The organism is Pseudomonas panipatensis (assembly GCF_900099785.1).
In the GTDB taxonomy this organism is placed as follows: domain Bacteria; phylum Pseudomonadota; class Gammaproteobacteria; order Pseudomonadales; family Pseudomonadaceae; genus Pseudomonas; species Pseudomonas panipatensis.
The window spans coordinates 1-56,609 of sequence record NZ_FNDS01000006.1 but is presented as its reverse complement, the minus strand read 5'-3'; the positions used below and the strand labels follow the sequence as shown (position 1 = coordinate 56,609).

Here is a 56,609-nt window from a genome sequence, read left to right as displayed (position 1 = left end):
TCGAACCGGCGTTCACGGATTTGCAATCCGGTGCATAACCACTCTGCTACTCAGCCATTGAGCTTGGCAGTGCCGCTGCTGTGCGACTTGCCTGAATTCTTCAGATTTGAGCTTTTAAGCTCTAACCTATTGATTACACAGAGTTTTCACTACTCCGTGCGATCGATGGGCGCGATTATGGACTAATGGAGCAAGGCTGGCAACACCTGAGTTGAAAATTCCTTCGTCAGCCCGCGCGCGCAGGGATGCGCCGCAAAACGGGCATTGCCTGGCCGACGTCCGTGTCGCTCGGCGCCTGACAGGAGGACCACCCCTGCGCCGCGGCAGCCGTTTCGACCACCGTCTCGGCTAGAGAACGCCGGCAGCGGCATCGACTTCGACTCGGCATGCGACTCAGCGAGAAGGAGTCGATCCAGTAGCCCCTATCCGCCAAATCGTCGAGCAACCCTCGGTCCTCCTCCTGCATGAACCGCTCCAGACAGCAGAACACGATGCCATCGCAAGCCGGGCAACGGGAAATGATCACGATTTCATTGGAACTCACCACGCTGTGTCTGCCCATGGCGCGACCGTCCTCGCTAGATGCCAACTGCGATTACCTTAGCGATAGAGCCGCTAAGACAACGGCGGGCGCTCGGATCGAAAAGACTGCGAGTGGCGAAAGAAGCAATACGCGGAGCGCGTGGGCATCGGACGACATGGCGCTATGCCGCTAAGGCTCTCTGCGGCCAACGCGAAGCCTGGGCCATGCAGCGCGAGAGCCCGCGCTCTAGCCTGATCAGGCGGGCCGCGAGAATGGGGAGCGGATGCAACGAAAGCGGAAACGAAAAAGGGTGGCCCTGGGGCCACCCTTTTTCTTCGATCCACCACCTCAATGAGGCGTTGATCTTAATTTGGAGCGGGAAACGAGACTCGAACTCGCGACCCCGACCTTGGCAAGGTCGTGCTCTACCAACTGAGCTATTCCCGCGTCGTGTTGACGGGCGCCATTCTAACGATTGCTGGAGCCATGTCAACTCTTTGATTCAAAAAAACTTATTTCTCTTTCGGCTCGGTGCTCAGATGCGGCCAGGCGGCCAGCAGGTAGTGCAGCATGGACCACATGGTGAGGGCCGCGGCGACGATCAGCAGGGCGTAGCCCAGCACCACCCAGAAGGTCACCAGCGGCGGATTGGCCAGCAGTATCACCAGCGCCAGCATCTGCGCGGCGGTTTTCCATTTCCCCAGGTTCGACACCGCGACGTGCGCCCGGGCCCCCAGTTCGGCCATCCATTCGCGCAAGGCGGACACCACGATCTCTCGCCCGATGATGATCACCGCCGGCAGGGTCAGCCACAGGTTGCCGTGCTCCTCCACCAGCAGCACCAGCGCCACCGCCACCATCAGCTTGTCCGCCACCGGGTCGAGGAAGGCGCCGAACGGCGTGCTCTGCCCCAGGCGACGAGCCAGATAGCCATCCAGCCAGTCGGTGGCCGCCGCCAGGGCGAAGACCAGGCTCGCCGCCAGGTGGCTGCCCGGGAACGGCAGGTAGAACAGCAGGATGAAGCAGGGGATCAGCAGAACACGTAGCAGGGTGAGCAGGTTCGGAATATTCATCAGGACGACTGGTCTGCGAGTTGAGCCCGGCATTCTACTCGCTGTGCAGAGCAGCATAAATCTGCTCCGCCAGCTTTTTGCTGATGCCGGGGGCCTTGGCGATTTCATCGATACTGGCTCGCCCCAGTTCCTGCAAGCCGCCGAAATGCTTGAGCAGGTCGCGCCGGCGCTTCGGCCCGACCCCGGCGACCTCCTCCAGCGTCGAGGTCCGCCGCGCCTTGCCGCGCCGCGCGCGGTGGCCGGTGATGGCGAAACGGTGCGATTCGTCGCGGATCTGCTGGATCAAATGCAGCGCGGGGGAGTTCGCCGGCAAGGTGAACTCATGCTCGGCATCGTTCAGGTAGAGGGTTTCCAGGCCGGGTTTGCGGGTCACGCCCTTGGCCACGCCAAGCAGGATCAGGTCGGCCACGGCGAGTTCCTGCAGAACCTCCTGGGCCATCGCCAACTGTCCCTTGCCGCCGTCGACCAGCAGGATATCGGGCATCTTGCCCCCGCCGTCCTTGAGGCGGCTGAAGCGGCGCGTCAACGCCTGATGCATCGCCGCGTAGTCGTCGCCCGGGGTGATGCCTTCGATATTGAAGCGCCGGTAATCGGACTTGATCGCCCCCTCGGGGCCGAAGACCACACAGGAGGCCACCGTCGCCTCGCCGCTGGAGTGGCTGATATCGAAGCACTCCAGGCGCTGCGGCGGCTCGTCCAGCGCCAGCGCTTCGGCCAGCGCCTCGAAGCGCGCGGCGACATGCTGACGGTTCGCCAGGCGCGCGCCCAGGGCCTGCTCGGCATTGGTCACGGCCAACTGCTGCCAACGCGCGCGGGTGCCGCGCACGCGATGGCTGATCTGCAGCTCACGGCCACGGGACGCGGCGATCGCCTCCAGCAGCACCGGGAAGTCCTCATGCACCGCGTTGACGATGATCTCGGCGGGCAGATCGCGCTCGTGGTGGCTCAGGTAGTACTGGCCGAGGAACGCCAGCAGCACCTCGTCCAGTTCTTCCTCGATCGCCACCTGGGGGAAGAAGTTCTTGCTGCCGAGCACCCGCCCGCCGCGCACGCTGATCAGGTGCACGCAGGCGCCCCCCGGATTGACGATGGCGGCGACCACGTCGACATCGCCGTTGCCGCCTTCCATGCTCTGCTGGTCCTGCACGCGGCGCAGGATCGCCACCTGGTCGCGCAGCTCGGCGGCGCGTTCGAAGTCCAGGCGCATGGCCGCCTGCTCCATCCCGGCGTTGAGTTCCTCGGCCAGCAGGTTGCTGCGCCCTTCGAGGAACATCACCGAATGGCGGACATCCTCGGCGTATTCCTCGGCGTTCACCAGGCCGACGCAGGGCCCCTTGCAACGCTTGATCTGGTACTGCAGGCAGGGCCGCGTGCGATTGCGGAAGTAACTGTCCTCGCACTGCCGCACCAGGAAAGCCTTCTGCAGCAGGGCAAGGCTTTCCCGGATGGCGCCGGCGCTGGGATAGGGGCCGAAATAGCGGCCCTTGCGTTTCTTCGCCCCACGATGGATCGACAGGCGCGGGAATTCGTCCTCGCTGGAGAGGAACACATAGGGGTAGGACTTATCGTCGCGCAGCAGGATGTTGTACGGCGGCCGCCATTCCTTGATCAGCGTCTGCTCGAGCAGCAGCGCCTCGGTCTCGTTGGCGGTGATGGTGGTTTCGACCTGGGCGATCTTCGCCACCAGCGCGGCGGTCTTCGGCTCCTGGCCGGTCTTGCGGAAGTAACTGGCGAGGCGCTTCTTGAGGTTCTTCGCCTTGCCCACGTAGAGCAGCTTGGCCTCCGCATCGAACATGCGGTAGACGCCGGGACGCCCGCTACAGGTGGCGAGGAAGGCCGCCGAATCGAAGACAGCGTTCATCGTGGCTCAGCTACTGGCATCCACCATGCCATGGCGCACGGCCAATAGGGCCAGCTCGACATCGCTGGTGATCGAGAGTTTCTCGAAAATGCGGTAACGGTAGGTGTTCACGGTCTTCGGCGACAGGCACAACTTGTCGGAGATGCTCTGCACCTTCTGGCAACTGGCGATCATCAGGGCGATCTGGACTTCCCGCTCGGACAGGGCATCGAACGGCGAGCCGTTCTTCTCCGGCTCGAAGGATTTCAACGCCAGCGACTGGGCGATCTGCGGGCTGATGTAGCGCTGGCCGGCGAAGACCTGGCGGATCGCCCGGACCATCTCTTCCAGCCCGGCACCCTTGGTCAAGTAGCCCGAGGCGCCGGCCTGCATCAGCCAAGTGGGGAATGGATCCTCTTCACAAGCGGTTACCGCCAGCACGCGGATGTCCGGCTGGCTGCGCAGCAGCTTGCGGGTCGCCTCGAGGCCACCGATGCCAGGCATCTTGACGTCCATCAGCACCACGTCGGGCTGCAGCTCGCGGGCCTGCTTGAGGGCGGTTTCGCCGGAGTCGGCCTGCCCCACGACCTGCAAGCCGTCTATGTCGGCAAGCATGCGGGTAATTCCGGTGCGCACCAGATCGTGATCATCGACCACCAGCACCTTAATCACGCAGCACCTCGTTGCTTCATATCGTTATCGGACGCCCCAGGGCGCCGTGGAATCCACGAACCTTATCAGAAAGCCCTGTCTTGACCTAGCTTGGTGCAAGCTCGTCAAAACGCAAGCGTCAAGAAATCAACGAACATCCACCAACCGCGCGGCGCGAAAAGCGCTTCAAGGCCAGCAGAGCGTCAAGAACGGGCATTTCAGAGGTTTCAGGCATGTTTCCGGCAGTTTACCTAAAGCACCCTCTCGACGGCTAATCGGAATAGAGACTTCGGTGAAAACGAGCGCCGCCAAGACGCCCTTCTTCCGCGCGGACCTCCCGGCCCCTCGATAGCGAGTCCGCCATGACGCCGCGGACGCCCGGGGCGGGTGAAAGACGCCGGAGCCGCGCACATGCCTCCCCACGGACGGGCGCCGGGCATCGCCGGGGCCGGCCAGGCGCTGTCAGGTATCCAGGTGGCCGTCGATGAATTTGCGCAAACGCCACTGCATCAGTTGGCCGCTGCTGCCCAGGCAGGCGATGGGCGTGGCGCTGAGGCCTTCGGCACCGACCTCGGCGGCCTCGCCGGCCAGAGCCAGCGGGCAGCCCAGGCCCAGTTGCAGGCGCACCAGGCGGCGAACCTGCTCGGGGCTCAGCGGTGCCGGAGCGAACAGCACCAGGGCCGCGGGCCGGGCGGCTTCGCAGACCAACGGCAGTTCTTCCAGGGGTTGCCCCGGCGCCAGCACCTCGACCGCCATGCCGTCGCCAGCGAGTTGCAGTCCGACGCAGAGCAGTTCCAGCTCGCGGCAGACGCCCGGCAACGCGGCCAGCAGGATGCGCTCGCGATTGCCGGAGCGGCCCATCTGCAGGCGCAGCAGGAGGCGCGCGCGCAGGAAGCTGTCGAGGAACAGCCATTGGCTGCTGGCACCGAATTCGTTGCGCTGCAGCAGCGTGCGCCACAACGGCAGCAGCACGCCGTCGAACACCACCGAGGCGGGATACAGGGTGAAGAGTTGCCCGTAGAGGCGCTCCAGCTCGGCGCTGTCGAACCTGACCACCGCCTGGCGGAAGGCCTCCCGCCACTGTTCGTGGTCGCGCGTGTCGGGGTCCTCGGCGCGGCTGGCCGGATTGACGCTGTTCTGCTGCTGGGCGAGCAACTCGCCGACCTTGCCGACCGCCACGCCGCGGCTGGTCCAGACCAGGATGCGCTGGATGGCGTCGATATCGCGCCGTGAATAGAGTCGGTGGCCGCCATCGGTGCGCACCGGCCGGATCAGGCCATAACGCCGCTCCCAGGCGCGCAGGGTGACCGGATTGACCCCGGTCTGGCGCACCACCTCGCGAATGGGCAGGAGTTCCTCACTGGACGCAACGGGAACGGCGGAATCGGTGAGTTCGGTCATGACGAGGGTCGGGGCGGCGGAAGGATGCCCGGATTGTAAACCAGGCGGGCCCAACCGGTGCGAACAGCGCCGCGCCTTTGCAGCGCGAGCCCGTCCGGCTACCCTTGGCGGAAGCGGCCCACCGGGGCCGGGCACTCAAGGAAAAACGCAGCAATGATCAACGCCAAGCTCCTGCAACTGGTGGTCGAAGCGTCCAACGACGGCATCGTGGTGGCCGAGCAGGAAGGCGACGACAACATCCTCATCTACGCCAACCCGGCCTTCGAACGCCTCACCGGCTATGCGGTGGACGACATCCTCTATCGCGACTGCCGCTTCCTCCAGGGCGAGGACCGCGACCAGCCGGGCCTGGCGGCGATCCGCGAGGCGATCCACGCCGGCCGCCCCTGCCGCCAGATCGTGCGCAACTACCGCAAGGACGGCAGCCTGTTCTGGAACGAGTTGTCGATCACCCCGGTGTTCAATGAAGCCGACCAGCTCACCTACTTCATCGGCATCCAGCGCAATGTCACCGCGGAAGTCGAGGCCACCCAGCGGGTCAGCGAACTGGAAGCCGAAGTGGCCGAGCTGAAACGCCGCCTGGCCGCCGCCGGCGCCTGAAACAACCGAGCGGCGCCCGCCGCCACCCGCTGCAACAAGCGGTAAAACTTGTACAAAGAAGGTTGACCTGTACAGTTTTCGCATTATCCTCCCAGAATAGTTGTACAGCTATTTCAGGCTGTACAACCTTTCTTGGAGATTTTGCATGTCCGCTTTCCTTCAGCGTTTCGCCCAGGGCTTCGCCGGCCTGGACAGCGAGCACCTCGATGCGCTCGCCGAGCTGTACAGCCCGGACGTGCAATTCCGTGATCCGCTGCACCATGTCCAGGGTCTGCCGGCGCTGCGCGCCTATTTCACCGAGTTGTACAAGCAGGTCGGGGCACTGCGTGTCGACGTCCACGGCTTCGACGAGGTCGGCGAAGGCTGCGGCTACCTGCGCTGGACCCTGCATTTCCGCCATCCCCGCCTGCGCGGCGGCGCCCCCATCAGCGTGGACGGCTGCTCGTACCTGCGCTGGCGCGAGCGGGTCTATCTGCACCACGATTATTTCGATGCCGGCGCCCTGCTCTACGAGCACCTGCCGCTCCTCGGCCGGCTGATCGCCTGGCTCAAGCGGAGGCTGGCGTGAGCCGCATCTGGCTGACCGGGGCCAGCAGCGGCATCGGCGCGGCACTGGCGGAAACGCTGTTGCAGCAGGGCCACCAGCTCGCCCTGACGGCGCGCAGCCCGGCGCCCCTGCAAACCCTGGCAATGCGCTACCCCGGCCAGGTACTGCTGGCGCCGGGCGACCTGACCGACGCCGAGCAGGTCGCCGCCATCGGCCAGCGCATCGAGCAGGCCTGGGGCGCGCTGGAGCAACTGATCGTCAACGCCGGCACCTGCGAGTACCTGGAGCCGGGGCAGTTCGACGCCACCCTGGTCGAACGCGTGGTCCGCGGCAACCTGTACAGCGCCAGCCTCACCGTACAGTACGCGCTGCCCTTGCTGCGCCGCGGGCAGCGGCCGCACCTGGTCGCCATGTGCAGCGCGGCCACTTATCTGGCGTTGCCGCGCGCCGGCGCTTATGGCGCGTCCAAGGCGGCCATGCGTTACCTGTTCGAGTCCCTGCGCATCGACCTGACCGCCATGGGCATCGACGTCACCCTGGTCAGTCCCGGCTTCGTCGATACCCCGCTGACCCGGCGCAACGATTTCCCCATGCCGATGCGCTGGCCGGCCGAACGGGCGGCCCGCTACATCGCCCAGCGCCTGCCGCGGCGGCCTTACGAAATCGCCTTCCCGCTCCCATTCATCGTCCTCCTGCGTCTGCTCGGCGCCTTGCCCGCCGCCTGCCGGCTGGCCATCGGCCGGCGCCTGGCGCGCCCCGCCAAGGAATCCTGAACCCATGCGCATCGCCATCATCGGCAGCGGTATCGCCGGCCTCACCACGGCCTACCTGTTGGCACGCCGGCATTCGCTGTGCGTGTTCGAGGCCAGCGACTGGGCCGGCGGCCACACGCACACCGTCGACGTCCACTGGCAAGGCCGGCACTACGCGGTGGATACCGGCTTCATCGTGTTCAACGACTGGACCTATCCCAACTTCATCCGCTTGCTCGATCGACTCGGCGTGGCCTCGCGACCGACCGAGATGAGCTTCTCGGTGCATGACCCGGCCAGCGGCCTGGAGTACAACGGCAACAGCCTCAACAGCCTTTTCGCCCAGCGCCGCAATCTGGTCTCGCCGGCCTTCTGGGGCATGCTGCGCGATATCCTGCGCTTCAACCGCGAGGCGCTGAGCGACCTGCACAACCAGCGCATCGACAGCACCACCCGCCTCGGCGACTACCTGCGCCGCGGCGGCTACGGTACGCGCTTCATCGACCACTACATCGTGCCCATGGGGGCGGCGATCTGGTCGATGTCGCTGGCCGACATGCTCGACTTCCCGCTGGCCTTCTTCGTCCGCTTCTTCCGCAACCACGGCCTGCTCTCGGTGGACAAGCGCCCGCAATGGCTGGTCGTCGAAGGCGGTTCGCGCAGCTATGTGCAGCCGCTGTGCGCCAGCTTCGCCGACCAGCTCCGGCTGAACTGCCCGGTGCAGCGGGTGTACCGCGACGAGGATGGCGTGACCCTGCTCAGCGCCGCCGGCCGCGAGCGCTTCGACAAGGTGATCTTCGCCTGCCACAGCGACCAGGCCCTGGCCCTGCTGGAAGCGCCCAGCGCCCTCGAACGCCAGGTGCTCGGCGCCCTGCCCTACGCGATGAACGACGTGGTCCTGCACACCGACACCCGCCTGCTGCCCGAGCGCCGTCTGGCCTGGGCGAGCTGGAACTACCGCCTCGGCGGCCCGCGTCAGGCGCCGGCGGCGGTGACCTACAACATGAACATCCTGCAAGGCCTGGAGGCGCCGGTGACCTTCTGCGTCAGCCTCAACCAGAGCGACGCCATCGACCCGCGGACGATCCTCGGCCGCTTCCGCTACGCCCATCCCCAGTACGGCCTCGGCGCCCTCGCCGCCCAGGCCAGCCATGCCCAGCTACTCGGTCAGCGCCACACCTATTACTGCGGCGCCTACTGGGCCAACGGCTTCCACGAGGACGGCGTGGTCAGCGCGCTGAAAGTCGCCGCCGCCTTCGGAGAAAGCCTGTGAACAGCAGTCTCTGCCAGGGCTGGGTCAGCCACCGGCGCTGGGCGCCGCGCGCCCACGCCTTCCGCTATCGCCTGGGCATGCTCTACCTGGACCTGGCGGAACAGGCCGAGGTCTTCGGCCTGTCGCGCCTACTCGTGGGACGCTGGCGCTGCGCCCCGCTGTGCTGGCGCGAGCAGGACTATCTGCCGGCCTACACCGGACAAGGCCTGAGCCTCGCCGACGCGGTGCGCCGGGTGTTGCGCGAAGCCCTCGGCGATGCCGCGCCGGACGGCGCCATCCACCTGCTGACCCAGCCGCGCAGTTGGGGCCTGTCGTTCAACCCGGTGAGCTTCTTCCTGTGCTTCGACCGCGACGGCGAGCTGGCGGCGGTGCTCTGCGAAGTGACCAACACGCCCTGGCTGGAGCGCCACCACTATGTGCTGCCGATGGCCCAGGGCAAGGCCAGCGACGTGCGGGTGGCCAAGGCCTTCCACGTCTCGCCGTTCCTGCCCCGCGACCTGGAATACCGCATGCGTTTCCTCGCCGAGGGGCCGCACCTGCGCATCCGCATGGAGGACTGGCGCGGCGAGGAGAAGCTGTTCCAGGCCGACCTCTGGCTGCAGCGCCAGCCGCTGGATGCCAAGGCGCTGCGCCGGCACCTGCTGGCTTTCCCCTGGATGACCCTGCGCACGGTCACGGCGATCTACTGGCAAGCCCTGCGCCTGCTGCTCAAGCGCACACCGATCTTCACTCACCAGGCGGCCACCGCGCCCCTCAGCGTTGCCCATCCCCCCCACGAGGAATCCCGTCATGCGAAGCCCTAGTCTGACCACCGGCAAGGCCGGCGGCCGCCACGCACTGCTCAGCGGGCTGTGCAAGCAGGCCGTGCTGAGCCGCCTGGGCCAGTTGCGCCACGGCCATCTGCAACTGCACCTGGCCGACCAGAGCCTGTCCTTCGGCGACCCGGCCAGCGCCACCCAGGCGGAAATCCAGGTGCTCGACGATGCCGTCTGGGGCATGGTCGCGGGCAACGGCTCGATCGGCGCCGGCGAGGCCTTCATCCACGGCTACTGGCACAGCCCGGACCTGACCGCGGTGATCCGCGTGTTCGTCAGCAACCTGGAAGTGCTCGACGACATGGAGGGCGGCCTGGCCCGCCTCGGCCGCCCGCTGATGCGCGCCCTGCACTGGCTCAATCGCAATAGCCGCCGCGGTTCGCGTCGCAACATCGCCGCCCATTACGACCTCGGCAACGACCTCTTCGAGCAGTTCCTCGACCCGACCCTGATGTACTCCGCGGCCATGTTCCGCCGCCCCGAGGACACGCTGGAGCAGGCCCAGTTGCACAAGCTGGAGCGGATCTGCCGCAAGCTCGATCTGCAGCCCACCGACCATTTGCTGGAGATCGGCAGCGGCTGGGGCAGCCTGGCGCTCTATGCGGCCAGTCGCTTCGGCTGCCGGGTGACCACCACGACGCTCTCCGAGGAGCAGTACGCGCACACTTGCCGGCGCGTCGAGGAGCAAGGCCTGCAGGCGCGCATCGAGGTGCTGCGCGAGGACTACCGGGACCTGCGCGGGCGCTTCGACAAGCTGGTGTCCATCGAGATGATCGAGGCCGTCGGGCACCGCTTCCTGCCCGAATACTTCCGCCGCTGCGCCGCGCTGCTCAAGGACGACGGCCTGATGCTGCTGCAGGCCATCACCATCCGCGACCAGCGTTACGCCCAGGCCTGCCGCTCGGTCGACTTCATCCAGCGCTACATCTTCCCCGGCGGCGCCCTGCCCTCGCTGAGCAAGATGCTGGCGATCGCCAGCGAGGAAACCGACCTCAACCTGCTGCACATGGAAGACTTCGGCGCGCATTACGCCCGCACCCTGCGCCTGTGGCACGAGAACCTGCGCCAGGCCCGGCACAAGCTGCTGCAACTGGGTTACGACGAGACCTTCCAGCGCCTCTGGGAGTTCTACCTGTGCTACTGCGAGGGCGGCTTCATCGAGCGTGGCATCGGCGTCGCGCAATTGCTCTGGGCCAAACCCGCCACCCGCCGCGCGCCGCTGCTGGAGGAACTGGACACCTGATACGCCCGGCGGATCGACGCAGCGCGATGGCGGCGGCGGGTCCAGACTGAGTCGACTGGCTGCGGCCAGGCCCCGACCACAGAGGAGAAGCCATCATGCTGTTCAACTGGTCCGACTACGTACCCGCGGTGAAGAAGGCCTTCGGCAAGCTGGGCAAAGCCCATCCGAAGATGCTCGATGCCTACCAGGCGCTGGATGCGGCCGCCGGCGCCGACGATGCCCTGGATGCGAAAACCCGCGAGCTGATCTCCCTGGCGGTGGCCATCACCACGCGCTGCGACGGTTGCATCGGCGTGCATGCCGAGGCCGCGCGCAAGGCCGGCGCCAGCGAGGCCGAGGTGGCCCAGGCACTGGCCACGGCGATCGCGATGAACGCCGGCGCCGCCTATGTGTTCTCCCTGCGCGCGCTGGAGGCTTACGAGCAATCCGCCTCCTGAGGCGGAGTTGATCGCGGACAGTTTTCCCGCGCGACGGGGCGGCGCCCGGCGCCAGCGGCGGCTACCGTTAGCTGAGCACAGCCGCCCGGGACCGCCCCGCCATGTACCAGAACCTGGCCATACTCGCCGCCTTCCTGCTGGTCTACAGCACCTTTGCCGGCGCGTTCGAGTCGCGCCTGCTCAGCGGCCCGCTGCTTTTCCTGCTCTTCGGTCTGCTGCTGGGCCCGGCCGGGCTCGGCGTGCTCGAACTGCGCGTCGACAAGGAAGGCTTGCGCACCCTCGCTGAACTGACCCTGGCGCTGGTGCTGTTCAGCGACGCGGCGAACGCCGACCTCGGCGTGCTGCGCGCCCACGAGGGACTGCCGTTGCGGCTGTTGCTGATCGGCCTGCCGCTGACCATCCTCGGCGGCTGGCTGGTCGGCCTGTGGCTGCTGCCCGAGGTACCGCCGCTGGAGCTGGCGGTGCTGGCCACCCTGCTCGCGCCGACCGACGCCGCCCTCGGCAAGGCGGTGGTCAGCAACCCGCTGGTGCCGACGCCGGTACGCGAAGGCCTGAATGTCGAGAGCGGCCTGAACGATGGCATCTGCGTGCCGGTGCTGCTGCTGTTCCTCGCCCTGATCGCCGAGGAGCAGCTCAACGCGCCGCTGCTCCTGGCGTTTCGCCTGCTCGCCGGGCAACTGGGCATCGGCCTGCTGGTGGGGCTGCTGCTGCCGCTGCTCGCCTGGGGTCTGCAGCGCCTGTCCCGGCGGGAGAACTGGCAGATCCCGCGCTGGTCGCAACTGGTCCTGCCGGGCCTGGCCCTGCTCTGCTTCGCCACTGCCCAGGTGCTCGGCGGCAGCGGTTTCATCGCGGCCTTTTCCGGCGGCCTGTTCAGCGGCTATCTGTTCCGCCAGGACAAGCAGCGGTTGCTGGAAGCCGGCGAAGGCTTCTCCGAGGCGCTGTCGATTTTCACCTGGATCGTCTTCGGCGCACTGGTCGCGCCCAAGGCATCGTCTATCGTCTCTGTGGAGGTGTGGCTGTATGCCATTGCCAGCCTGACGGTGATTCGCGTGGTGCCGGTGCTGGTCAGCCTGGCGGGCATGCGCCTGGACCTGGAAACGCGCTTGTTCATCGGCTGGTTCGGGCCGCGCGGCCTGGCCACCATCGTCTTCGCGGTCCTGATCCTGGACGAGCACCTGCAGCGCAGCAATACCCTGATCTCGACGGCGATCGCCACCGTGGTGCTCAGCGTGGTGCTGCACGGGTTGAGCGCGACGCCCTGGGCCAGGCGGCTCGGCGCCAGGGTGCGGTAAGCGGAAAACGCGCATGGGGGCGCGGTTTGATGGCGATCAAAGCGGCACCCCATAGAGCGAGTAGGAATGAAGGAACACGGCAGTCATCACTTTCAGACAAGGCAAAGGTGCAACATGATCAAGAAACTGAGCGTTCCGCTGTTCGCAGTCCTTCTGGGTGTGGGTGGCTGCTCCAGCACCATGGTCGAGCCCTCGCACTACTCCGGCTTCCTCGGCGACTACAGCCGCCTGAGCGAACAGAAATCACCGAGCGGCGAGAAGGTGGCACGCTGGGTCGACCCCAAACTCGACCTGTCGCGCTACCCCAGCGTCTATATCGAAACGCCGCAGTTCTATCCGAAGCCGCAACCGACCGCGCAGATCTCCAGCGCCACCCTGGATTCGATCAGCCGCTACTACGGCGAGGCCCTGCGCCGCGAGCTGAGCAAGGTCACCCGGGTCAGCAACACGCCCAACTCGGACAGCCTGGTGATACGCCCGGCGATCACCGCGGTGGCGACCAGCAACGAAGGCCTCAAGCCCTATGAGGTGATTCCCATCGGCCTGGTCATCGCCGGCACCAACATGGCCGCCGGCGGGCGCGACCAGCAGGTGCTGATGTCCACCGAAACCGCCTTCCTCGATGCCTCGAACAACCGCGTGGTGGCACAGGTGGTGCGCCAGGGCCTGGGCGAAAGCCTGGAGAACAAGGAAACCAAGCTGAGCGTGGCCAGCCTGAAACCCTTGATCGACTCCTGGGCCAACGACCTGCGCATGTCCTACCAGCAGATGAAGAAAACCGGCGGCGCGTCCAGCGGCTACTGACAGCGAGGGTGGTCCACCATGGCAGCTGCGGAAAGGAAAATGGGACTGGTCGGCCTGACCACACTGGTCACCGTGAACATGATGGGATCGGGCATCATCATGCTGCCCTCCAGCATGGCCCAGTTGGGCGCGGTGTCCTTGCTGTCGTGGGGGATCACCGCCATCGGCTCGATGGCGATCGCCTACTGTTTCGCCCAGTGCGGGATCTATTGCCAGCGCTCGGGCGGCATGTCCGCCTATAGCGAGGAGGCGCATGGGAAGTCGGCTTTTTTCCTCTGCTCCTACCTCTACTTTTTCTCCCTGGTGATCGGCAATGTCGCCATCGGCATTTCCGCGGTGGGTTATCTCACGCCCTTCATCCCCTGGCTGGGCAGCGGCGCCATCCCACTGTTCATCGGCAGCGTGGCGCTGGTCTGGCTGACCACCCTGGCCAATTTCGGCGGCCCTGCGATCACCGGCAGGCTCGGTTCGATCACCGTGTGGGGGGTGATCATCCCGGTGGCCGGGCTGAGCCTGATCGGCTGGCTGTGGTTCCAGCCAGCCATCTTCAGGGACGCCTGGAACCCCAACCAACTGCCGATCAGCCAGGCGGTGGCCAGCAGTATCCCGCTGACCCTGTGGGCCTTCCTCGGCATGGAGTCGGCGGCGCAAAACTCCGACGCGGTGGAAAATCCCAAGCGCAACGTGCCGCTGGCCTGCCTGTTCGGCACCCTCGGCGCGGCGGTGGTCTACATCCTCTCCACCAGCGTGATCCAGGGCATCATCCCCAACGCCGAGCTGGCCAACTCCAGCGCGCCCTTCGCCCTGGCCTACGCGCGCATGTTCAATGACGGCGTCGGCAACCTGATCATGACCCTCGCCGTGCTGGCCTGTATCGGCTCGCTGCTCGGCTGGCAATTCACCCTGGCCGAGACGGCCAAGTTCACCGCCGCCCAAGGCCTGTTCCCGGCGCTCTTCACCCGTGTCAGCCAGCGTGGCGCGCCGCTCTACGGACTGGTGACCTGTGCGGTCATGCAGACCCTGATCGCCCTCTCGACCATCTCGCCCAACGCCAGCGCGCAGTTCAACAAGCTGGTCAACCTCGCCGCCGTGACCAACCTGATTCCCTATGTCACCTCGCTGACCGGGCTGCTGGTGATCATGTACAAGGCGCGGGTCGGCGTGGCGATCTTCCGGCGCAACTCGCTGATCATGCTGGTCGCGGTCGGCTACTGCTTCTACGCGCTCTACGCCTCCGGCCTGGAAGCGGTATTCGGCGCGGCGCTGATCATGGTCGTCGGCTACCTGCTGTTCGGCATGATCGCCAAGCGCTTCGTCACGCTGCTCGAACCGAGCGGCAAACTGTGAGGAGGCTCGCGATGAACCTGAAGATCAGCCGGCGCGCGGCGGCCGTGCTGACGGCCATGGCGCTGTTCGCCGGGATCGCCAGCGAAGCGGCGCGGGCCGACAGCCTCGCGCGCATCCGCGCCAGCCATACCCTGACCCTGGGCTTCCTGGCCGGCAATGCGCCGTTTTCCGACGGCGACGAGCAGCACGCCAGCGGCTACACCATCGAACTCTGCCAGGCCATCGCCGAACAGCTCCGGCAACAGCCGGGACTCGGCGACCTGCAACTGCGCTATCAGCCGCTGACGCTGGATAAAGCCCTGGATACCCTGCGCGCCGGCCAGGTCGACATCATCTGCAGTCCGATGGTGGAAACCCTGCAACGCCGCGAAACCCTGAGCTTCTCGCTGCCGGTGTTCACCGCCGGGCTCGGCGTGATCGTCCGCCGCGATGCGCCGCAGAGCCTGCTGGCGCCACTCAGCGGCCAGCCCATCGAACACGGGCCGACCTGGCGGGCGACCATCAACCAGGGCCTGAGCAAGCACAGCTTCGCCGTGCTGCGCGGCACCACCACGGTCGAATGGGCGCGCCAGCGCATCCGCGAACTCGGTCTGCAATCGCGCCTGGAAGAAGTCGACAACTACGCCGAGGGTGTGCGCCAGGTGGATGCCCGCGAGGTCGATGCCTTCTTCGGCGACCGCATGGTGCTGCTCAACCTGCAGACCCGCCAGGCCGACCCGCAGGCCCTGTGGGTGCCGGAAAAGCTCTTCGTGATGTCGCGGGTGGCGCTGGCGCTGCCGCGCAACGACGACGACTTCCGCCTGCTGGTGGACACCGCCCTGAGCCAGGCCATGCGCGGCCCGGCCGGCGAGGCGCGCTACCAGCGCTACTTCGGCGCCCCCTCCGAGCTGAGCCGCACCCTGTTCCAGCTCTATCCGCTGCCCTGAGACGGGCCGGCGCGCGCCGGCCCATCGCTCAGCGGCGCCGCTCGTTGAGCAGGAAGTGCGACAGCGCGGGAATCAGCAGCAGCGCGCCGAGCATGTTCCAGAGGAACATGAAGGTCAGCAGGATGCCCATGTCGGCCTGGAACTTGATCGGCGACCAGACCCAGGTGACTACCCCGGCGGCCAGGGTCACGCCGACCAGCGCCACCACCTTGCCGGTGAAGGCCACCGCCTGCTGATAGGCCTGGGCCAGCGGGAAACCGGCGCGCTGCAGTTGCAGTTGCACGCTGAGCAGATAGAGCGCGTAGTCCACGCCGATGCCCACGCCGAGGGCGATCACCGGCAGGGTGGCGACCTTGACGCCGATGCCCATGACCACCATCAGCGCCTCGCAGAGCATCGAGGTGAGCATCAGCGGCAGTATCGCCACCAGGGTCGCGCGCCAACTGCGGAAGGTGATCAGGCAGAACAGGCTGACCGCGGCGTAGACGTAGAACAGCATGCTGTGGTTGGCGTCGCGCACCACGATGTTGGTCGCCGCTTCGATACCGGCGCTGCCGGCGGCGAGGAGGAACTGCCGATCCGGGCTGCTGTTGGCCTTGGCGAAGCCGTCGGCGATCGCCACCACCTCGTCCAGGGTGCGCGCCTTGTGGTCCTTGAGGAAGGCGATCACCGGCATCAGCGAGCAGTCATTGTTGAACAGCTCCGGGGCGTTCACCGAGGCCTGCTGCGCCGCGTAGTTGAGCACGTCCTGGTTGCGCTGCAGGCTGGCGAACTTGGGGTTGCCCTCGTAGCTGCCGGCAGTGATCTGGCGCACCGCGTCGACCAGCGACGCGGTGGCCTGCACCCCCGGGTGCTGTTGCAGCGACCAGGCCAGGCGGTCGGCCAGGACCAGGGTGCGGTAGTTCAGGCAGCCTTCCGGGGCGGTCTTGATCATCACCGCGAAGAGGTCGCTGGACAGCGCGTAGTTGGCGGTGATGTAGGCGTTGTCGCGGTTGTAGCGCGAATCGGCGCGCAGCTCCGGCGCGCCGGCGTCGAGGTCGCCGATCTGCAGGTGCCGGCTGACCGCGAACGCGCCGACCCCGGCCAGGGCGGCGAGGAGCAGAGTGACGCTGGCCCAGCGCCGCTCGGTGAAGCGGTCGAGCAGGCGCCACAGGCGGCCGATGCCCTGCTCCCGGACGACCTGCCGGTCCTCGCGCAGGGCACGCGCGGCGGCCTTGGCGCTGACCCCGACATAGGACAACGCGACCGGCATCATCAGCAGCGAGGTGAAGATCAGCACCGCCACGCCGATGCTGGCGGTGATCGCCAGGTCCTTGATCACCGGGATGTCGATCAGCATCAGCACGGCGAAACCTACCGCGTCCGACAGCAGCGCCGTCACCCCGGCGAGGAACAGCCGGCGGAAGGTGTTGCGCGCGGCGATCTGGCGGTGCGTGCCGCGGCCGATGTCCTGCATGATGCCGTTCATCTTCTGGGTCGCGTGGGACACGCCGATGGCGAAGATCAGGAAGGGCACGAGGATCGAATAGGGGTCCAGGGCGAAGCCGAGCCAGGCGACGATGCCCAACTGCCAGACCACCGCCAGCAGCGAACAGAGGATCACCAGCAGGCTGCTGCGCAGGCAGCGGGTGTAGGCCAGGATGATGCCGAAGGCGGTGACCACCGCCAGGCCGAAGAACAGCATCACCCGCTGCAGGCCTTCGATCAGGTCGCCGACCAGCTTGGCGAAGCCGATCACATGCACGCGGATCGGCCCGTTGCCCGCCTCGCCCGAGGCATAGGCCTGGCGGTCGCCCTGGTATTCGTATGTCAGGCGCAGCGCGTCGAGCGCCCGGGAGAACTGCCGGTAGTCGATGCCCTTGCCGGTGGCCGAGTCGCGATCGAGCAAGGGCACCAGCAGCATGCTCGACGTGAAATCGTTGGCCACCAGGCTGCCGACGATGCCGGCGCGGGCGATGTTCTGCCGCAGCTGCTGGATGCTGGCGCGGCCGCCATCGTAGCCGTCGGGCATCACCGGGCCGCCCTGGAAGCCTTCCTCGGTGACCTCGGTCCAGCGCACCGCCGGCGACCACAGCGACTTCATCCAGGCGCGATCGACGCCCGGCGTTAGGAACATCTGGTCGTTGATCTGCTTGAGCACATCCAGGTAGGCGGGATCGAAGATGTCGCCACGGGTGCTCTCCACCACCACCCGCAGCGAATTGCCCAGGCCGCGCAAGGCGGCGCGGTTGTCCAGGTAGTTGCGGATGTACGGCTGGCTCTGCGGGATCATCTTCTCGAAGCTGGGGCGAACCTCCAGCCGGGTCGCGGCCAGGTAGCCGAGCAGCAGGGTGACCAGGCCGATGATGCTGAGGAACAGCAGGCGGTGGTTGAACACCAGACGCTCCAGCAGGTTGCCGCTGTGCGCATCGAAATCCCGCAGTTCGCGGATTACAGGCATCTCGCCTTGCTTCAGGTCGACCATGATGAGGCTATCTCTCGTCTTGTTCTTATCGGGTCGGCGGCAGCGCTTGCAGGCGCAGTCCGCGGCTGCCCACCAGGAGCAGTTGGTCGTGCTCGGCCAGGGCGCCGGCGATCGGCGTGCGCGCGGTCAGCGGCAAGGCCTGGAAGCTGGCGCCGGCGTCATCGCTGAGCAGCGCCTGGCCGGCCTGGCTGAAGAGCAGCAACCGGCCCTGCTCGCCGAAGCTGCCGGCGGTGATGCTGCTGCTCAGCCCGCTGTTCACTTCGCTCCAGTGCGCGCCGCCGTCCAGGCTGCGCACCACATGGCCGCGCAGTCCGTAGGCGAGAATCAGCCCCGGCTTGCCGAGCAGGCCGAAGAAGGTTCCCGCATAGGGCGATTGGAGGGCGACGAAGCGCTGCCGGGCGACATCGAGCTTGAGCAGCAGGCCCTGTTCGCCGGCGATGAACAGCTCCTCGCCGACCGCCGCGATCGCCGTCAGGTGCAGCGCCTGCGGGTTGTCCACGCGCTGGCTCCAGGGCGTCCAGTGGCGCCCGCCATCCTCGGTACGCAGGATCAGATTGAAGGCGCCGACCACGAAGCCCTGCTGCGCATCCTTGAACCAGACATCCAGGAATGGCTTGTCGGCGCCTTCGCGGAGCATGCGCTGGGCGTTGTCCAGGGCGGCCACATCGGCCTCCGCCGGCTGCGCCTGGAAATGATCGAGCATCAGTTGGCCGATCTGCCGGCCGTCGAGCTGGCGCGTCCAGCTCGCCCCGCCGTCGTCGCTGTGCAGCACCACGCCATCGTGACCGACCGCCCAGCCCTGCCGAGCCGTGGGGAAGGTCACCGCGGTGAGGTCCGAGCTGACCGGCACGCGCGCCTGGGTCCAGGTCCGGCCCTGGTCGTCGGAATAGAGAATGTGCCCGCGCTGGCCGACCACCACCAGGCGTTCGCCGGCGCGGGCGACGCCCGTCAGCGGACTCTTGCCGGCCAGTTCGCTGGGCTGTGCCGGCAGGTCCAGCACATCGACGAAGTCAGCGGCCTGGCCGCTGCCCGCGAACAGCGCCAGGCCTAGCCCGGCGCAGGCCAGGGCGAGCTTCAGGGGAGAAAACATACGCCTACCTCGAAAAGGGTCAGGCGGCGGCCCTCGCGAGCCGCCGCACCCATGACACCGTCCGCGAGCGCGGACCGCTTAGCGGATACCGGCGCCGGCCAGTGCCTCCGGCGACCATTGGGTCTTGGCCAGCGGCTCGATGTAGCGGATACCGCCGTACGGGCCGACCACGCCGTTGATGTTGTAGGTGCCGGCCATCAGGTCGTAGATCATGAAGGGCGTGGCATCCGGGATCTGCTTGTCGTAGCTCTGGCTGAGGAAGGCGAAGGAGCCACGGTAGAGCTGGCCACGGGCGTCGTACTGGTCGGAGGCCAGGGCCACCCAACTGTCCTCGTCGAGGTAGAAGCGGCGCTTGGCGTAGATATGCCGCGCGCCGGCCTTGAGCGTGCCCTCGACGACCCAGACGCGGTGTTTCTCCCAGCGCACGTAGTCCGGCGCCAGGTGGTTGGCGGTGACCAGCGGCTTGACGTCCTTGGCGTAGGTCAGCCGGTAGGTGTTGTAGGGCACGATCATTTCCTGCTTGCCCAGCAGCTTCCAGTCGTAACGGTCGAGGGCGCCGTTGAAGACGAACACGTCGTCATAGGTGCCGGCGCCGGCGGTGCCCGGGTTGGGCGTGTCGTAGGCCAGGCTCGGGGCCAGCTTGACGCGGCGCTGGCCGGGCAGGTACTGCCAGGCGCGGCGCGGCTGCTGCTGCGGGTTGGCGGCGTCCTTGAGCATGATCGCCTCGCCGGCGCGGCGGGCCGGACCGGTGTAGTAGAGCTTCATCTGGTAGTAGACCTCGTCGCCCTTGACCGGCTGATCGAGGTTTTCGTAGATCGGGTAGTTGATGAAGGCCTGGCCGGTGGTGGCGAGGTTGGCGTTGCCGGCGGCGTCGACGTTCCAGGAGTCGTACTTGGAGTTGATGTTCACCCCCTGGTAGCGCAGCAGGAAGTTCCACATCGCCTCGGCGCCGCTCTTCGGAATCGGGAACGGCACGCCGGGCAGCGCGTTGTCGATGGCCTGGCCACCGTCCAGCGCCTGGGTGGCGACGGCGTTCTTGCGGCTGTTGTCGAGGATCGCCTGGGGCAGCGCGGCGCTGCGGTGGGTCGGGTAGACATCGACGCGGAAGCTCGGGTAGCGCTTGGCCAGTTCCACGGTGGTGGCGCTGAGCTGGCCCTTGTACTGCTCGACGTTCTTGCCATCGATGACCAGCGCCGGCTTCTCGCTGGCGTAGGGGTCCGGGCGCATGCTGTCGCCGTCCTTGAAGCCGGCCGGCGCGCTGGTCAGGCCGCCGCTGTAGGCGGGAATGCTGCCGTCGGCGCTGGCGCCCTTTTCGGCGCCGACCGGGGTCAGGCTGCCGCCCAGCTGGGCGGCCTCCTGCGGGGACACGGACGCCTGGACGGCGCCACACAGGGCCACGCTGATCGCGGCGGCCATCAGAGAATGCGTGAAGGTCATGTTGTCGATCTCCTGCTCCGGCTCGGAAGCGTTGTGAGAATCAGAAAGCGGCCTTGAAGGAGGCCGTTACCATGCCGCGGTCCTTCAGCAGCGGCGCCAGGCCGGCCTGGGAAGTGATCTGCCCAGGGATGCACTGGTAAAGCCCGTTGGCGCCGGGGGTGTTGTTGTCGGTGCCGCTCTTGCAGGTATCGAAGGGGCCGAAGGCATCGACGTATTTCAGGTCGAACTTGTATTTCTGGTGGACATCGGCGGCGAGGCCGACGGAGTAGCTGCCGGCGTTTTCGTTGCCGCCCAGTTGCACCGCCGAGTTGCCGTGCAGGCCGACGTTGTAGCTGAGCGGCATGGACAGATCGACGCCGGGGAACACCTGGTACCAGGTCGGGGTGAAGTTGGCGGCCATGGCGTAGGCGTTGGGGGTGACCTTGTCCACGCCGTGGTAGCTGGAGTCGCCCTTGAAGGTCTGCTCGCCCTGCGTCACCGCGACCAGGTGCGTCAGCGTGCCTTCCACGGCCAGGGTCGAGGCGTCCCACAGCGGCGTGCCGGCGAAGGTGACCATGCCGTTGAGCACCACATGGAAGGTGCGCCCGCGGGCCAGGCCGGTATCGCCGCCGCTGGGGCGCTCGCCGATCAGGTTGGTGCCGTTGATCAGGCCATGCTGGGCGGCGTTGTAGAGCGTCGAGTTGATGGTGGTGAAGTTGCTCGCCAGGGGCATGTTTTCCCGGTAATTCAGGTCCATGCCCACGCTCACCGGGCCGATGTCCTTCGACAGGCTGATGCCGTAGATGTCGATGTCGTCGGCGTAGGCGGTGAAGTACTTCATGCCTTGCAGGCCGGCCAGGCCGGGCTTCTGCAGGTTGGGCGCCTCGATCAGGACCGCCGGCAGCGTGTCCGAGGTCTTGCGGTAGTAGAAGCCCAGGGTGCCGTCCAGCCATTCCGGGCTCCACTTGGCCATCAGGCCGAAGTCGCCCGCGTTGTCGGGCCTGGCGTCATGCCCGCGCGGCGCTGCGTAGAAGGCCGGCTGGCCGCCCAGCGCGGCCACCGAGGGCAACGGCAGCCAGAACACCTGGCCGCCGTCGTTGAGCATGTCGTAGGGGCCCATGTAGGTGCCGCCTTCGGGGAAGCGCGAGTTCTCGAACTCGAGGAAATACTGCGCGGCCAGGGTCAGCTCGGGGTTCACCGTCAGCGACAGCGACAGCTGGTTGCGCGGCATGAACAGTTCCTTGGCCTCGGTGCCGGGCACGTTGTAGAGCTTGCCCAGGTCCAGCGCCGACTGGCCGTAGTTGATGCCGTTGGCGGCACTGAACAGGGTCTCGCCCCAGAACACGGTGTGACGGCCGAGCTTGGTATTGAGCAGCATGCCGTTGTCGAACTGGTGGTTGGCGAAGACGAAGGCATCGAGCAGCTCGCCCGATGGGCCGTTGTAGTAGCGATCGGCGAAGCCGCTCAGGCCCTGGCCGTCGGCGCGCTGGCGCGCGGGCACGACCACGCTGCCGGGCGGGCCGAGACGGGAAGAGCGGGCGGTGACCAGGTGGCCGGCGTTATCCGCCACGCCGGGGAATGCATTGGAATCGCTGCCGACGTCATCGTAGGCATGGTCGTACCAGCCCGCCGCGCTGAGACGCAAGCCCATGTTCTCGTGGTACACCACATCCAGTTCGCTGAGCAGGTCGAAGCGCTGGGTCACCGCGCTGCCGGGGGCGAAATTCTGGTCGCCGTCGTTGAGGTTGGCGGTGTTGGCGATCTTGCTGTTGCGCCCCTCGACCCGCTGCCCGTAGCTGAGCTTGACAGTGTTGTCGAAGCGTACCGACAGGTCGGGATTGCCGGTGTCGAGTTCGAAGGCCTGGGCCAGCGGGCTGCCGGTGGCAGCGAGAATGGCCGAGGCCAATAGGCAGCGCTGCAGGTGTCGCGATGGATTCTTGTTGTTATGCATGCGATGGCTCCGTTTCTTGTTGTAATCGCGGCGACGGGGAAGACGCTCCCCTGGCCGGGCCGCCGCGCCGCCGACCGGCAAGCGCGCGCCCTCGCCCACCGGCTCGCGCCGACGGCCATGGTTGTGATGGCTTCAGTGATCCAGTTGGCGGATCAGCGCCTCGGCGTGCGGCCAGTCGCCGAAGCCGGAGGCCGGATTGAGGTGGCCGACGCTGCCCAGCTCGACCAGGCGGCCGCCCCAGGCCTGGCTCATGCGCTGCACGGCCGCCAGGCTGGCGAGGTGATCGTTGTCGCTGGCAGCGACCAGGCAGGGGAACGGCAGCGGCCCTTCGGGCAGTGGCGTCCAGCCGTTGTCGCGCAGGCTCTGCGGCGTCGGATAGGCGGCCGGCCAGGTGGCCGCGAGGTCCGGCGGGGTGACCAGCAGCGCGCCCTTGATCGGCCGCCGATGGCGCGCGGCCCAGTGCACCACCATCAGCACCCCGGCGCTGTGGGCGACCAGGATCACCGGTCCGTCGATGGCCTCCAGCTCGCGCTGGATCGCCTCGACGCGGGCGTCGAGATTGAGTTTGTCCTCGCTCAGCGGCGGCACCGCGCGGGCATTCGGCAGGCGTGCCTGGAGCAGGGTCTGCCAATGCTCGGGCACGTGGTCGCGGAGTCCGGGAACGATGAGGACGGTTGTCTGCTTGGCTGCGCTCACGTTGTCACCCTGGCGTCATCGCCATTGATTGTTCTTGTGGGGACAGACAGTAGAGGCGCACGCGCCCCACTGCTTTGCATAGGGCGTCAGTCACTTCGCATTTGATGACAGCGGGTCAGCCATGGCGCAACGCCGCGTGACCGGCGAAAAGCCCCTTCCGGCGCGGCCTGCGCTGCTGCGGAGCAGGCCTGGCGGCCAGCGTCGGCAGCGTCCTGCTCGGCTATTCTTTCGTACACCTTCGTCTGACCGCCCCGCTACAATCCGGCGCCGAGACCCACATCGGCGGCCAGCGGCGACGGCCGCGCCAGAACAACAAGATGGCGATCAACATGATACCTATGGTTCGCATGGCGGCCCTGACCAACTACCTGGAAGTAGCGCGTCACCTGGGCCTGAATCCGCAGCAGCAGCTCAGGCAGGTGGGCCTGAGCCTGTCCATGCTGGAGCATCCGGAGCAGCGCGTGCCCACCTCGGTGGCGGCGCGGCTGCTGGACGAGTCGGCGCACGCCAGCGGCTGCGAGACCTTCGGCCTGCGCATGGCGGAGTCACGGCAACTGGCGGATTTCGGTGTCATCAGCCTGCTGCTCAGCCACCAGGCGACCTTGCGCGATGCGCTCAACACCATCGTCCAGTACCGCCACCTGCTCAATGAATCGCTGGCGCTGTACGTCGATCAGGAAGGCAAGACGGTGATCCTGCGCGAAGAGCTGATCACCGTGCCGCCGGTGCCGGTGCGCCAGGGCATCGAACTGGCCATCGGCGTGCTCTACCGCCTCTGCAGTGCCCTGCTCGGCCCGCACTGGCGGCCGCTGAGCGTGAACTTCACCCACGACGCGCCGGCCGACCTGCAGGTGCACAAGCGCCTGTTCGGCTGCAAGATCGAGTTCGGCAGCGAGTTCAACGGCATCGTCTGTCCGGCCGCCGACCTCGACGCGGCCAACCCCATGGCCGACCCGGCCATGGCCCGGCACGCGCGCAGCTTCGTCGAGTCACTGCCCGGCGCCACCGAGGGCACCACCCTCAACGAGGTGCGCAAGGCCATCTACCTGCTGCTGCCCATGGGCCGCGCCACCATCGAACAGATCGCCCAGTACCTGAGCCTGAACGTGCGCACCTTGCAGCGGCGCCTGGAAGAGAACGGCGTGACCTTCTCGGAGCTGATCAACGAAGTGCGCCGCGAGCTGGTCCTGCGCTACATGGAAAACCCACGCTACTCGCTGGGGCGGATCGCCGATCTGCTCGGCTACTCCATGCCCAGCTCGTTCACGCGCTGGTTCACCCTGCAGTTCGGCATATCGCCGGCGGCCTGGCGCCGCCGGCATCCGGACACCCCGCAGGAAGGCGCCTGAGGCTGCCGCGAGGGGGCTCACAGCCCCCAGTGCAACAGCGCCAGGACCAGCACGGCGAGGAAGGCGGTCTCGCCCAGCATCAGCAGGATCGGCTTGAGCCCCACCGAAGCCAGCTCCTTGAGCTGGGTCTTCATGCCCAGGGCGCTGATGGCGATCACCAGGCACCACTGCGACCACTGGCCAGCGGCGCGCTGCAACGCCGCCGGGATGACCCCGCTGCTGTTGATCGCCGCCAGCAGGACGAAGCCGACGGCGAACCAGGGCAGCAGCGGCGGCCGCTTGCTGCCCGGCTCGGCGCCACGGGCGCGGGTGATCATGGCGGCGCAGAGAATCACCGGCAGCAGCATGGCCACGCGCATCAGCTTGACCACGGTGGCGCTGTCGCCGGTCTCGTGGGACATGCTGTAGCCGGCGCCCACCACCTGCGCCACGTCATGGATGGTGCCGCCGAGGAACATCCCCGCCTGCAAGGGCGTCAGGCCCAGGGCATGGGCGATCATCGGGTAGAGGATCATCGCCAGGGTCGACAGCGCCGACACCCCGAGCACGGTGAACAGCGTGGCCTTCTCCTTCTGCGCGTGGGCCGGCAAGGCGGCGGCCAGGGCCAGCGCGGCGGAGGCGCCGCAGATCGCCGTGGCGCCGCCGGTGAGCAGGCCGAACAGGCTGCTGAATCCGAGCAGGCGAGCCGCGGCGATGGACAGCAGAATGGTCGCCACCACCAGCACCACCACCATCACCACCGGCTGCCAGCCGAGGGCGGCGATCTGCCCGAGGGTGATGCGGATGCCCAGCAGGGCGACGCCGACGCGCAGCACCTCGCGGGCGGTGAACTCGATGCCGGCCTTGCACACGCTGTCGCCGGCGAGGAAGTTCATCGACATGCCCAGCAACAGGGCGAAGAGCATGACCGGCGCGCCGTAATGCTCGGACAGGAAGGTCGCCGCCGCGGCGACCGTGGCGCTGGCGATCAAGCCAGGCAGCAGGGTCCGGCTACGCGAGCCCAGCGTGGCGATGGCGGTTGCGCTCATGGGATAGGTTCCTCGATTGGGGTATCGCTGATGACGATGAAAGCGCCCAGGGGCTGGTGCTCGATGCGGTGGCGGACGACGCCGAAGCCCTTGGCGTTGGCCATGCAGCCGCTGGCCAGGTCGAAGCGCAGGCCGTGGGCCGGGCACTGCAGCCAGCGGCCCTGGAGGGTGCCGCTGAACAGCGAGGCGCCGGCGTGCGGGCAGCTGTCGTCGATGGCGTAAAGCTCGCCGTCGATGTTGAACAGGACGATGCTGCGCTGCGCGTAGAACAGCAGGCTGCGCCCACCGGGCGCCGGCAGCTTGGCCGACGGAATCGGCAAGCGCCGGCTCATGCCGACACCCGCTGCGCACTCTGCGCCTGGGCCTGGGCCTGGCGGTCGAGGGTGCGACACAGGGCAGCGAGCAATTGCTCCGGCGACTGGGCGCCGAGGGCGAAGGGCCGGCCATCGACGAGGAACAGCGGCACGCTGATGTCCGCCAGGCCGACGCGGCGGCCGATGAAATAGCGCGACGCCTCGGCCAGGGCCTCGGCGAAGTCCTCCGGGTCGTAGCCATGGCGGCGCAGCAGCGCGCGCAGGGTGCCGGCCTGGCCCAGGTCCTCGCCGTCCTGGAAGTAAGCGCGGAACAGGCCGTCGAGCAGCGCGCGCGATTGCGCCGCGCTGCCCAGTTGCGCGGCGCGCAGGAACAGGCGGTGGGCACGCGCGCTATTGGGCATGGTCTGGATGCGCGCCAGGTCGATCTCGACGCCGGCCCGGCGCGCCGCCGCGCGCACCTCGGCCTGGCGCGCACGCAGCGCACGCTTGCCGCCCAGGCGGCGGACATAGAAGTCGGCGAAGGGTTCGCCTTGCTCAGGCACTTCCGGCAACAACTGCATGCCCAGCCAGCTCAGTTGCACCTGCACCTGTGGCCGCAGGCTGGCCAGCCGCCGCACGGCGGCCTCTAGGTTGCGCTTGCCGATCAGGCACCAGGGGCAGATGAAGTCGAAGGTCATCTCGATGTGCACGACGCTCATCACCCCTGCCCTCCCGCGGGCGCCGCCAGCGCCTCGCCACGCAGGCGCTGGATGTCGCCCAGGTAATGCCGCCGCGCGTAGAGGAACACCAGGGCCGCCAGCACGCTGACCAGCGGCACCAGCTCGAAGGCCCGATCCAGGCCCAGGGCGTCGGCCAGCATGCCGGTCAGCAACGGCCCGGGCGCCAGGCCGAGCAGGTTGTTGGCCAGGGTCAGAGTGGCGAACGCGGTGCCGTGCACCGCGCTATGGGTGAGGTTGGCGACCATCGCCCCGGACGGGCCGGAGGTGCCGGTGGCCACCAGCATGCCGAGGGCGATCAGTGACAACTGCAGGCTCCCCGGCGGCAAGCGGAAGGCCGTCCCCAGCAGCACGCAACTGATCACGCAGAACGCCACGGCGAGGGCGATCTTGCGCTCCGGCGCGCCGCGTCCGAGGCGATCGCTGAGCATGCCGCAGAGGACCATGCCGCTGCCGCCGACCAGGACGATGAGCGCGGCGACCAGGCCGGCACGATCGGTGCCCATCTGGTAGTAGCGGTTCAGGTAGCTGGGGAACCAGACCATGACCGCGGCGCCGACGAACAACTGCAGGCCGCTACCGACATAGGCGCAAATCACCGAGCGACTGGAGAACAGCGTCTTCAGCGGCCGCCGGCCGCTCACGCGCGGCGTGCGCGGCGGCGTGGCGCCGATCCGCTGCTGGCGCACCACGAGCGGATAGAGCAGCGCCAGCAGCAGGCCGAACAGCGCCATGCCGGCGAAGGCCTGGCGCCAGCCCAGGTGCGCGGCGAGCACGCCGCCGAGGGCCATGCCCAGCACCGAGCCGAACATGCCGCCAGCCATGAAGGCGCCGGTCAGGGTGGCGCGCAGGTGAATGGGGAAAACCGAGATCACCACGGCGATACCGACGCTACCGTAGGCGGCCTCGCCGACGCCGACCAGGAAGCGCGCGAGAAACATCTGCGGGAAGTTCTGCGCCAGGCCGCAGCCGAGGGTGGCCAGGCTCCAGAGAATGGCCATCAGGGCCAGGCTCCTGACCCGCCCCCAGCGGTCGGCGAGCAGCGACAGCGGGAAGGTCAGCAGGCCGACCATCACCGCGACTATGCCGCTGAGCAAGCCCAGTTGCGAATCGCTCAGGGCCCATTCCTGCTTGAGCAGGGGGAACACCGCATTGAGCACCTGACGCGACATGTAGTCGGAAATCAGCAGGCCGAAGGTCAGCGCGAACACCACCCAGGCGTAGGCGCGCGGCACGCTCGGGGCGGCGGCCTGATAGTCGGCGGCGGCGATGGAATGCAAAGCCATGGCGGTACCTTCACTCCAGACGTTTCATCATTGTTGTTGTTCTGGCTGAAACCGGACCGGGGCGCACGGCCCCGGTCCGAGGACACTCAGGTGCGCAGCGGAACCTGCTTCTGGCCGACGCGGCGATTGGGCGCCATGCCGTTCATGCGCAGGGTTTCCTCGACATCGCGGTACTGCACGCCGATGCGATAGATCTCCCGCGCCTCCCGGCCGCTGGCAATCTCGCGGCCCAGCTCGTGGGCGACGCGCACGCATTGCTGGATCTGCTCCACCGAGGTCATGCGCTTGCCGTGCTGGTCGATGATGGTGTCCTCGATGCCGCAGCGCGGGTGCAGCCCCATGGCCATGGCCATCATGTTGAACGGCAGCACGTTCTTCAGCAGCGACTCGGCGGTGACGGTGGCGCCGTCCGGCGCGCGGTGCACGAAGTTCATGAAGTTGAACGGGTTGGGACCGTCGAAGCCACCGCCGATGCCGATCCAGGTGAGGTTCAGCGGCCCCCGGTAGACGCCCTTGCGCACCAGGCGCTCGAGGGTTTCCAGGGCGTGCATGCCGGTGAGCTGGAAATGCGGCTGGATGCCCGACGCCTGCAGGCGCTTGAGGTGCTCTTCGACCCAGGCCGGGCCGGCCGGCACGGTCATTTCGCTGTAGGCCGCCTGGTAAGCCGGATGGGCCAGGGAAGTGCCCTCCAGGTACTCGGGATAGAGCAGCTCCATGATGTTCATCTGGGTGGTGTTGATCGCCACCGTCACCTGGTCCGGCTTGGGCGTCAGCTCGGCGAGCATGTGCCGGGTGTCGTCGGACAGCCACAGGGCCGCCTGGCCTTCGGTTTCCGGGGCGAAGGAGATCGAGCCGCCGACCTGGATGATCATGTCCGGCACCGCTTCGCGCACGCCGGCGATCAGTTCGTTGAACTTGGACAGGCGCTTGGAGCCCTTGCCGTCCAGCTCACGCACGTGCAGGTGGAGCACGGTGGCGCCCGCCTCGTAGCAGTCGACGGCCTTCTGGACCTGTTCGTCCATGCTCACCGGGATGTCTTCGGGGAAGTCCTCGGGCATCCATTCCGGACCGTAGGGGGCCACGGTGATGACCACCTTTTCCTGGTTCTCGGGGTGCAGCGAATCGTCGAAGAATTGCATGTCGTGATCCTCGTTGTTGTTGTACTTCGCGGACTCGGCGGCGCTCGCGCGTCACCGCGGGCAATGCGCTCAGAACGGCTTGTCGCCGATGATCCCGGCGCGCTCCATCTGGCGTACGCAGGGTGGGTAATCCATCACCGCGTAGTGCTGGGTCGCGCGGTTGTCCCAGATCGCCACGCTGTTCTTCTTCCAGCGCCAGCGCACCTGGAACTCGGGGATGTAGGCCTGGCTGATGAGGTAGCGCAGCAGGTCGCCGGCGCCGGGGTTGGCGTCCTGGCCGAAGCGCACGTTCTGCGCCGTGTGGTAGTTGCTGAAGTGAGTGGTGAAGGCGTTGACGAAGAGCACCTTCTCGCCGGTTTCCGGGTGGGTGCGCACCACCGGATGCTCGGCGTCCGGGTACAGCGCCTTGAGCGCCAGGCGCTTGTCCAGCGGCATGGCCGCGCCGAAGCTCGCTTCGATGCTGTGGCGCGCGCGCAGGCCTTCGATGCGCGCCTTGATCTCCGCCGGCAGCATCTCGTAGGCCAGGGCCATGTTGGCCCACAGGGTGTCGCCACCCACCGGCGGGCATTCGACGCAGCGCAGCACGCAGCCCATGGGCGGCGCCTCGCGCCAGGTGGCGTCGGTGTGCCAGGCGTTCTCGTAGCGGTCGTTGGGCTGGTTGGGGTTCTTGTAGATGCGCACCAGACCGGGATGCTCGGGGTCGCTGCCGGCCACCGGGTGGTCCTCCAGCTCACCGAAGCGGCGGGCGAAGGCCACGTGATCGGCGCGGCTGATGTCCTGGTCGCGAAGGAACAGCACCTTGTGCTTGAGCAGCAGCTCGCGGATCGCGCCGAACAGGCCGTCGTCGCGCGCCGCGTCGCCGAGGTTCACCCCGCTCAGTTCGGCGCCGATGCTGCAGGTCAGTTGTTCTACGTGCATACCGCTCTCCTCAGATGACGAAGATGGATGAACCGGTGGTCTTGCGGGCTTCCAGGTCGCGGTGCGCCTGGACCGCGTCCTGCAGGGCGTAGTGCTGGTTGATCTCGATGCGGATGCGGCCGTTGCCGACATGCTCGAACAGCTCGCCGACCAGCTCGGCCTTCTCCGCCGGGTCGGCGATGTAGTCGGCCAGCGCCGGGCGGGTGAGGAACAGCGAGCCCTTCATCGCCAGCAGCACCGGATCGAACGGCGGGATGGGGCCGGACGCGGTGCCGACGCAGACCATCAGGCCACGACGCTTGAGCGAGTCGAGCGAGGCCATGAAGGTGTTCTTGCCGACGCTGTCGAAGACCACGTCCACGCCGCGCCCGTCGGTCAACTGGCGCACCCGTGCCGCGACGTCCTCGTGGCTGTAGTCGATCACCTGGTCGCAACCGTGGGCGCGCGCGATCTCGGCCTTGGCCGCGCTGGACACGGTGCCGATGACGGTCAGGCCGAGCAGCTTGGCCCACTGCGAAACGATCAGCCCGACGCCGCCGGCGGCGGCATGCAGGAGAATGCTCTGGCCCGGCTGGAAGGCATGGATGCGGCGCATCAGGTAGGCCGAGGTCAGGCCGCGCATGGTCATGGCCGCGGCGGTCTCGAAGGCGATGCTTTCCGGCAGCTTGATCAGCGGCGCGGCGGGAATCAGGCGCTCGGTGCTGTAGGCGCCGAGGGTGTTGATGAAGCCGGTGTAGGTCACGCGGTCGCCGGGGACCACGTTATCGACGCCCTCGCCCACCGCCACCACCACGCCCGAGGCTTCGACACCCAGGCCGTTGGGCAGCGGGATCGGGTAGGTGCCGTTGCGGAAATAGGTATCCGCGTAGTTCAGGCCGACCGCGACGTGACGGATACGCGCCTGACCCGGACCGGGATCGCCGACCTCCACGTCCTCGTAGCGAAGTACCTCGGGTCCCCCAGCCTCATAGAAGCGAACCGCTTTAGCCATGCCACATCTCCCCTCTGGTTTCTTGTTGGAGGGGCAGTGCCCCCATGAATCCAGACTCTAGGGAGCGGCGCGAGGACCCGCTTCTCATCGCGCGACAGGCACTTTTCATTTCATGACAGGGACACTTCGAGCGGGTGAATGGCCGCTGTTCGAGCGCGCCGGCTACGAGCGCCTGGGCGGTACGCCGGGATTATTCCGCGGGTGATCATCGACGCGCTGCGTCGCGTCACTCATCCCGGTGCAATGCCATTCAAGCGACAAATTTGCAGATCACCGGACTATCCATTCGAGAACGGACTCATCTCGTCATCAGATGAATTATTTTTCAATCGCAGGCAATACCACGCCCTGGGATACTTTGCCCGTTCCTTCTACGGCCGCCAACTCTTTGGGCGGCCTTTTTTTGCCTGAGCGACAGCCCCCGCATGACTCGGCCAAGCCGCGCGACAGAGCCGCCGAATCGGCTCCAGACGGCGTTCTCGCCGGTACTGCCGGGGTTCCGCAGGAACAATGCCAAGGCCATTTAGAAAACAAGTTTAAATACATGAACGAAGTTTCATCTTCATTCATTTGTCATCGCTCTTCGCCCGCCACTTAATGCACCAGGCGCCAGACAAAAATGCGCTGCGCAACGCCCGCCGTTTCTTCCCGTTACATATACCGACAGGCAAAGGCGCAAGAACCCGAGCGCCACTTGCGTGGTGACACTCGAACAATTCCATTCACTGTTACAACCAGGGAGTCATCGATCGATGAGAGGGTCGTCGAGGACAGCGGCCGCAACCTGCTCTGGCAGCACACTGGCGCCGGCCATCGCCGCGAGCCGTCGCGGCCCTCAGGCCAGGCGCTCGAACTCCCAAGCGGCGGCGCCGTTGGTGCCGGAGCGGATCAACAGATTCAGCATCACGTCCGTGCGCCGGCCGCCCGGTTTCTCCACCGGCATGCAGAACACCGGTTCGCAGACACAGGCACAGGCATCGAAGTTGACGGACGTGCCCTGCACCGCGAACGTTTCCTTCAAGCGGTGCTTCAGCATCGCCTTGACGGCCAGCACGTCAGACACCTCCGCCTGGCGAGCATCGATCAAATACTGCGCGACGGCCCTCAAGTTCGCACGGTCGACAAAATACCTGTACATCGCATGAGCCCTACAAGATGTAATAGCGAAATGATAGCCAATTAACGTCAATAAATCAGCGCCAATTTCTTATCAATCTCGATACACTGACCGTTTGACGGTCCATGCAGGGTCCATCCAACCAGCTGCCATGCCCGCGAAAGGCCCGGGCGCCAGGCTCGCGCAGCGGACGGAGCGCGCAAAGCGGCCAGTCCTGCGTATCAGTTGCGCGACAGGCGCCGGGTAACTGCGCTTGCATACCCTCCTGCCGGCGCTGAAGCGCAGCCCTGCCAGGCGAGTTTCCGGCGACGCCGTGGAACGTGGTTGCTGGCGAGGCCGGGGGTGACGACCCGTTCGGCCTGTCGCTCAGCGATGGGCCACCTTGAGAAATCTATTCAGCACGTCGCCAACGCAACGTCGCGGTGCGTGCTTCGCTGGAGCCCTCCTCCAGGCGCGCGGTAAGGGCCAGCACCCCGCCGTCCAGATGCGCAATGCGTCGTTGCGTCCCGCCTTCCCAGTTCGGAAAGAGACTGTGGCGAACATGGTGTAATACGGTATCGCCCTGCACGTCGAAAGCGCCCGCATAGGTCAGGTAACTGCCGTAGGCGGCGGCTTTCTCAGCATCACTCGCCGACCACTGTCCACCGCTGACGAAGGGTTCGCGATCGGCCTTGGCGATGACGCAGAACATGCCGAAATCGCTGTATTCGATAAAGCCCTCCAAGGCGGTGCCCATGGGGTACACAACCCGGCCATCGTCGTAGACCTGTTCCCAGGAGAGGATGGCCCAGCGGCCCCGGATGGTTTCGCGATTCATGCTTGTGCTCCTGCAGTGGCCGGCTCGTCGATCAGGAAGTCGACCAGCAGACGGGTGAAAGCCTGGGCTTTTTCGATTTGTACCCAGTGGCCGCAGCCACCGAATACGTGCAACTGAGAATTGGGGATCAGGCGCAGCATGCGTTCGGAGAGCGCCAGAGGAATGACCCGGTCGTCGCGACCGTGGATCAGCAGGGTCGGGTGCGCTAGCGCGGACAACGCTCCCTCCGCCAAGGCGAGCATTTCCACGCCCTGCTGGCGCGGCGCCGGGAATAACTGAGCGAAACGGCTCTGCACGTCGTCACGCACGCTGGCTTCGTAGCGCATGCGCACCAGGTCATCGTTGATCAGGCTGTGGTCATAGGCGAAGACCTCCATCAGTTCGCGCATGGCCGGCAGCGAGGGTTGGTAGCCCCAGACCTTGTCCAGGCCCTCGGTCAGCGGGAACGACAGACCGGCTGCGCCCATCAGCACCAGACGGCTGACCCGTTGCGGGTGGGCAGCGGCGAAGGCCAGAGCGATGGCGCCACCGAAGGAGTTGCCGACGATCGCGACCTGGTCGATGTGCAACGCATCGAGCAGACCGATGAGCGACTGGACCCAGGTGGCCGGGTCGAGCTTCCACTGCGATGGGCAGCGGGTGTAGCCAAAGCCGAGCATGTCCGGGGCGATGACCCGCGCGCGCTGGGCGAGGGTCGGGATCACGCCGCGCCAGTTGGCCCAGGCGGTCACGCCGGGACCGGAACCATGGATCAGCAGGATGACCTCGCCCTGCCCTCTGTCGTGGTAGTTGAAGGTGCATTCGCCAACCGCCAGGCGGTTGGCTATCTCCGGTGAGGCAGACGGGTTTGCGGCAGTCATTGTTTGACCTTTGTGGTTTGGGTGGTGGTGATGACGGGCGCGCGCATGCCCTGGTCGGAAAGGCGCTTGAGGATCTGACGAGCCTCCTCGCGCTTGGCCGGCGGCAACCAGGTACGGTCGTGTCCCCACAGGCTCATGCCCTGCAGCTCTTCGACCTGCCAGTCCGGGCCGATGGTGCGGCTGGCCCAACCCAGCTCGTACATCCAGCCGTCCGGGTTCTTCAGGTAGAACGACGTGACGTGGTCGTTGATGTGGCGCCCGAGGGTGACGCCGATGCTGTCGGGGTCGGTCAAGGCCATGTCGTAGGCGCGACCGAGGTCGTCGAAGTCGTTGTATTCGAGCATCAGGTGATAGATCTTCGCCGGCCCGCCGGTGTGGGCCAGGCCGATGCTGTGATGGCGTGGGTTGACGTGCAGGAATTCGACGCGGAACGGCGCCTGGGTGTGGTCGCTGACGCGGAAGCCAAGCACCTCCCGGTACAACCGGCTGAGTTCATCGAAGTGCTCGGTGATCAAGGCCACGTGGCCGATGCCCATGTCGCCGGTACGGAAGCCTCCCAGCGGCCGCCCCGGCTGGAACGGGCTGTCGGCGTCGGCCAGGCCATAGGCGATCTCCAGGCGCACGCCGTCCGGGTCCCGGAAGTGCAGCATGCCGGCTACGCCGCGCAGTCGCAGTTCTTCGCTGGTGCCGGGCGTGGTGGGATAGCCCGCGGCCTCGAGGGCGCGGCCCGCCTGTTGCAGTGCGGCAGCGTCCGCTACCTCGAAGCCCATGCCCATCGAGGGCTCGCCGCTGCAGGCGGTCAGCAGCAGGCGCTGGACCTTTTCGTCGGCGCGCAGGCGCACGCACACATCGGGCTCCACCACCTCCACGTGCAGGCCGACGAGATGACGGGCCTGGTCCATCCACTGCGCCAGGTGGGGGGTATCGACGACGACGTAACTCAGAGCGTTGATCATTGCGGGTTCTCCTCTGGCCGGGGCCGGCGGGCGGCTCTCACTCGGCCGACATGCCGCCGTCCACCGAGAGGGTGGCGCCGGTGACATAAGACGATTGGGTCGACAGCAGCCAGAGCACGGCCGCGGTCACTTCAGCGGGACGGCCGATGCGCTGCATGGGCACACCGTCGTCGTACAGGTGCTCGTCGCCATTGGTCACGCGGTCGAAACTGGGGGTCTTGATCGGACCGGGGCACACCGCGTTGATACGGATGCCGCGGGTGGCGTAATCCAGCGCCGCCGCACGAGTGGCGCCGACGATGCCGTGCTTGGCGGCGACGTAATAGGCGGTCTTGGGCATGGCCTTGAGAGCGAAGATCGATGCGTTGTTGACGATGGCCCCTCCGCCGCTTCGCAGCATGGCTGCGGCTTCGTACTTCATCATGTAGAGGACGCCCTTGAGGTTGATGTCGATGACCTCGGAGAGGTCCTCTACGGGGGTTTCGTGAAGGTCGTTGAATTCGCGCTGCAGACCGGCGTTGTTGAACGCCCCATCCACCCGCCCATAGTGGTTCATGGCCAGCTGGACCAGTGCTTCGCAGTCTTCGGCGCGAGACACATCGGTGCTGCGGAACAGCGCCTGGCCGCCGGCCGCGACTATGTCCTCGGCCAGCGCCTGTCCGGCTGACGCGGTGCGGTTGCCCAGCACCACCCTGGCACCGGCCCTGGCCAGCGCCAGGCAGGTGTCACGGCCCATACCACTGGCACCTCCCGTCACGATGATGACCCTGTCTCGAAGCTCGTTGTCCTGACTCATACGTCCCCCTGTTTCGGCCAATGGGATTGGCAGTGCCACTAAGCGCGCGGGATGCGCCCGAAGATGCTTTCCAGCGCCACACCGATGGCCAGCAGACGCCGATCGCTGCCGCCTGGCGCGTCGAGTTCCATCCCCACCGGCAAACCACTGCGGCTACCCAGGCCGACCGGCAGTTGAATGCACGGCAGGCCGGCACTGGCGGCCGGTTCGGTGTTCTGGATCAGGGCCTGGAAGTTGCTCGGCAGGTTGACCTCATCGTTGGCCAACGGCGCGACCACCGGAGTGGTGGGAAAGAGCAAGGCGTCCAGGCCGTGCAGCTCGAAGAGATCCTGATAGCGCTCGCGCAGGGCCTCGCGGCCAGCGTTCTGCGCGGCCTCGTAGAGGGGGGCGACATCGACCGGGCCGGTGGCGCTCGGCATCTTGCGCGGCAGCACCCACTCCTCGTAGATGGCCCGCACATCGGGGCTGCTGATCCTTGCGCCGACCTCCTCGATGGTCATCGCGTGCCCCTGCTCGCGCAGGTAGCCGACCATGCAGTCATAGGCCTCATGGATCACCACCGGGAAACCGACCGGCTCGTTCAATTCCAGCAGGCCTGCGTTGTCGATCCGGACCAGACTCACGCCGTGGGCACGCAGCTTGTCCAGGGCTGCCTCGGCCTGTTCGCGGGTGTCGTCGTCGAGGTTGCCCCATAGCTCATTGGGGATGCCCAGGCGCAGCTCGGCCAGGGTGATCGGCGGCAGGGCGTATTCCCCGGTGATCAGCGCATCGAGCAGAGCCACGTCGGCCATGCACAGGGCCATCGGCCCGACGGTGTCGCGACTGCGCGCGATCGGGATGACCCCCTGAGCGCTGTAACGGCCAGCGCTCGGACGCAGGGACGCGCAGCCATTCAGCGCACAGGGAATGCGCATCGAGCCGCCGGTATCGGTGCCCAGCGCCGCCAGGGCCATGCGCGCGCCCAGCGCGGCAGCGCTGCCGGAGGATGAGCCACCGGCGATTCGCTCGCTATCGTAGGGGTTGCGCACGCCGGTGCGGCTGCCGGTATTGAACGCAGCGTTGTAGCCGGTGGCGCCGAAGGCCAGTTCATGCATGTTGGTCTTGCCGAGAATGATGGCCCCGGCATCGCGCAGCCGTTGCACGCTGGGAGCATCGCTCGTCGGCACGAAGGTGGCGAAGGCCGGCGAGCCGGCGGTACAGGGCAGGCCCGCGGCGTGGATATTGTCCTTGATCACCACGGGGATACCGCTCAGCGGTTTCTGCGGCATGCCGGCCAGACGGGCTTCGTCCGCCGCCCTGGCGGCAGCCAGGGCGCCTTCGCCGTCCAGGGTGACGTAGATATTCAGTTCCTTGCCGTCGTCGGCACGTTCCAGGCAAGCGGCGACCAGTTCGGTGCTGCTCAGCACGCCATCGCGGAAAGCGGCGGTGGCTTCGGCGATGGTCAGGTCGGAGAGTACGTGACCGACCACGGAATCCAAGATTTTCATGCCAGGGCTCCTGGGCGAACGGGTCAGCGGCTGAACGCCGCGTCCTTGATGAGTTCGGGATCGGGGTAGGCGAGCTTGCTGTGGGCCAGGCCGAGATCGAGCAGCAGCTCGCACTGCTTGTAGGCGATCAGCCCAGGGTTGAGCACCGGCACCGGCAGGTGCTCGGCCAGATAGGCGTGGGACTGGTGCATGGTGGTGGAGCCAAGTACCAGCACATCGGCGCCGTCTTCTTCGATGGCGCGCCGACCGGCCTCCAGCAGCTTGGCGAAGACCACCTCCTCCTTGCCCTGCAGCAGTGCCTCGGTATCCGGCCGCACGTCGATCGAGCGGATCGACGCCAGGCGGGACTCCAGGCCGTACTCCTTGAGGGTCTTGCGGTACAGCGGATACCAGCGCGGCCACATGGTCAGAATGCTGAACCTGTGGCCCAGCATGCAGGCCGTATGGAAGGCGGCGATGCCCGGGGCGAGCACCGGAATCGACAGGCGCGAGCGCAGGGCCGCCAGGCCGGAATCGCTCACGGTATTGATGCATAGCGCGTCGTAGCCCTCCTCCTCCGCCTTGACCCCAGCCTGGATGACCGCCGCCTCCATGATCGCCATGTCGTAATAGCTGTCGGCCAAGCTCATCACCTGGCCGGCGCCGACGAAGCTGACGTCGATATCGGCGCGCACCAGCGACGCGGGCAGCTGCGACTCCACCAGCGGCCGCGTGGCCTCGCTCATCGGCACGGGGAAAATCATCTTGATGCGTTTGCGCATGACCATTGCCTCTTCTCACAAGCCCATTTCGTGGCGTGGACGGGTCAGGGTGTCGATCAGCGCGTAGAGGATTTTCTGCGCGCAAGGGATCAGGTCCGGGATATAGGTCGCGCCCATTCCGCCCAACCCCTCGGCCACCGGCAACGGCGCGCCAGTGGCCGGCCACGGCCAGCCGATGCGCGCGGTGGGGACGCCCAGGCGGCGCAGCGCCGCGCCGTCGGTCTGCCCGCCCAGCAGATCGGGCGTGCCGTGGGGACGGCGCTCAAGATGCTCCCAGCCGCGCTTGCACGACTGGATGATCCAGTTCTGCGGATCGGTCGTGCCGCCGGGCACCGAGCCATACATTTCCCAGTCCAGATCCAACTCCGGCCGTTGCGCCTGCAACGCGCGGACGAAGTTGGCGAATTGCGCCTTGACCTCGGCCGGGCTGGTGCGCGGATTGACCCGTACGTCGAAGAAGATCTCCGTCACCGCCGAGGGAAAGGCCGGGCGCTCAGGGTCCCCGCCACGCACACCGGCGATCCAACCGTGCGGACAGATCACGCCGGAGGTGTTGCGCTCGGCGTAGTCGATGATCCACTGCTCCAGCTCTTGGATCACCGTTGCCGCCGGCACTACCGAGCTGCGGAAGCCGGGCGTGCCGCGCGGCACGCCGGCGTAGCCGAGGGTGCCGTGCACGCGCAGCTTGAACCAGCCCATGCCCGGCTCTTCGTGGTAGACCCAGTTCCAGGGCTTCATGACGATGGCGAAGTCGGGGTAGCCGCCACGGTTGAGCAGATGCGCCACGCCGTTGGACATCCCGGCGTGGCCGCGCGCGGCGATATCCACCGGCATGCCGCCATCGGCCATGCCCAGCATCAGGTCGCCGATCAGCGGCACCTCGGCCTCGATCAGCGCGGTGGCGACCTCGGTCAGGGTGGCGATCATGCCCTTGGGGTTGGAAGCGCCCAGGCCGAACACCCAGTCGTCGAGCCTCTGCGCATGGGGCTGCAGATCGGCTTCAGCGCCTTCCCCGGTGAGAATCTTCTCCGCCTCGCTGCACTCCAGGTGAGTATCGATCGGCGCGTACAGCAGCACGCTGGCGCCGCCCCCGCTACCGCGCAGTTCGCCGAGGGCATTGCCGCTGGTGAAGCTCATCGGCTGGTAGCGCGCGGTCATGCCGATCCTGTTCATGTGCTGGACCATGAATTCGCTGGCCGCCCGCGCGAAACCGGTCGGGCTGTGTATATCGGTCAGGGCGAACAGCAGGTCCTGCAAGCGCTTGGGATCGATGCGGGCGCAGGCCTGTTCGTACCACTTCATCTGCTCGGCGGAGAAAGGCACGGGCGTGGTCGGTTGCATGGGCAGACTCCTCAATGGCTGGCGACGAACTGTTCGCTGAAGATGTTGGCTGGAGCGACGCCCAGCTCGATCAGCCGTGCGCTGGCGGCATCGATCATCGGTTGCGGGCCGCACAGGTAGGCGACCGTGTCGGGACCGCGCACATCGCCTTCGCGCAGGGCGCTGACAGGACTCCCCTGGTGCAGCTCGCCAGTGGCTTCGCGGTCGACGCAGATGCGCGTCTCCAAGGTCGGCAGCCACTGCCGACGCAGTTCGATGTCATCGAGGCAGAACAGCGCATCGGGCGTGGCGCAACCGAAGCTGAGGAGCATCGGCGGCTTGCGTCCGCTGCCCTGGCGCAGGCTGTCGATCATCGACAGGATCGGCGCCAGGCCGGTACCGCCAGCGACGAAGATATGCGGCGCGCGCTTGTGCTCCTCGCGCAGGAAGAAGGCGCCGAAGGGGCCGCTGAGGGTCAGCACGTCCTCGACCTGGGCCTTCTCCTGAAGGAAGCCGGACATGGCTCCGCCCGGCAACAGGCGCACCAGCAATTGCAACTTCGGCAGGCTGGCCACGGTGCTCGCGGGCGAGTAGCTGCGCAGCACACCGAAGCCCGGCACCTGCACCTGGACGAACTGCCCGGGGCGGAACTCCAGCCAGTCACCGTCGGCCAGCTCCAGGGTCAGGCGCACCACGTTGCTGGCGATGCGCTCCACCTTGTCAACGAAGGCGTGGACTTCGCTCACCACGCGGGAGCCGACCTCGCTGCCATAGTCCAGATCGAAGGTGCAGTCCGAGCGAGCCTGGCACAGGCACAGCAGGCGCTGGCCGGCGGCGTACTCATTGGCCAGCAGGGTCGAGCTGGCCCCCGCGCGGGTGTGCGCCTCGCCTTCGGCCAACTGCGCGATGCAACTGGAGCAGCTACCGGAACGGCACTGGTACAACAGCGGAATCTCGGCCTGCAGCGCGGCGTCGAGGATGCTGCTCTCGGCGCCGACGCTGAAGCTGCGGCTGACGCCATCGGAGAAGTTCAGGGTGACTGTGTGCAGTGGGTCTTGCATGCGGGTCGGCTCCATAACGGCATCGGGTGCCAGCGAGCGTGGCGGGTGGATTTCGAGGCGTCGCTCCTGCGTTGTGTCGAGGGCGACGCTATGGGCCGATCTTAGGAAGCCCCATGGCGCCAGGCGCTCCCTTGGGGTACGTGGTTATCCCGTCAGCGCAAGATCCTGCGCTGGATCAGCGTTGTTGCCCGGTTGCCGAGGCGCCTCCCCTTCGCTCTGCGCGGAGCGCACGCGCCCCTGCCCTGCGTTAGCGCAACAGCGCTGCGCAGCGCCGCCGCGCAGCAAAAAAAAGCCCCGGCTATATGCCGAGGCCAAAAACCCGCAGGAGCGATCAGAAACCGGTGGGGCGCACCTTGTGCCAGTCGGTCACGCTTTGCAGCGCCATGCCGGCACGGCAGAGCAAGGCTTCGGCGCCTTTGCCGGCGATGAACTGGCAGCCGATCGGCAGGCCTTCGGCGGTGAAGCCGCAAGGCAAGCTCAGGCACGGATGGCCGCTGACGTTGAACGGCGCGGTGAACTGGATCAGCCGCCGGTTGGCCTCCGGGTCCTGGGCCAAGTTGGCGAGTTGCTCATGGCTGGGCGCGGCATAGGGCTGGACTGGCGCCAGCAGCAGGTCGATGTCCTTGAGCAAGGCCTCCAGCTCGCCATGGAAACGTTGTCCGTCGAGCAGGATGCGCTGGTAGTCCATGCCGCTGAGCGCACGGCCACCGTCGATCAACCGACTCAGCGCCGGGCCGTACTCGGCGGCGCGGCGAGGATAGGTAGACGCGTGGGCCAGCGCGGTCTGCACGCCGCAATGGCTCTCCCAGTTGGCGCTGACCGCGCGGGTGTCCGGCATGCGTACGCGGTGCAACTTGCCGCCACCGGCCTGGATGATGCCGAGCACCTGGCTGAGCGCCTGCTGAATCAGTGGATCGACGCCATCGCTGATCCACTGCTCGTCGACGCCCACGCGCAGCCCCTGGAACGACCCCTCCAGGGAGTCGACTTGCAGGCACACGCTGGGCAGCGAGGTGGGATCGGCCGGGTCATGGCCGGCAATGCTCGACAGCAGGAACAGGGCATCCCGCGCGCTGCGGGTGATCGGCCCGATATGGTCGAGGCTGGCCGCCAGTTCGAAGCTGCCGTGGCGGCTGACCCGCCCCCAGGTCGGCTTCAAGCCGGTCAGGCCGTTGGCCGCGCAGGGAAAGCGGATCGAGCCGCCGGTGTCGCTGCCCAGCGAGGCGTAGCAGAGCCCCGCGGCGGTGGCCACGCCGCAACCGCTGGAGGAAGCGCCGGCCCAGTGGCCGGCATGCCAGGGATTGTTAGGCGCGACGATATCCGGGTGGTGGATGGCGAAAGCGCCCTCGGTCATCTGCAGCTTGCCGAGCATCACGCTGCCGGCTTCGCGCAAACGCGCGACCACGGTAGCGTCCTCGCGGGGAATGAAATCACGCCGCAATGGCATGCCGGCGGCGGTGACCACGCCCGCGGTGTGGAGCAGGTCCTTGAAGGCCAGCGGAATGCCATGCAGCGGGCTGCGGCAGTGCCCGCGGGCCAGTTCGCGCTCGGCCTCGCGCGCCTGCTCCAGAGCCCGCTCGGCAGTGACCTGGGCATAGCTGTGCAGGCGTCCGTCGAGGGCTTCGATGCGCGCCAGCTGGGCTTCGGTAACCTCCACCGGAGACAGCTTGCCACTGCGGATCAGCAGCGAGAGTTCGTGCAGTTCCAGATAATGCAGCTCGTTCATGGCTGGCTCCCGATGAAGGTCAAGGCAACGGCGTTGAACTCGTCCGGGCATTCGCTCTGCGGGTGGTGCGCGGCATTGCCCATGACATACAAGCGAGCATCGGTGAACTGGTTGAGCATCAGCATGGGCACGTCGACGCCACCGAACCAGTCGTGCAGTCCCCAGAGGATCAAGGTCGGTACGCCCACCCGGGGGAACAGCGGCAGCAGGTTTTCCCACTGGCCGAAGGCGCCGGGAGTACGCAGCAGATCGATGAAGCCGAGGTTGTCGCTGGCCTGGAAGCGCAGCCGCAGGGCTTCGTCGTCGATGCGCAGGTCATCGTGCAGCTCATAGCGCTGGATCAGCCGGCGCATCTTCTCCAGGCTCGGTCCGCCATCGTTCAGGTAGTAGTCGGCGAGCAGACTGGCGGCGTGCTTGCTGAACAACGGCAAGGGTTGCATGACGCCGCGCTCCAGCGGCTGCGAACCGATCAGCAACAGGCGCCCGACGCGATCGGCGTGCTCGGCGGCGAAGCGGATCGCCACGCAGCCGCCGAACGACTGGTTGACCAGGTGCGCCCGACGGATGCCCAGCGCGTCCATGAAGCCCAGTAGCTTGCGCGCATGCCAGGTGAAGACGGGGCCCTCCACCGGCACCATGTCGGACAGGCCGAACTGGGGGAAGTCGAGAAAATAGCAGCGATGCGCGCGCGAGAAGGCCGCGGCGCTCTGGCGGAAGTTGCTCCAGCCGGTACTGCCGGGGCCGCCGCCATGGGTGAAGATCACCGGCAGGCACTCGTCCGGGCCGTCGACCTCGCGGTAATGCAGCCGCACGCCATCCACCGTGACGAAACGGCTGTTGGAACTGGGTATCTGAGACATAGGGGATTCCCTGGCGAAACGGCCCGGCGCGCGTCATGGCGCGCCGGGCTGGGCGAACGGTCAGTCTTCGATCTGTTTGACCCGGTAGCCCGGACGCCGGCCATCGGCGGTGTCCTTGAAGATCAGGCTGCTGTCCTTGACCGAACCGGCCACGCCACGCCCCGGCTTGGCGATGCCGCGGTTCCAGCGCGATGCCAGCTTGCGCCAGGTGATTGGCGAGACGTCGGTCGCCACCAGTTGCTCGTCGTCCCAGCCGGTGCCGTCGATGTAGAAGTTCTGCATGGCTTCGCGGGCGTAGATGTCGCAGTCGTTGAAGCCGTGCAGGCACAGCGGCTTGTACACATGGTCGTAGCGGTACTGATGCTTCTGCCGCTCTTCCGGGGTGTCGCAGACGCGCACGATGATTTCCCAATACTCATGGGTGTCGTCGGTGATCGGCACATACCACTCGTACTGGGTCATGTGCTCGCCCGGCCAGTTCTCCACCATCAGCACCCCCGGCAGAACCACCGAGGTGCGGTAGTGGCGACCATTGAGGCCGTCCACCTTCAAGCCGAGTTCCTTGTTCTCCAGGATCGGCGCCCACTTGTCGGTGAACAGCCATTGCATCAGGCCCTTGGGACCGTTCTCGTCCTCCACCACGTCGATGCAGTCATCGCCGACCGGCAGCAGGCCCAACGGCAACACCCAGTCCATGGCATGGACGATGGTGTTGTCCTTGTGCACCAGGATGTGCGCGTTATCGAAACCGTTCTCGCAAGCGATGCGCCAGTTGCCGAAGCCGGTGCGGTGCATGCCCAGCACTACCGCGTTGTCGTCGAGCACGCTCGGCGAAGCCGGCCACAGCGGGTGCGGGAACTGTTCGCTGCGCTCGGGGAAACGGAACGGCAGGTCATGCGCCAGCGGCGGGACGTCCTCATCGGGGAAGTCATCCTCGCGGACGAAGACGAAGATCATCCCGTTGACCTCGTGCACCGGGTAGGTGGTGATGCCGGTCGTGCCGATCAACTTGTCGTCCGGGTTGGCGACGATGGTCACCAGCTTGCCGCTCTCCAGGTCGAAGGTGAAGCCGTGGTACCAACAGGAGATGGTGCTCTTGTTGAAGCAGGTGGGTTTTTCCGAAAGGCGCACGCCGCGATGCAGGCATTGGTCCTTGAGGGCGTAGACCTGACCGTTGACCCGGCGCAGGACGATCGGCACGCCGCAGATCTGGATGCCCTCTACCTGGTCCTCGGCCAGCTCGTTGCTGAACAGCGCCGGGTACCAGTGGTTGATGAAGCCCCAGGCGGCATCCTTGTAGGGCTGGTACTGGCTCTGGGTCTTGGCGTTGTTGGCGCGGGCATCGCTGATGCCCGTGGTGACCTTGCGACGGCGAATGATGGGTTGGTCGGACATGGGGGAACTCCCGATAGGCTGACTGGACAGGCGCCACTTCATGCGGTGCGCTTGCAGGTCATCCTAGGAAGCAACGCTCTGGCTGACGCTCCAATGACTGAGGGGCTTATCCCTCCAGCGCAGAAAATGCGGGGGCTGGACTTCCCTGTCCGCGCCGCTCAGCGTGCCAAGGTTTCGGAAGGGCTCTCGCCGAAGCGGCGTTTGTAGTCGGTGGTGAAATGCCCCAGGTGGCTGAAGCCCCAGCGAAACGCCACGGCGGTCACCGTGCTGCCGCCCGGGCTCTGCCGTTGCAGCTCCTCATGCACGTTGCGCAGGCGCACCTCCTTCAGATAGAGCATCGGCGAGGTGTTGCGGAAACGTCGGAAGCCGGTGAACAACGAGCGGCTACTGACGCCGGCATACTCCGCCATGTCGACGATGGAGATCGGCTCGTGGGCGTGCTCCTCGATGTAGCGCTCTACGCGCTTGACGAACGATGGGGCGATCGATGGCCCCTCGTCAGCCATCAGCTCGGCGCTGTAATTGTTCGGCTGGCAGGCCAGCAGCATGCTCACCAGGGTGTGCTCGAACTGGCTGGCGAGGATGGGCGGCAGTTCGCCCTCATCAGCCGAGAGGCTGTCGTAGAGCCAACCGACCATGCGCATCCAGCGCCGGCCCTGCGGGGTATCGAGCGGCATCGCGGCCTGGAATTCGATGTCCTTGCGCAGGCTACGTCCCAGATGCTGCTGGCAATGGCGTTCGAGTACGTTGTTGTCGAGACGGATGATCAACTTTTCGGTGCTGTTGCTGTGGTTGATCACGAAGGGCACATGGGCGTTGAGGATCGAGGCCACCGTCGGATCGGAGAGGACGCGCTGCTCGCCGAAATCGATGCGCTCCTGCCCACGGATCGGCATCTGGATCAGGCTGAAAGTCTCCAGCTGGCCCGGGTCGATACTGATATCGCCGCCGTAGCTCATGCGGCCGATGCCGATGCCGCCGAGGCGCCGGTAGTAGATGCGGGTGTTGACCGAGCCCTTGGCATCCAGGCTGCGCAAGCGGTTGGCGCAGAAAATGCGCTCGCCCCAGTGACGCGCTTCGTCGAGGTCTCGGGTACGGCATACCTCGAAGCGCGATAAGACCACGTCCGGCGGAACCGCCGGAGAGAAATACAGGCTTTCCATGGAGCAACCTCCCCCGCCTGGGCACGCAAGCGGACAGACTGACACGGTTATGCGGAGCGCAATTTCGGTTCGGCGAGCGGGAGCGCCAAACCCCTTTTTGTTGGTATTTGCGAGCACAGTCGCGACCCATGCCTACGCATGACCACCGGCGGATCAGTCGCTGAGCACTGTCACTGTGCAGCGCCGATCCATGGGTGGGCGGCCTTCACCGCGCACGGCCCTTCTCTACTCGTGCAAAGCATGGAAACCACGGGACTTGCCGTACCTGGCCGGTGGGCCGGCCAGGTACCACCGGGGAGCGAGGCAAGAAGCATGCCCCGCAATGCCGCGGCGGTAACTTTCGCGAGCCGCCGCCGACCAGCGGGAGCAAGGCTCGCGCGCCACTGTCCCGCGCTCGCCATCCATGGCTCTGGAATGCGCCTCGCGCGCTGTCGTCCGCGCGCGGCGCGACGCCCTCGCGAAGGGCCAGCAGCGCTTGACTTCGCGCGCGCTAGCGCGTTGCACCGACCATTACGAAAAGCATTCGCGCCGGGGTGTTACCGGTGTTACGCCAGGCATGACGAGTACCCACCTGCACCACCACATCGCCCGGGCGCAGCAAGGTGCTGTCGCCCTCGTCGAGTTGCAGCGATATCTCGCCATCGAGCAGCACGCCATAGTCGATGCTGTCGGTGCGATGGAAGCCCGGATGCTCAGCCTCGAAACGCTCGCCCAGACCTGGCAGGCGTTCGCAGAGTTCGGCCGCGGCGGCCTGCGGATCGAAATCCACGGGCAGTGGCTGACCCTGCGGCGGGAAGGTCACCAGCATCGCGCTGGTGCCACCGACAGCGGGTAGCACCGAGTGCACCGCCTGAGTGGGATCGGCCGGCTGCGCGGCGAGTAGCGGACGGGGGTCGGTGCGCCAGATCAGCGCGGCGGCAAAACCCGGCGAGTGCCGGAAGCCTTCGCCTCCGGGAAGCGGCCCGGCGCTGACCACCTGGGAGCGGCCACTGCTGTCGTGGCCGGTGACGATTCGACGTGCATTCATGTTCGGCTCATCCTTTGGCTGGGCCGGGCGCATGCGCCGATGCACCCGGACGCGGGTCGGGTTCAGGCGTGCAGAATGTGGAAGTTGCAGAAACCACTGGCCTGGCTCTGGATATCGTCCAGCGCCTGGTTGAGCTGCTCCAGCGGATAGGCACGCTCCTCCAGGGGCGACAGATCGAGGATGCCCGAGGCAACCATGCCGGCCATCTCGTCGCCCTCGGCGGTGGTGAACCAGAGTGAGCCGATGTACTGCAACTGCGCGCACATGAAGGGATGCGGGTCGATCGGAATGGGCCCGGCGACACCGCCGATCTGCACGATGCGCCCGCCCCGGCCCACCGCGCGCATGGCGTCAACCGAGAGTTCCGCCGGCGCCTTCGCGCCCAAGGTATCGAGCATCGCGTCGACACCGCCGGGAACGATTTCCAGTACCTGTTCATGGATCGCCCGCGCGCCGATCCGCACACACTCGACACGCTCCGGCGCCAGCGCCTTGAGGCGCGCCAGGGCCGCCATGTCGCGCGCCGCGACCACCACCTTGGCGGCGCCGAAGGCTAGCGCCAGCAAGGTGGCGCCAACCCCGAGGGTACCGCTGGCGCCGAGGATCAGGATGCTCTGCGACGGACGCAGCGCGGCCTTGCGGATCGCCGAGTAGGCGGTGCCGAGATAACCGAAGCGGGTCGCCTGGGCGAAGCTCAGGGATTGCGGCAAGCGCACCAGGTTGTTCGCCGGGGCGACCATGAACTGGCCGTAGCCGGCATGCGGGTAGCGCTGGAAGATTGCCTGCGAACCGCTGCCGAAGCCGAAGTAGCCGAGGAACGTGTAGGCCTCGCAACGCGGCGTCTCGCCCTGCTTGCAGTGACGACACTCGCCGCAGCCGACGCCGGGGTTAACGTAGACGCGGTCGCCCGGCTTGAACGCGGTGACCGCCGAACCGACCGCTTCCACGGTGCCGGCGCTATCCAGGCCGAAGATCGCCGGCAACGCTGGCAGCGGCAGGAACGGATACCACTCGGGGAAGTGCGTGGTGACGTTCTTCAGGTTGGGGATGATGCCGCTGGCCGCCACCCTGACCAGTACGTCATGGGCGCCGGGTTGCGGGCGTGGTACTTCGTCGAGCTGGAAGCGCCCTCCGATCTGGTGCAGACGCGCGGCTTTCATGGTTGACATAGTGCTGTCCTCCGGCTGCCGGCGGCCATGGGCGAGCCAGCAGGCCAATTGTTGTTGTGATGGAAGGACCGAGGCTGCTGCGTGGGCCTGCATGAGCGGGCCCGCCGAGCCAGCCGAGGCGCCACCGGGGGCGCCTCGGGCCAGCACGCGCGATCAGCGGCCGGCGGCCTGCAGGGTCTGCAGCGAGAAGTCGCTGGCCTTGGCCGAGAAGTTGGTTTTCCAGGTGGCGGTATCGATCAGCGAAACGGTGGCGTGGTTGCGCTGGAAGTCGATCACTGCCGCGGCGGTGGTGCGGACGTCACCGTCAGCCACGTTGGAATAGGAATGGAATTCCATGAACTTCCAGAACTCGCCTTTGCGGTCATAGGCTTCGGCGTAGTAGAAGCGCGGGTACTTCACGTCCATGTAGAGCACTTTCTTGCTGTATGGGTGCATGGACGGGGTGATCGCCTCGATCACGTAGACCTCGCGCGGCTCGAAGACGTTGTTGTTCATGTTCCAGTACGGCGGCTGGTCGTCCAGCACCGGGTACTTCTCGGCGAAGCTCTTGCCCGCCGGATTCCACAGCCCGGTCTTGCTGTGCGCCGCGGCGAGCACCCAGCGCTTGCCGACCATCTTGTACTCGGGGTACCAGCATGGCCGCGCATTGAACACTTCCAGGTCGTCCTGCAATTGGTCGGAGGAGCCCACCGGGTCCATCCAGGCGCCGCCGGACAGACGACGCACCCGGCGCACGGCGGGAATGTAGGCCCACACGTCATTGACCTTTTCCGAGTCATACATCTGCGTATAGGTGCCCAGGCCCTTCATGTCAGAGGGCGACTTGAAGTAGAGCAACTGGCGGCCGCGCTCGGAGCCATCGCCTTCCACCGCCACCTCGCCGGTCAGGCGCCCTTTCATGCTGTAGCGGCTGTACTCGGCCACCGGCTCGGCGTGGATGCCTTTCTTGCCGTCGATCAGCACCTGGGTGAACTGAGCCACCTTCGAGACGTCACCCACCAGTTGCCCGAGGCTCCAGTTCCAGACCAGCTTCTCGGCGGCCTGCGGGTCTTTCATGTCGACGTTGGGGAAGGGCTCGCCGGCGCTCCAGCCATCCACGCGGCAGGCTTGCTTGTTGATGCTGGTCTTGCCGGCGTTGGCCTGGGACGCTTTTACCCAGCGCGGGTCGAGGGCGACCTCCTGGGACTTGGCCAGCGGCAGCTTCCAGCCGTTATTGCGGATGCGCCACTCCATCTTTTCGGTGAGCAGGCTGGCAATGCTGTGGCCTTCGAAGGTGTCGTTCTTGATCTGGTCGATGTTGGCGGCGGAAATCACCGTGCCGGCCGGCACTTCGGCGGCGCCGGCCAGGCCCGGCAGGCCAGCCGCGGCGATGAGGGCGCCGACGGCGAGGGACTGACGCAGGGAGACGCGGGATAGGGTCATGACGGGTTCTCCGATGTGGCTCAGAAGAGGTAGGTCAGGCTGGTGTAAACCTGATCACGATCGTGGAAGTAACCGAACAAGGTGGTGCTGTCGCAGTTGGCGGCTTTGCCCGGGGTGCACTTTTCAGAATTGCGCCAGCCGTTGTCCCAGAAGGCGTCGTACTCGACTTTCCAACGCCACTTGCTGGAAAACTCGTAGGTCACCGACGGCACGGCGAAACCGCCCTGGTTGGTCAGATCGGAGCCCAGCACCAGTTGCGGGTGGACGCGGCCGTTGTCGTAACTCAGATCGAAAATGGTGGTGGCCAGGACCGAGTGTTCCTTGACCTTGCCGCCCCAGCCGACGCTGTAGAGCAACTCGTCGTTCTTGTCGTAGTTCTGCACCCACTTGTCGAACAGCTGAACGGAGAAGAACATCGGTTTCTCGGTGCCCAGGAGGGTCTGGGTGGCGGCGATGTTCTTGTCCATGCGCAGCATCAGCGCGGCCACGTCCTTGGTCTTGTAGCCATCGAAGCCGGGGGCGATGTTCTGGCTGAGCAAGGTCGGCACCGGCAGCTCGATCTGGTAGGGCGCATCCTTGATGTACGCCGCCTCGGTGCTGAATACCGCGTCGGCCCAGTCCGAGTAGCGGCTGGCGGTGAATCCGTAGATGTTGACGATCGGGTAGATGATCTCGCCGGCCAGTCCCTTGGTCTGGTCGGTCCCCACCGTTTGCGCGCCGGACGGCACATTGGGCATGCCGAACAGCGCCAGGTTGTTGGAGGCATTGAGGATCGGCGAGTTGTAGAAGGTACGCAGGTAGGACAGCGAATAGTTGGTGTCGCCCAGCATCCCGCTCCAGCGCAAGCCGCCGGTCCAGTGGCGATAGTCGCCGGCATGGTTCTCGAAGTTGTAGGGGTCGATGTTGCGGAAGTCGACGCCTGCATAGGGCTGGCTCGACCAGCGCCCGCCGTAGACGTCGATCTCGGTGCCGATGTCCTTCTTGCTGTCCAGGCCCGGACGCACGAAGACCTCGATACCACCATTGGCCTCGGGTACGTCGACGTTCATCTTGACGATGTTGTTGGTCTTGCGCAGTTCCTCGTTGGCCGGTTCGAGGAAGCTGCGCCAGGTATCGTCGAAACCATGCACCAGGTCGTTGGCGGCGAAGAAGTCGGTCTCGCCCCAGGCGATCTGCTGCTTGCCGATACGGAAGCGGGTGCGTTCGCCGAGCGGGAAGTCGACGTACAGTTCGCGGATCTCCTGCTTGTCATAGAGATCCATGATGTCGCCGCGATCACCGGAGTGGTAATTGTTGGCCCCCATGTCCTCCAGGTGCTTGAGGAAGTCGGTCTTGACCTCCCGTGTGGCGCGCAACTTGGTCACCACCGAAACGTTCTCGGCGGCCTGCCAGTCGAGGTTCAGGCGCGCGGTGCTGCGCGCCATCGACAACTTGCCCTCATCGCTGTAGCCGGGCGTGTCCTGCCAGTTCTTCGCGTTCCAGGACAGTTCCTCGCGCAGATAGCCATCGACCTTGAGGCTGTCGTCGGCCAGCGCCGGTGCCGCGAGCGGCGCCAGCAGCATGGCCAGGACCAGCGGATGCAACGAGTGATGCGAGTGGGTGCATTGATTCTTGTACGGGTTCACCTGTTATCTCCCCAGCGGGTTACGGCAGTAGCAAGCCATCGGTTTTTCTTGTTTTGCGGATCGTCTCAAGCCAACTGAAACGGGGATTTCGGCGCCTCCGCCAAGTGACTGTGCGGCGGCGCGGCGAAGATGAATCGGGGGCGGAACACATAGATCAGAGCGGGCATCACGAAGAGCGCGGAGAGCGCCGAGACACTCAGCCAGATGGCCATCAGCAGGCCCATCTCGGCCTGGAAACGCAGCGATGAAAGCCACCACAGCAGGGTGCTGGTGATCAGTACGCCGGCGGTGACGATCACCCCCATCCCCGCTGAATGCAGGGCCTGGCGCACGGCATGCTCGGGGCTGCTGCCGGCGGCGATTTCTTCCTTGATGCGGTCGGCGATGTAGAACGCGTAGTCGACTCCCAGGCCGATACCCAGGGCGGCCACCGGCACGGTGTTGATGTTCATGCCGATGCCCTTCCATGTCATGAAGGCGAAGGTCAGCATGTTCGAGATGATCACCGGCACCATGAACAGCATGCCGGCCACCGCCGAGCGATAGACCAGGGTGCAGAGCACGGCCAGGACCAGCAGCGCGAGGGCGATCGCCTCAATCTGGCTGGAGAGGATGATTTCGTTGACCGCCGCCATCACCCCGATGACCCCGCCGGCCAGTTGCCAGTGCCCGGCGGACAGCGGGTTGGCGGCGATGAACTCCTTGATCCGTGCCACCGCGGTGCGAATGGTCTCGCCCTGGCGGTCGCGGAACATCAGGGTCACAGAGCCGTTGGCGTACTTGGTGTCGGTGAAACGGTCCATGTCGCCGGGTTCGGAAACCGAGTCCAGCATGGCCACCAGGCTGCCGTTGATCGCATCGCTGCTGCCCAATTCGAGGTAGCGTGGATTACCTTCGCGCAAGCTGCTGTTCACCAGCGGCAGCGCATCGGCCAGGGACAGCGAGCCGCCGATCTCCGGTTGCGCCTCGATGAAGCGCTGGAAATGGTTCATCGCGCGCAGCGCTTCGCTGCTCTTGATCAGGCCCGGCTGCCGATCGTCGCCGAGCACCACGAACATCCGGTCGACCCCCTCGAAACGGGCGTTGATCGCCGCCGAGTCGAGGTTGTACTGCGCCTGCGGCCAGAGGATCGGCGACCCCGGATTGGCGTCGCCGATCTTCAGGTTGAGCGCATACAGGCCGGCACCCAGTACCACCAGCAGGCTGATGCCGAGCACCAGGTAACGGCCGCGCGAAAGGGTCACCGCGACACTCAGGTCGAGCACCTTGCGCAGCGCCGGCAGGCAGTCGAAGGGATGCGCATTGCCGTGCGGACGGCGAATCCAGGAGAGCATCACCGGGGTGAGGATCACCGCGCTGACCGTAAGCGTCGACACCCACACCACCGACAGCACGGTGAGCTTCTGCAGCATCGGGATCGGGCTCAAGGCCACCACCGCCATGCACGCGGCATCGGCCACCACGCCGAGCATGCCGGGACGGAACAGATCGGCCAGAGCCACTCGCGCAGCCTGCCGCGAAACCTCGGCGCCGGCCGGCAACAATGCCAGTTCGTCGTCGAAGCGGTTGACGATCTGCACCGAGTGGGAGACGGCGCGCGAGGTGATCAGCATCGCCACCACGATCACCAGCGGCTCGAAGTTGATCCCCAGCAGGCGACAGATGCCCAGCGCCCAGATGGCGCTGACCGCACCGGCGAGCAGCGGCAGGAACACCCCGCGCCAGGTGCGCAGCAGGATGAACAGCAGCACCAGGGTCACGCTGATCGCGGCGAGCACCAGGTTGAGGGTTTCCGGGACATGGTGGCTGACCCAGCCATACAGGATAGGGTCGCCGACCACGCGGATCTTCACGCTGCCGTCATCGACCTTGGCGATCAGGCCGCGCACCTGATCGAAGACCTTGGCGTAATCCACCTGCTGGTCGATGAAGTCGACGGTGACCAGGGTCGCCTGCAGGTCCTTGGACACATAAGGGCCATACACCAGCGGGTTGCGCAGTACGGCCTGCTTGAGCGCGGCCATCCCCTCGGCGCTGTCCGGCACGTCCGGCCACATCAGCGGATGACTCTCGATGCCGTCGGTGGATGCGCGCACCTCCTTGAGCTTTTTCGAGGCCAGCGAGGTGATCTGGTACTGGTTGACCGCGGACACTTCGCGCAGTCCCAGGGTGACCTGGCGCACCTTGTCCAGCACGTTTTTCTGGAACACGTCGCCCTGCTCCACCTCGAACATGATGGTGACCAGGTTGGAACCGCCAAAGGTGTCCTTGAACTTCTCGTGGGTGCGCACGTATTCGTGGCGCGACGGCAGCATGTCCTCGAAGACCGTGCGGACTTCGATGTGCAGCGCGAACCAGCCGAGGACGGCGGTGAGCGCCAGCAGGATGCCGGCCACCCAGGCGCGCCGGCGGATGCAGAAAGCAGCAATGCGTTCGATCATGTCGGTGTCTCTACAGTGGGGGACCAGGGCAGGCTCAAGGTTTCAGTGGCGACCAGCGCTGCTGGTCCCAGCGACCGATACCGTCGCCGGCAAGCCAGATCGATGGGCCGCTGAGCAGCGCCCCCGTGTGCCAGGAAAGGTCGCGCGCATCGAGGGTGCCGCTGTGCCAGGACAAGCCATTGGCGCCTTCGCTGCCGCTTACCCAGCGGCCCAGCGCGCCGACCGCGAACCACTGGTTGCGGCCGGCATCCCAGAGCACGTTGAACAGGTGATCGCGCACGCCCAGCTCGACGGGCTGCCACTGCCGCCCACCGTCGCGGGTCACCAACACGCTGCCCTCCACGCCGACGGCCACGCCGTTGCTGGCATCGCGGAAGCTCACCGACATAAGCGAGCCGGGCACCGGCGGCGGAATCTCTTTCCAGTGGCCCCCGGCGTCGTCACTGAGCAGGATTCGGCCAACCTCGCCGACCACCACCATGCGCCCATCGCCCAGCAGTGCGACGTCGTTCCAGGCCACGTCTTCTTCGTCACGCAGGCGTTGCCAGGAAGCACCGAAATCGTGGCTGGCCAACAAGGCGCCCATTTCGCCGACCGCAATCGCCAGACCACCGGCGGCGACACGCACACGGTTGAGCTTGTTCGCCACTTGCGAACGCGGCACGCCGCTGGCGCTGCGCCAATGCTGGCCGGCGTCGGTGCTGAACAGAATCACCCCGTCGTTGCCCACCGCCACTGCGTGACTGGCATCCCAGGCAGCGATGTCCTGCAGGGTTTTGTCCGTGGGGGTCTGCCGGCGCGCTACCTCGCCGTCGCCGGCGATGGCCAGGATCTTGCCGTTGGAGCCGGCGGCAAGGATCGCCCCGCCCGGCAATTGCGCCAGCCCGTAGAACTGGTCGCGGCGTTCCAGGGCCGGCGGCGAAACGCTGGCGCCGACCGGCTTCGGCTTGATGAACAATCCGGCCCAGAGCAGGCCGCCGATGATCGCCCAGGGTAGAATCACCATCGTCGCGTTCGCCGCGCGACGGCCGAGCCCTGGCCGGGCAAGGAGCTGGGGAGGTGGGGTTTCGTCGAGGCTGAGTAGCTTTGTCATTATGAGTCGAGTCCACACACAGGGGTCGTCCTTGGCTGACGACCGGGGCGACTCAACTTTAGGGAGGACCCCGAAGGCGGGACTATCCCGTCACTGCACGGCTTATCCCCTCTGTGCCGATTAGTGCTGCAGGTCAACGTCAGCGCGAGGGCGGCCCGCGCGCCACGCCGTCCAGGCGCGCAATGCCCCCTTCGGGCACCGCCGAGAAACGCGCGGGGCCAGGCCGCCCGGCTGGCGATCAGGCTTGCGCTGCCGAGCCCGGTATCGCCGCCCCATCCACGGCCTGGCGCATGCCAGGAGCGCTAGCGAGCGCCACCGGTCACAGGCGGAAGCGACTCACCAATGCGTTCAGGCGTCCCGACATTGACTGCAGATCCTCACTGCGCCGGCGCACCCGAGCGGTGCCCTGGGCTACGCCCTCGGCCGACGTGGCGATCGTCGTCAAGCCGCGCGACAGTTGCTCGCTGGTGGCAGCCTGTTGGCTGGTGGCGGTGGCGATCTGCTGACTCATATCGCGCACCTGTCCGATTATTCCAGTGATGTGCCGCAGGGCCTCGGCGGCCTCGAGGGCTCCGCCGACATTGGCCTGGGCCGTGGAACGGCTTTTCTCGACCATGCCGACCACGGTGCGGGTACGTTCCTGAATCTGCGCGATGCTCTTGCAGACCTCCACCGTCGAGCTGTGTGTGCGTCGCGCCAGCGCTCGGACTTCGTCGGCGACCACGGCGAAACCACGCCCCTGCTCTCCCGCCCGCGCCGACTCGATGGCGGCATTCAGCGCCAGCAGGTTGGTTTGCTCAGCGATATCCTGAATCACCGAGACCACGGTACCGATGTCCTGGCTGGCGTCATCCAGCTGCGCGGCGAGCAGACTCATCTGCTGGAGCCTCTGCGCATCTGCTTCGATGGCTGCGCCAAGGCTGGCCACAGACGCCTGGCCGAGAGCCACGACGCGATCGCCCTCGCGGGTCGCCTGAGCGGCCCGTTCGGCATTGTCCGCCACCTCCTCCACCGTGGCGGCCATCTGCTGCATCGCCGCCGCCACCAGAGCCACTTCATCGCGCTGGGCATCCACGCCGATGCCAGCGGCCTGGCTCTGCTCCTGCAAATCCTCGGCGGCCCGCTGCAGCGTCTGCCCGGTGCCCTTGATCTCCGCCACCAGCTCGGCCATGGCCTCGAGAAAGCGGTTGAACTCGCCCGCCAGCGTGGCGAGCTCATCGCGGCCGCGGCTCGGCAGCCGCGAAGTGAGGTCCGCTTCGCCGCAGGCCAGCGCCCGGAACGCGCCAACGATGGCCTCCAGCGGACGCGCCAGCGCTCTCCCCAGCCAGAGGATCAGCCCTCCCGCCAGCAGCATGCCGAGGCTGCCCAGCAGCAACAGTTTCAGCGCCAACGCATGGACACCCCCGAGCAGCGCCGCACTGGGCAGCGCCACACCGAACGACCAGGGCTCGCCGGTGACGCCAATGGACACCGGTACCGCGACCAGGAAGATTTCCTCCCCCAGGGCCGGCGAAACAAAACGGCTCGACAGTGACCGGCCATTGCGCACGGTATCGACCATGGCCTGCAGGTTCGTTCCGAGGAAATCGGCCTCGGTTTCGGCAGTGTGTCGTCCCACTCGCCGAGGGTCCGGGTGGGCGACCAGGGTCGTGTCGTTGGCCGTCAACGCCGCCAGGCCGACACCCAGCGGACGCAATTGCGCGACCCGCGCCTGCAACTGCGAGGCATCCAGCGCGAGCCCCAGGTTGCCGACCAGGCGCCCGTTCTGGCGCACCGGCAACACGACCGGAATCACCGAGCGCATCGAGTCGCCGCCGGGCAGCGCGCGCGGCGGCTCAGCCCGCTCGCGCTCCGCCAGCCCCTCGCCCAGGGCACCGAGCAAAGCCCCGCGCTGAGCCGCGGGCGCGGGCTGCGCACCCTGTCCGCTGCGCAGCCAGAAGACCGCCTGAGTGTCAGCGCTCTGCGCCGGGAGCCACCAGGCGGCGCTTACCTGCGGACTGACCTGGAGCAGCGATTCGAGCAGTTGATCGGCAATCCGCATGTCCGGCAACTGCCCGTCCAGCGTCTCGTGGCCGAGCATGTCCGAGGTGATGCGCGCAGCACGCAGCGCGTCCTCGAAATACCCGGCTATCTCGGCCGCCTGCTGCTGCACGATCGCTTTCACTGCGACCTCGGCGAGCGCCTCGGTGGAGGCCTTGCTGGATTGATAGACGAGCAGAACAGTGACCAGGTAGATGATCAGCGTCAGCGGAAGTATGGTCAGCAGCAGCTTGTTCTTCAGCGATAGATTGGCCAGCATCACGGTTCCTGAAATGGCGATGGGCCCAACCGCCGAGCGCAACGCAGGACAGTTGCCGCATGACCTGTCGAGAGGACGCGGCGATCAGCATCGGGGGGGAGGACGCTCGACGGGCGTTCGTCGAGTGCGGCCGGACCGGGCAGCAGGCACCGGGCCGGTTTCAGGGATGCCCCGGGCCAGCCACTGGCCGGGGCATTCAGGCGCTCAGCGCGCGGACGGGCGCCGTGCGCCAAGCAGGTCCAGCGCCACGTCGACGATCATGTCCTCCTGGCCGCCGACCATGCGCCGTTTGCCCAGTTCGACGAGGATGTCCACGGCCTTGATGCCGTACT

General features: G+C 66.6%; 49 protein-coding genes, 2 tRNA genes and 2 pseudogenes (1 of these 53 running past the window's edge). 12 read left to right on the top strand and 41 right to left on the bottom strand.

Features of this window, described 5'->3' with window-relative positions; all coding sequences use genetic code 11:
• The 7 genes from BLQ74_RS14940 to BLQ74_RS14910 all read right to left on the bottom strand — a co-directional run.
• Positions 1–56 (bottom strand) — tRNA-Cys (locus BLQ74_RS14940) (it extends 18 nt beyond the left edge of the window).
• Between the two features lie 170 nt (positions 57–226).
• Positions 227–562 (bottom strand): hypothetical protein, encoded by a 336-nt coding sequence (locus BLQ74_RS14935; protein WP_090263473.1) that lies wholly within the window; start codon positions 560–562, stop codon positions 227–229.
• Positions 563–894: 332 nt separating this feature from the next.
• Positions 895–970: transfer RNA gene (locus BLQ74_RS14930), tRNA-Gly, on the bottom strand.
• Between the two features lie 65 nt (positions 971–1,035).
• Complete coding sequence (pgsA, locus tag BLQ74_RS14925) at positions 1,036–1,596, bottom strand: CDP-diacylglycerol--glycerol-3-phosphate 3-phosphatidyltransferase (RefSeq protein WP_090263471.1); 561 nt, start codon at positions 1,594–1,596, stop codon at positions 1,036–1,038.
• Positions 1,597–1,630: 34 nt separating this feature from the next.
• Positions 1,631–3,457, bottom strand: a complete 1,827-nt coding sequence (gene uvrC, locus BLQ74_RS14920) for an excinuclease ABC subunit UvrC (protein ID WP_090263469.1) — start codon at positions 3,455–3,457, stop codon at positions 1,631–1,633.
• Between the two features lie 6 nt (positions 3,458–3,463).
• Positions 3,464–4,108 (bottom strand): response regulator transcription factor GacA, encoded by a 645-nt coding sequence (gene gacA, locus BLQ74_RS14915; RefSeq protein ID WP_090263467.1) that lies wholly within the window; start codon positions 4,106–4,108, stop codon positions 3,464–3,466.
• Positions 4,109–4,549: 441 nt separating this feature from the next.
• On the bottom strand, positions 4,550–5,488 hold the full coding sequence (locus tag BLQ74_RS14910; RefSeq protein WP_090263465.1) for a MerR family transcriptional regulator: 939 nt from the start codon (positions 5,486–5,488) through the stop codon (positions 4,550–4,552).
• Positions 5,489–5,641: 153 nt separating this feature from the next.
• On the opposite strand from BLQ74_RS14910, the gene BLQ74_RS14905 reads away from it, so the two are divergent.
• The 11 genes from BLQ74_RS14905 (at position 5,642) to BLQ74_RS14855 (ending at position 15,524) form a co-directional block, all read left to right on the top strand.
• On the top strand, positions 5,642–6,088 hold the full coding sequence (locus BLQ74_RS14905; protein WP_090263462.1) for a PAS domain-containing protein: 447 nt from the start codon (positions 5,642–5,644) through the stop codon (positions 6,086–6,088).
• Positions 6,089–6,233: 145 nt separating this feature from the next.
• On the top strand, positions 6,234–6,656 hold the full coding sequence (locus BLQ74_RS14900) for a nuclear transport factor 2 family protein (RefSeq protein ID WP_090263461.1): 423 nt from the start codon (positions 6,234–6,236) through the stop codon (positions 6,654–6,656).
• Positions 6,653–7,408, top strand: coding sequence for an SDR family NAD(P)-dependent oxidoreductase (locus tag BLQ74_RS14895; RefSeq protein WP_090263459.1), 756 nt, complete (start codon positions 6,653–6,655; stop codon positions 7,406–7,408). Before BLQ74_RS14900 ends, BLQ74_RS14895 begins: the two co-directional genes overlap by 4 nt.
• Before the next feature lie 4 nt (positions 7,409–7,412).
• The gene (locus BLQ74_RS14890; protein WP_090263457.1) at positions 7,413–8,660 is read left to right on the top strand and encodes an NAD(P)/FAD-dependent oxidoreductase; all 1,248 of its coding nucleotides are present in this window, start codon (positions 7,413–7,415) and stop codon (positions 8,658–8,660) included.
• The gene (locus BLQ74_RS14885) at positions 8,657–9,463 is read left to right on the top strand and encodes a DUF1365 domain-containing protein (RefSeq protein ID WP_090263455.1); all 807 of its coding nucleotides are present in this window, start codon (positions 8,657–8,659) and stop codon (positions 9,461–9,463) included. The genes BLQ74_RS14890 and BLQ74_RS14885 overlap by 4 nt, the downstream gene beginning before the upstream one ends.
• Complete coding sequence (locus BLQ74_RS14880; protein WP_090263454.1) at positions 9,450–10,718, top strand: SAM-dependent methyltransferase; 1,269 nt, start codon at positions 9,450–9,452, stop codon at positions 10,716–10,718. Before BLQ74_RS14885 ends, BLQ74_RS14880 begins: the two co-directional genes overlap by 14 nt.
• Before the next feature lie 95 nt (positions 10,719–10,813).
• Entirely contained in the window at positions 10,814–11,155 is a 342-nt protein-coding gene (locus BLQ74_RS14875; RefSeq protein ID WP_090263453.1) for a carboxymuconolactone decarboxylase family protein, read from the top strand.
• 101 nt (positions 11,156–11,256) lie between these two features.
• Positions 11,257–12,447 carry a cation:proton antiporter domain-containing protein gene (locus tag BLQ74_RS14870; protein WP_090263451.1) on the top strand — a complete coding sequence of 397 codons (1,191 nt, stop codon included), beginning with the start codon at positions 11,257–11,259 and terminating at the stop codon, positions 12,445–12,447.
• A gap of 114 nt (positions 12,448–12,561) precedes the next feature.
• Entirely contained in the window at positions 12,562–13,251 is a 690-nt protein-coding gene (locus BLQ74_RS14865) for a DUF3313 domain-containing protein (protein WP_090263449.1), read from the top strand.
• Between the two features lie 18 nt (positions 13,252–13,269).
• Complete coding sequence (gene potE / locus BLQ74_RS14860) at positions 13,270–14,598, top strand: putrescine-ornithine antiporter (protein WP_090263447.1); 1,329 nt, start codon at positions 13,270–13,272, stop codon at positions 14,596–14,598.
• An 11-nt stretch (positions 14,599–14,609) separates the two neighbouring features.
• Positions 14,610–15,524: an amino acid ABC transporter substrate-binding protein gene (locus BLQ74_RS14855; protein ID WP_244507202.1), complete on the top strand. Its 915-nt coding sequence runs from the start codon at positions 14,610–14,612 to the stop codon at positions 15,522–15,524.
• Positions 15,525–15,552: 28 nt separating this feature from the next.
• Here BLQ74_RS14855 and BLQ74_RS14850 read toward each other — a convergent pair whose 3' ends face one another.
• From BLQ74_RS14850 to BLQ74_RS14830, 5 genes are all read right to left on the bottom strand, one after another.
• Complete coding sequence (locus BLQ74_RS14850) at positions 15,553–17,988, bottom strand: efflux RND transporter permease subunit (protein ID WP_090263445.1); 2,436 nt, start codon at positions 17,986–17,988, stop codon at positions 15,553–15,555.
• A 25-nt stretch (positions 17,989–18,013) separates the two neighbouring features.
• Positions 18,014–19,078: a WD40/YVTN/BNR-like repeat-containing protein gene (locus tag BLQ74_RS14845; protein ID WP_090263443.1), complete on the bottom strand. Its 1,065-nt coding sequence runs from the start codon at positions 19,076–19,078 to the stop codon at positions 18,014–18,016.
• Positions 19,079–19,156: 78 nt separating this feature from the next.
• On the bottom strand, positions 19,157–20,515 hold the full coding sequence (locus BLQ74_RS14840) for a DUF1329 domain-containing protein (RefSeq protein WP_090263441.1): 1,359 nt from the start codon (positions 20,513–20,515) through the stop codon (positions 19,157–19,159).
• 40 nt (positions 20,516–20,555) lie between these two features.
• Positions 20,556–22,445 (bottom strand): DUF1302 domain-containing protein, encoded by a 1,890-nt coding sequence (locus BLQ74_RS14835; protein WP_090263438.1) that lies wholly within the window; start codon positions 22,443–22,445, stop codon positions 20,556–20,558.
• A gap of 132 nt (positions 22,446–22,577) precedes the next feature.
• Complete coding sequence (locus BLQ74_RS14830) at positions 22,578–23,141, bottom strand: RBBP9/YdeN family alpha/beta hydrolase (RefSeq protein ID WP_090263436.1); 564 nt, start codon at positions 23,139–23,141, stop codon at positions 22,578–22,580.
• Positions 23,142–23,479: 338 nt separating this feature from the next.
• On the opposite strand from BLQ74_RS14830, the gene BLQ74_RS14825 reads away from it, so the two are divergent.
• On the top strand, positions 23,480–24,490 hold the full coding sequence (locus tag BLQ74_RS14825; protein WP_090264021.1) for an AraC family transcriptional regulator: 1,011 nt from the start codon (positions 23,480–23,482) through the stop codon (positions 24,488–24,490).
• A 17-nt stretch (positions 24,491–24,507) separates the two neighbouring features.
• Here the strand turns inward: BLQ74_RS14825 and BLQ74_RS14820 are convergent, their stop codons facing one another.
• The 29 genes and pseudogenes from BLQ74_RS14820 to BLQ74_RS14685 form a co-directional block, all read right to left on the bottom strand.
• Positions 24,508–25,518: a YeiH family protein gene (locus BLQ74_RS14820; protein ID WP_090263434.1), complete on the bottom strand. Its 1,011-nt coding sequence runs from the start codon at positions 25,516–25,518 to the stop codon at positions 24,508–24,510.
• Positions 25,515–25,850, bottom strand: a complete 336-nt coding sequence (locus BLQ74_RS14815; protein ID WP_090263432.1) for a Rieske (2Fe-2S) protein — start codon at positions 25,848–25,850, stop codon at positions 25,515–25,517. The genes BLQ74_RS14820 and BLQ74_RS14815 overlap by 4 nt, the downstream gene beginning before the upstream one ends.
• A complete protein-coding gene (locus BLQ74_RS14810) occupies positions 25,847–26,530 on the bottom strand; it encodes a DsbA family protein (protein WP_090263430.1) in 684 nt (227 codons plus the stop codon). Before BLQ74_RS14810 ends, BLQ74_RS14815 begins: the two co-directional genes overlap by 4 nt.
• Entirely contained in the window at positions 26,530–27,834 is a 1,305-nt protein-coding gene (locus tag BLQ74_RS14805; protein WP_090263427.1) for an MFS transporter, read from the bottom strand. Before BLQ74_RS14805 ends, BLQ74_RS14810 begins: the two co-directional genes overlap by 1 nt.
• Positions 27,835–27,920: 86 nt before the next feature.
• The gene (locus tag BLQ74_RS14800) at positions 27,921–28,973 is read right to left on the bottom strand and encodes a beta-keto acid cleavage family enzyme (RefSeq protein ID WP_090263425.1); all 1,053 of its coding nucleotides are present in this window, start codon (positions 28,971–28,973) and stop codon (positions 27,921–27,923) included.
• A 69-nt stretch (positions 28,974–29,042) separates the two neighbouring features.
• Positions 29,043–29,891 (bottom strand): TauD/TfdA dioxygenase family protein, encoded by an 849-nt coding sequence (locus tag BLQ74_RS14795; RefSeq protein WP_090263422.1) that lies wholly within the window; start codon positions 29,889–29,891, stop codon positions 29,043–29,045.
• Positions 29,892–29,901: 10 nt separating this feature from the next.
• Positions 29,902–30,882 carry a quinone oxidoreductase family protein gene (locus BLQ74_RS14790; protein WP_090263420.1) on the bottom strand — a complete coding sequence of 327 codons (981 nt, stop codon included), beginning with the start codon at positions 30,880–30,882 and terminating at the stop codon, positions 29,902–29,904.
• Between the two features lie 835 nt (positions 30,883–31,717).
• The gene (locus tag BLQ74_RS14785; protein ID WP_090263418.1) at positions 31,718–31,936 is read right to left on the bottom strand and encodes a hypothetical protein; all 219 of its coding nucleotides are present in this window, start codon (positions 31,934–31,936) and stop codon (positions 31,718–31,720) included.
• A 454-nt stretch (positions 31,937–32,390) separates the two neighbouring features.
• The gene (locus tag BLQ74_RS14780) at positions 32,391–32,816 is read right to left on the bottom strand and encodes a lipocalin-like domain-containing protein (RefSeq protein WP_090263416.1); all 426 of its coding nucleotides are present in this window, start codon (positions 32,814–32,816) and stop codon (positions 32,391–32,393) included.
• On the bottom strand, positions 32,813–33,676 hold the full coding sequence (locus BLQ74_RS14775) for an alpha/beta fold hydrolase (RefSeq protein ID WP_090263414.1): 864 nt from the start codon (positions 33,674–33,676) through the stop codon (positions 32,813–32,815). The genes BLQ74_RS14780 and BLQ74_RS14775 overlap by 4 nt, the downstream gene beginning before the upstream one ends.
• Positions 33,673–34,632: a VOC family protein gene (locus tag BLQ74_RS14770; protein ID WP_090263413.1), complete on the bottom strand. Its 960-nt coding sequence runs from the start codon at positions 34,630–34,632 to the stop codon at positions 33,673–33,675. Before BLQ74_RS14770 ends, BLQ74_RS14775 begins: the two co-directional genes overlap by 4 nt.
• 37 nt (positions 34,633–34,669) lie before the next feature.
• Complete coding sequence (locus BLQ74_RS14765; RefSeq protein WP_090263411.1) at positions 34,670–35,428, bottom strand: SDR family NAD(P)-dependent oxidoreductase; 759 nt, start codon at positions 35,426–35,428, stop codon at positions 34,670–34,672.
• 38 nt (positions 35,429–35,466) lie between these two features.
• On the bottom strand, positions 35,467–36,915 hold the full coding sequence (gene iaaH / locus BLQ74_RS14760) for an indoleacetamide hydrolase (protein WP_090263409.1): 1,449 nt from the start codon (positions 36,913–36,915) through the stop codon (positions 35,467–35,469).
• 23 nt (positions 36,916–36,938) lie between these two features.
• The gene (locus BLQ74_RS14755; RefSeq protein WP_090264019.1) at positions 36,939–37,676 is read right to left on the bottom strand and encodes an aspartate/glutamate racemase family protein; all 738 of its coding nucleotides are present in this window, start codon (positions 37,674–37,676) and stop codon (positions 36,939–36,941) included.
• 15 nt (positions 37,677–37,691) lie between these two features.
• A complete protein-coding gene (locus BLQ74_RS14750; protein WP_090263407.1) occupies positions 37,692–39,017 on the bottom strand; it encodes a zinc-binding metallopeptidase family protein in 1,326 nt (441 codons plus the stop codon).
• 11 nt (positions 39,018–39,028) lie between these two features.
• Entirely contained in the window at positions 39,029–40,057 is a 1,029-nt protein-coding gene (locus BLQ74_RS14745) for a ring-hydroxylating dioxygenase ferredoxin reductase family protein (RefSeq protein WP_090263405.1), read from the bottom strand.
• 331 nt (positions 40,058–40,388) lie between these two features.
• Positions 40,389–41,783: an amidase gene (locus BLQ74_RS14740; protein WP_090263403.1), complete on the bottom strand. Its 1,395-nt coding sequence runs from the start codon at positions 41,781–41,783 to the stop codon at positions 40,389–40,391.
• Positions 41,780–42,643 carry an alpha/beta fold hydrolase gene (locus BLQ74_RS14735; protein WP_090263401.1) on the bottom strand — a complete coding sequence of 288 codons (864 nt, stop codon included), beginning with the start codon at positions 42,641–42,643 and terminating at the stop codon, positions 41,780–41,782. The genes BLQ74_RS14740 and BLQ74_RS14735 overlap by 4 nt, the downstream gene beginning before the upstream one ends.
• A gap of 60 nt (positions 42,644–42,703) precedes the next feature.
• Complete coding sequence (locus BLQ74_RS14730; protein ID WP_090263399.1) at positions 42,704–44,038, bottom strand: aromatic ring-hydroxylating dioxygenase subunit alpha; 1,335 nt, start codon at positions 44,036–44,038, stop codon at positions 42,704–42,706.
• Positions 44,039–44,196: 158 nt separating this feature from the next.
• Positions 44,197–45,201 (bottom strand): AraC family transcriptional regulator, encoded by a 1,005-nt coding sequence (locus BLQ74_RS14725; RefSeq protein WP_090263396.1) that lies wholly within the window; start codon positions 45,199–45,201, stop codon positions 44,197–44,199.
• A gap of 490 nt (positions 45,202–45,691) precedes the next feature.
• The gene (locus BLQ74_RS14720) at positions 45,692–46,228 is read right to left on the bottom strand and encodes a cupin domain-containing protein (protein ID WP_090263394.1); all 537 of its coding nucleotides are present in this window, start codon (positions 46,226–46,228) and stop codon (positions 45,692–45,694) included.
• 62 nt (positions 46,229–46,290) lie between these two features.
• The gene (locus BLQ74_RS14715; RefSeq protein WP_090263391.1) at positions 46,291–47,397 is read right to left on the bottom strand and encodes an alcohol dehydrogenase catalytic domain-containing protein; all 1,107 of its coding nucleotides are present in this window, start codon (positions 47,395–47,397) and stop codon (positions 46,291–46,293) included.
• Between the two features lie 153 nt (positions 47,398–47,550).
• Positions 47,551–48,819 carry a DUF1329 domain-containing protein gene (locus tag BLQ74_RS14710; protein ID WP_090263389.1) on the bottom strand — a complete coding sequence of 423 codons (1,269 nt, stop codon included), beginning with the start codon at positions 48,817–48,819 and terminating at the stop codon, positions 47,551–47,553.
• Positions 48,820–48,839: 20 nt separating this feature from the next.
• Entirely contained in the window at positions 48,840–50,444 is a 1,605-nt protein-coding gene (locus BLQ74_RS14705) for a DUF1302 family protein (RefSeq protein WP_090263387.1), read from the bottom strand.
• Positions 50,445–50,509: 65 nt separating this feature from the next.
• Positions 50,510–52,885 (bottom strand): efflux RND transporter permease subunit, encoded by a 2,376-nt coding sequence (locus tag BLQ74_RS14700; RefSeq protein ID WP_090263385.1) that lies wholly within the window; start codon positions 52,883–52,885, stop codon positions 50,510–50,512.
• 34 nt (positions 52,886–52,919) lie between these two features.
• Positions 52,920–53,891: a YCF48-related protein gene (locus tag BLQ74_RS14695; RefSeq protein ID WP_244507200.1), complete on the bottom strand. Its 972-nt coding sequence runs from the start codon at positions 53,889–53,891 to the stop codon at positions 52,920–52,922.
• Positions 53,892–54,297: 406 nt separating this feature from the next.
• A complete protein-coding gene (locus tag BLQ74_RS28125) occupies positions 54,298–55,149 on the bottom strand; it encodes a methyl-accepting chemotaxis protein (protein WP_425287499.1) in 852 nt (283 codons plus the stop codon).
• Between the two features lie 9 nt (positions 55,150–55,158).
• Positions 55,159–55,332 (bottom strand): annotated as a pseudogene (locus tag BLQ74_RS28120) (HAMP domain-containing protein); the annotation flags it as partial.
• A 1,149-nt stretch (positions 55,333–56,481) separates the two neighbouring features.
• Positions 56,482–56,609, bottom strand: a pseudogene (locus tag BLQ74_RS14685) (4-hydroxy-2-oxovalerate aldolase); the annotation flags it as partial.

What these genes read in the sequence shown, in the direction of transcription:
- potE (WP_090263447.1), top strand. Translation starts at nt 13,270, where the DNA reads ATGGCAGCTGCGGAAAGGAAAATGGGACTGGTCGGCCTGACCACACTG.
- BLQ74_RS14855 (WP_244507202.1), top strand. Translation starts at nt 14,610, where the DNA reads ATGAACCTGAAGATCAGCCGGCGCGCGGCGGCCGTGCTGACGGCCATG.
- BLQ74_RS14720 (WP_090263394.1), bottom strand. Translation starts at nt 46,228, where the DNA reads ATGAATGCACGTCGAATCGTCACCGGCCACGACAGCAGTGGCCGCTCC.
- BLQ74_RS14935 (WP_090263473.1), bottom strand. Translation starts at nt 562, where the DNA reads ATGGGCAGACACAGCGTGGTGAGTTCCAATGAAATCGTGATCATTTCC.
- BLQ74_RS14695 (WP_244507200.1), bottom strand. Translation starts at nt 53,891, where the DNA reads ATGGTGATTCTACCCTGGGCGATCATCGGCGGCCTGCTCTGGGCCGGA.
- BLQ74_RS14905 (WP_090263462.1), top strand. Translation starts at nt 5,642, where the DNA reads ATGATCAACGCCAAGCTCCTGCAACTGGTGGTCGAAGCGTCCAACGAC.
- BLQ74_RS14775 (WP_090263414.1), bottom strand. Translation starts at nt 33,676, where the DNA reads ATGACTGCCGCAAACCCGTCTGCCTCACCGGAGATAGCCAACCGCCTG.
- BLQ74_RS14880 (WP_090263454.1), top strand. Translation starts at nt 9,450, where the DNA reads ATGCGAAGCCCTAGTCTGACCACCGGCAAGGCCGGCGGCCGCCACGCA.
- BLQ74_RS14730 (WP_090263399.1), bottom strand. Translation starts at nt 44,038, where the DNA reads ATGTCCGACCAACCCATCATTCGCCGTCGCAAGGTCACCACGGGCATC.
- BLQ74_RS14910 (WP_090263465.1), bottom strand. Translation starts at nt 5,488, where the DNA reads ATGACCGAACTCACCGATTCCGCCGTTCCCGTTGCGTCCAGTGAGGAA.
- BLQ74_RS14815 (WP_090263432.1), bottom strand. Translation starts at nt 25,850, where the DNA reads ATGAGCCGGCGCTTGCCGATTCCGTCGGCCAAGCTGCCGGCGCCCGGT.
- BLQ74_RS14715 (WP_090263391.1), bottom strand. Translation starts at nt 47,397, where the DNA reads ATGTCAACCATGAAAGCCGCGCGTCTGCACCAGATCGGAGGGCGCTTC.
- BLQ74_RS14875 (WP_090263453.1), top strand. Translation starts at nt 10,814, where the DNA reads ATGCTGTTCAACTGGTCCGACTACGTACCCGCGGTGAAGAAGGCCTTC.
- pgsA (WP_090263471.1), bottom strand. Translation starts at nt 1,596, where the DNA reads ATGAATATTCCGAACCTGCTCACCCTGCTACGTGTTCTGCTGATCCCC.
- BLQ74_RS14765 (WP_090263411.1), bottom strand. Translation starts at nt 35,428, where the DNA reads ATGAGTCAGGACAACGAGCTTCGAGACAGGGTCATCATCGTGACGGGA.
- BLQ74_RS14850 (WP_090263445.1), bottom strand. Translation starts at nt 17,988, where the DNA reads ATGGTCGACCTGAAGCAAGGCGAGATGCCTGTAATCCGCGAACTGCGG.
- BLQ74_RS14735 (WP_090263401.1), bottom strand. Translation starts at nt 42,643, where the DNA reads ATGTCTCAGATACCCAGTTCCAACAGCCGTTTCGTCACGGTGGATGGC.
- BLQ74_RS14770 (WP_090263413.1), bottom strand. Translation starts at nt 34,632, where the DNA reads ATGATCAACGCTCTGAGTTACGTCGTCGTCGATACCCCCCACCTGGCG.
- BLQ74_RS14865 (WP_090263449.1), top strand. Translation starts at nt 12,562, where the DNA reads ATGATCAAGAAACTGAGCGTTCCGCTGTTCGCAGTCCTTCTGGGTGTG.
- BLQ74_RS28125 (WP_425287499.1), bottom strand. Translation starts at nt 55,149, where the DNA reads ATGGCCGAGCTGGTGGCGGAGATCAAGGGCACCGGGCAGACGCTGCAG.
- BLQ74_RS14900 (WP_090263461.1), top strand. Translation starts at nt 6,234, where the DNA reads ATGTCCGCTTTCCTTCAGCGTTTCGCCCAGGGCTTCGCCGGCCTGGAC.
- uvrC (WP_090263469.1), bottom strand. Translation starts at nt 3,457, where the DNA reads ATGAACGCTGTCTTCGATTCGGCGGCCTTCCTCGCCACCTGTAGCGGG.
- BLQ74_RS14835 (WP_090263438.1), bottom strand. Translation starts at nt 22,445, where the DNA reads ATGCATAACAACAAGAATCCATCGCGACACCTGCAGCGCTGCCTATTG.
- iaaH (WP_090263409.1), bottom strand. Translation starts at nt 36,915, where the DNA reads ATGAAAATCTTGGATTCCGTGGTCGGTCACGTACTCTCCGACCTGACC.
- BLQ74_RS14725 (WP_090263396.1), bottom strand. Translation starts at nt 45,201, where the DNA reads ATGGAAAGCCTGTATTTCTCTCCGGCGGTTCCGCCGGACGTGGTCTTA.
- BLQ74_RS14755 (WP_090264019.1), bottom strand. Translation starts at nt 37,676, where the DNA reads ATGCGCAAACGCATCAAGATGATTTTCCCCGTGCCGATGAGCGAGGCC.
- BLQ74_RS14820 (WP_090263434.1), bottom strand. Translation starts at nt 25,518, where the DNA reads ATGAGCGCAACCGCCATCGCCACGCTGGGCTCGCGTAGCCGGACCCTG.
- BLQ74_RS14740 (WP_090263403.1), bottom strand. Translation starts at nt 41,783, where the DNA reads ATGAACGAGCTGCATTATCTGGAACTGCACGAACTCTCGCTGCTGATC.
- BLQ74_RS14805 (WP_090263427.1), bottom strand. Translation starts at nt 27,834, where the DNA reads ATGGCTTTGCATTCCATCGCCGCCGCCGACTATCAGGCCGCCGCCCCG.
- BLQ74_RS14870 (WP_090263451.1), top strand. Translation starts at nt 11,257, where the DNA reads ATGTACCAGAACCTGGCCATACTCGCCGCCTTCCTGCTGGTCTACAGC.
- BLQ74_RS14800 (WP_090263425.1), bottom strand. Translation starts at nt 28,973, where the DNA reads ATGCAATTCTTCGACGATTCGCTGCACCCCGAGAACCAGGAAAAGGTG.
- BLQ74_RS14795 (WP_090263422.1), bottom strand. Translation starts at nt 29,891, where the DNA reads ATGCACGTAGAACAACTGACCTGCAGCATCGGCGCCGAACTGAGCGGG.
- BLQ74_RS14750 (WP_090263407.1), bottom strand. Translation starts at nt 39,017, where the DNA reads ATGCAACCGACCACGCCCGTGCCTTTCTCCGCCGAGCAGATGAAGTGG.
- BLQ74_RS14710 (WP_090263389.1), bottom strand. Translation starts at nt 48,819, where the DNA reads ATGACCCTATCCCGCGTCTCCCTGCGTCAGTCCCTCGCCGTCGGCGCC.
- BLQ74_RS14790 (WP_090263420.1), bottom strand. Translation starts at nt 30,882, where the DNA reads ATGGCTAAAGCGGTTCGCTTCTATGAGGCTGGGGGACCCGAGGTACTT.
- BLQ74_RS14745 (WP_090263405.1), bottom strand. Translation starts at nt 40,057, where the DNA reads ATGCAAGACCCACTGCACACAGTCACCCTGAACTTCTCCGATGGCGTC.
- BLQ74_RS14810 (WP_090263430.1), bottom strand. Translation starts at nt 26,530, where the DNA reads ATGAGCGTCGTGCACATCGAGATGACCTTCGACTTCATCTGCCCCTGG.
- BLQ74_RS14780 (WP_090263416.1), bottom strand. Translation starts at nt 32,816, where the DNA reads ATGAATCGCGAAACCATCCGGGGCCGCTGGGCCATCCTCTCCTGGGAA.
- BLQ74_RS14840 (WP_090263441.1), bottom strand. Translation starts at nt 20,515, where the DNA reads ATGACCTTCACGCATTCTCTGATGGCCGCCGCGATCAGCGTGGCCCTG.
- BLQ74_RS14845 (WP_090263443.1), bottom strand. Translation starts at nt 19,078, where the DNA reads ATGTTTTCTCCCCTGAAGCTCGCCCTGGCCTGCGCCGGGCTAGGCCTG.
- BLQ74_RS14825 (WP_090264021.1), top strand. Translation starts at nt 23,480, where the DNA reads ATGGTTCGCATGGCGGCCCTGACCAACTACCTGGAAGTAGCGCGTCAC.
- BLQ74_RS14890 (WP_090263457.1), top strand. Translation starts at nt 7,413, where the DNA reads ATGCGCATCGCCATCATCGGCAGCGGTATCGCCGGCCTCACCACGGCC.
- BLQ74_RS14700 (WP_090263385.1), bottom strand. Translation starts at nt 52,885, where the DNA reads ATGATCGAACGCATTGCTGCTTTCTGCATCCGCCGGCGCGCCTGGGTG.